At 70.7% G+C, this 56,023-nt stretch carries 58 protein-coding genes (1 of these 58 running past the window's edge); 32 read left to right on the forward strand and 26 right to left on the reverse strand.

Features of this window, described 5'->3' with window-relative positions; all coding sequences use genetic code 11:
• From Q2K19_RS24130 to Q2K19_RS24140, 3 genes are all read right to left on the reverse strand, one after another.
• Positions 1-678, reverse strand: the beginning of a protein-coding gene (locus Q2K19_RS24130) for a DUF885 domain-containing protein (protein WP_302763964.1). Its footprint begins 987 nt before the window's first position; only the first 678 of its 1,665 coding nucleotides appear in the window; it begins with the start codon at positions 676-678; the stop codon falls past the left edge of the window.
• Positions 679-894: 216 nt separating this feature from the next.
• Positions 895-1,548 carry a Type 1 glutamine amidotransferase-like domain-containing protein gene (locus tag Q2K19_RS24135; protein ID WP_302763965.1) on the reverse strand — a complete coding sequence of 218 codons (654 nt, stop codon included), beginning with the start codon at positions 1,546-1,548 and terminating at the stop codon, positions 895-897.
• Positions 1,549-1,762: 214 nt separating this feature from the next.
• The gene (locus Q2K19_RS24140; protein WP_302772733.1) at positions 1,763-2,998 is read right to left on the reverse strand and encodes an IS110 family RNA-guided transposase; all 1,236 of its coding nucleotides are present in this window, start codon (positions 2,996-2,998) and stop codon (positions 1,763-1,765) included.
• 380 nt (positions 2,999-3,378) lie between these two features.
• Here Q2K19_RS24140 and Q2K19_RS24145 point away from each other — a divergent pair, with 380 nt between their 5' ends.
• The 3 genes from Q2K19_RS24145 (at position 3,379) to Q2K19_RS24155 (ending at position 6,061) form a co-directional block, all read left to right on the forward strand.
• The gene (locus Q2K19_RS24145; RefSeq protein WP_302763966.1) at positions 3,379-4,086 is read left to right on the forward strand and encodes a VOC family protein; all 708 of its coding nucleotides are present in this window, start codon (positions 3,379-3,381) and stop codon (positions 4,084-4,086) included.
• Positions 4,087-4,224: 138 nt separating this feature from the next.
• Positions 4,225-4,884: an HAD family hydrolase gene (locus tag Q2K19_RS24150; protein WP_302763967.1), complete on the forward strand. Its 660-nt coding sequence runs from the start codon at positions 4,225-4,227 to the stop codon at positions 4,882-4,884.
• 484 nt (positions 4,885-5,368) lie between these two features.
• The gene (locus Q2K19_RS24155; protein WP_302763969.1) at positions 5,369-6,061 is read left to right on the forward strand and encodes a hypothetical protein; all 693 of its coding nucleotides are present in this window, start codon (positions 5,369-5,371) and stop codon (positions 6,059-6,061) included.
• A 335-nt stretch (positions 6,062-6,396) separates the two neighbouring features.
• On the opposite strand, the gene Q2K19_RS24160 is transcribed toward Q2K19_RS24155, so the two are convergent.
• Complete coding sequence (locus Q2K19_RS24160; RefSeq protein ID WP_302763970.1) at positions 6,397-6,960, reverse strand: ArsR/SmtB family transcription factor; 564 nt, start codon at positions 6,958-6,960, stop codon at positions 6,397-6,399.
• 67 nt (positions 6,961-7,027) lie between these two features.
• Here Q2K19_RS24160 and Q2K19_RS24165 point away from each other — a divergent pair, with 67 nt between their 5' ends.
• Positions 7,028-7,597 (forward strand): dienelactone hydrolase family protein, encoded by a 570-nt coding sequence (locus Q2K19_RS24165; RefSeq protein WP_302763972.1) that lies wholly within the window; start codon positions 7,028-7,030, stop codon positions 7,595-7,597.
• Positions 7,598-7,775: 178 nt separating this feature from the next.
• On the opposite strand, the gene Q2K19_RS24170 is transcribed toward Q2K19_RS24165, so the two are convergent.
• Both Q2K19_RS24170 and Q2K19_RS24175 read right to left on the reverse strand, forming a co-directional pair.
• Positions 7,776-8,438: a Type 1 glutamine amidotransferase-like domain-containing protein gene (locus Q2K19_RS24170; RefSeq protein ID WP_302763974.1), complete on the reverse strand. Its 663-nt coding sequence runs from the start codon at positions 8,436-8,438 to the stop codon at positions 7,776-7,778.
• Between the two features lie 379 nt (positions 8,439-8,817).
• Complete coding sequence (locus Q2K19_RS24175) at positions 8,818-9,456, reverse strand: TetR/AcrR family transcriptional regulator (protein WP_302763976.1); 639 nt, start codon at positions 9,454-9,456, stop codon at positions 8,818-8,820.
• A gap of 52 nt (positions 9,457-9,508) precedes the next feature.
• Here Q2K19_RS24175 and Q2K19_RS24180 point away from each other — a divergent pair, with 52 nt between their 5' ends.
• Positions 9,509-10,642: an FAD-dependent monooxygenase gene (locus Q2K19_RS24180; protein ID WP_302763977.1), complete on the forward strand. Its 1,134-nt coding sequence runs from the start codon at positions 9,509-9,511 to the stop codon at positions 10,640-10,642.
• Positions 10,643-10,933: 291 nt separating this feature from the next.
• On the opposite strand, the gene Q2K19_RS24185 is transcribed toward Q2K19_RS24180, so the two are convergent.
• On the reverse strand, positions 10,934-11,383 hold the full coding sequence (locus Q2K19_RS24185) for a hypothetical protein (RefSeq protein ID WP_302763979.1): 450 nt from the start codon (positions 11,381-11,383) through the stop codon (positions 10,934-10,936).
• 175 nt (positions 11,384-11,558) lie between these two features.
• On the opposite strand from Q2K19_RS24185, the gene Q2K19_RS24190 reads away from it, so the two are divergent.
• Entirely contained in the window at positions 11,559-12,188 is a 630-nt protein-coding gene (locus tag Q2K19_RS24190; RefSeq protein WP_302763981.1) for a DUF402 domain-containing protein, read from the forward strand.
• A gap of 202 nt (positions 12,189-12,390) precedes the next feature.
• On the opposite strand, the gene Q2K19_RS24195 is transcribed toward Q2K19_RS24190, so the two are convergent.
• Positions 12,391-13,725: an MFS transporter gene (locus Q2K19_RS24195; protein WP_446839603.1), complete on the reverse strand. Its 1,335-nt coding sequence runs from the start codon at positions 13,723-13,725 to the stop codon at positions 12,391-12,393.
• 663 nt (positions 13,726-14,388) lie between these two features.
• Between Q2K19_RS24195 and Q2K19_RS24200 the strand changes: the two genes are divergently transcribed.
• Together Q2K19_RS24200 and Q2K19_RS24205 are read left to right on the forward strand one after the other, a co-directional pair.
• A protein-coding gene (locus Q2K19_RS24200) for an IS5 family transposase (RefSeq protein ID WP_302763984.1) occupies positions 14,389-15,215 on the forward strand; the annotation gives its coding sequence in 2 pieces (ribosomal slippage) (positions 14,389-14,743 and positions 14,743-15,215; 828 coding nt in all).
• Positions 15,216-15,701: 486 nt separating this feature from the next.
• Positions 15,702-16,226 carry a hypothetical protein gene (locus Q2K19_RS24205; RefSeq protein ID WP_302763986.1) on the forward strand — a complete coding sequence of 175 codons (525 nt, stop codon included), beginning with the start codon at positions 15,702-15,704 and terminating at the stop codon, positions 16,224-16,226.
• A 175-nt stretch (positions 16,227-16,401) separates the two neighbouring features.
• Here the strand turns inward: Q2K19_RS24205 and Q2K19_RS24210 are convergent, their stop codons facing one another.
• From Q2K19_RS24210 to Q2K19_RS24225, 4 genes are all read right to left on the reverse strand, one after another.
• The gene (locus Q2K19_RS24210) at positions 16,402-16,677 is read right to left on the reverse strand and encodes a hypothetical protein (RefSeq protein ID WP_302763988.1); all 276 of its coding nucleotides are present in this window, start codon (positions 16,675-16,677) and stop codon (positions 16,402-16,404) included.
• A 350-nt stretch (positions 16,678-17,027) separates the two neighbouring features.
• Positions 17,028-17,984 carry a sulfotransferase family protein gene (locus tag Q2K19_RS24215; protein ID WP_302763989.1) on the reverse strand — a complete coding sequence of 319 codons (957 nt, stop codon included), beginning with the start codon at positions 17,982-17,984 and terminating at the stop codon, positions 17,028-17,030.
• Positions 17,985-18,539: 555 nt separating this feature from the next.
• A complete protein-coding gene (locus Q2K19_RS24220; protein ID WP_302763991.1) occupies positions 18,540-18,662 on the reverse strand; it encodes a hypothetical protein in 123 nt (40 codons plus the stop codon).
• 249 nt (positions 18,663-18,911) lie between these two features.
• Positions 18,912-19,631, reverse strand: coding sequence for a TMEM175 family protein (locus Q2K19_RS24225; protein ID WP_302763992.1), 720 nt, complete (start codon positions 19,629-19,631; stop codon positions 18,912-18,914).
• 897 nt (positions 19,632-20,528) lie between these two features.
• Between Q2K19_RS24225 and Q2K19_RS24230 the strand changes: the two genes are divergently transcribed.
• Positions 20,529-21,215 (forward strand): TMEM175 family protein, encoded by a 687-nt coding sequence (locus Q2K19_RS24230; protein ID WP_302763994.1) that lies wholly within the window; start codon positions 20,529-20,531, stop codon positions 21,213-21,215.
• Between the two features lie 71 nt (positions 21,216-21,286).
• Here the strand turns inward: Q2K19_RS24230 and Q2K19_RS24235 are convergent, their stop codons facing one another.
• Positions 21,287-21,922, reverse strand: a complete 636-nt coding sequence (locus tag Q2K19_RS24235) for a hypothetical protein (RefSeq protein WP_302763996.1) — start codon at positions 21,920-21,922, stop codon at positions 21,287-21,289.
• Positions 21,923-22,203: 281 nt separating this feature from the next.
• On the opposite strand from Q2K19_RS24235, the gene Q2K19_RS24240 reads away from it, so the two are divergent.
• The 3 genes from Q2K19_RS24240 (at position 22,204) to Q2K19_RS24250 (ending at position 24,638) form a co-directional block, all read left to right on the forward strand.
• Positions 22,204-22,722: a DUF3592 domain-containing protein gene (locus tag Q2K19_RS24240; RefSeq protein ID WP_302763998.1), complete on the forward strand. Its 519-nt coding sequence runs from the start codon at positions 22,204-22,206 to the stop codon at positions 22,720-22,722.
• A 236-nt stretch (positions 22,723-22,958) separates the two neighbouring features.
• Positions 22,959-24,290: a low temperature requirement protein A gene (locus Q2K19_RS24245; RefSeq protein WP_302764000.1), complete on the forward strand. Its 1,332-nt coding sequence runs from the start codon at positions 22,959-22,961 to the stop codon at positions 24,288-24,290.
• Positions 24,291-24,380: 90 nt separating this feature from the next.
• Complete coding sequence (locus Q2K19_RS24250; protein ID WP_302764001.1) at positions 24,381-24,638, forward strand: hypothetical protein; 258 nt, start codon at positions 24,381-24,383, stop codon at positions 24,636-24,638.
• A 162-nt stretch (positions 24,639-24,800) separates the two neighbouring features.
• Here Q2K19_RS24250 and Q2K19_RS24255 read toward each other — a convergent pair whose 3' ends face one another.
• Positions 24,801-25,460, reverse strand: a complete 660-nt coding sequence (locus Q2K19_RS24255; protein ID WP_302764003.1) for an HNH endonuclease family protein — start codon at positions 25,458-25,460, stop codon at positions 24,801-24,803.
• Positions 25,461-25,685: 225 nt separating this feature from the next.
• Here Q2K19_RS24255 and Q2K19_RS24260 point away from each other — a divergent pair, with 225 nt between their 5' ends.
• A complete protein-coding gene (locus tag Q2K19_RS24260; protein WP_302764004.1) occupies positions 25,686-25,865 on the forward strand; it encodes a hypothetical protein in 180 nt (59 codons plus the stop codon).
• Positions 25,866-25,889: 24 nt separating this feature from the next.
• On the opposite strand, the gene Q2K19_RS24265 is transcribed toward Q2K19_RS24260, so the two are convergent.
• Complete coding sequence (locus Q2K19_RS24265) at positions 25,890-26,282, reverse strand: nuclear transport factor 2 family protein (RefSeq protein ID WP_302764005.1); 393 nt, start codon at positions 26,280-26,282, stop codon at positions 25,890-25,892.
• A gap of 117 nt (positions 26,283-26,399) precedes the next feature.
• Positions 26,400-27,215, reverse strand: coding sequence for a class I SAM-dependent methyltransferase (locus Q2K19_RS24270; RefSeq protein ID WP_302764006.1), 816 nt, complete (start codon positions 27,213-27,215; stop codon positions 26,400-26,402).
• Between the two features lie 47 nt (positions 27,216-27,262).
• On the opposite strand from Q2K19_RS24270, the gene Q2K19_RS24275 reads away from it, so the two are divergent.
• The 3 genes from Q2K19_RS24275 (at position 27,263) to Q2K19_RS24285 (ending at position 29,084) form a co-directional block, all read left to right on the forward strand.
• The gene (locus Q2K19_RS24275; RefSeq protein ID WP_302764008.1) at positions 27,263-27,475 is read left to right on the forward strand and encodes a hypothetical protein; all 213 of its coding nucleotides are present in this window, start codon (positions 27,263-27,265) and stop codon (positions 27,473-27,475) included.
• 97 nt (positions 27,476-27,572) lie between these two features.
• Complete coding sequence (locus Q2K19_RS24280; RefSeq protein ID WP_302764009.1) at positions 27,573-28,322, forward strand: neutral zinc metallopeptidase; 750 nt, start codon at positions 27,573-27,575, stop codon at positions 28,320-28,322.
• 114 nt (positions 28,323-28,436) lie between these two features.
• Positions 28,437-29,084 carry an HAD family hydrolase gene (locus Q2K19_RS24285; RefSeq protein ID WP_302764011.1) on the forward strand — a complete coding sequence of 216 codons (648 nt, stop codon included), beginning with the start codon at positions 28,437-28,439 and terminating at the stop codon, positions 29,082-29,084.
• Positions 29,085-29,159: 75 nt separating this feature from the next.
• Here Q2K19_RS24285 and Q2K19_RS24290 read toward each other — a convergent pair whose 3' ends face one another.
• The 6 genes from Q2K19_RS24290 to Q2K19_RS24315 form a co-directional block, all read right to left on the reverse strand.
• On the reverse strand, positions 29,160-31,709 hold the full coding sequence (locus tag Q2K19_RS24290; RefSeq protein ID WP_302764012.1) for an ABC transporter permease: 2,550 nt from the start codon (positions 31,707-31,709) through the stop codon (positions 29,160-29,162).
• Positions 31,709-32,476: an ABC transporter ATP-binding protein gene (locus Q2K19_RS24295; RefSeq protein ID WP_302764014.1), complete on the reverse strand. Its 768-nt coding sequence runs from the start codon at positions 32,474-32,476 to the stop codon at positions 31,709-31,711. Before Q2K19_RS24295 ends, Q2K19_RS24290 begins: the two co-directional genes overlap by 1 nt.
• Before the next feature lie 282 nt (positions 32,477-32,758).
• Positions 32,759-33,445, reverse strand: a complete 687-nt coding sequence (locus Q2K19_RS24300) for a response regulator (protein ID WP_302764016.1) — start codon at positions 33,443-33,445, stop codon at positions 32,759-32,761.
• Positions 33,442-34,659: a sensor histidine kinase gene (locus tag Q2K19_RS24305; protein WP_302764017.1), complete on the reverse strand. Its 1,218-nt coding sequence runs from the start codon at positions 34,657-34,659 to the stop codon at positions 33,442-33,444. Before Q2K19_RS24305 ends, Q2K19_RS24300 begins: the two co-directional genes overlap by 4 nt.
• Positions 34,660-34,663: 4 nt before the next feature.
• The gene (gene tnpB / locus Q2K19_RS24310) at positions 34,664-36,085 is read right to left on the reverse strand and encodes an IS607 family element RNA-guided endonuclease TnpB (protein ID WP_302764018.1); all 1,422 of its coding nucleotides are present in this window, start codon (positions 36,083-36,085) and stop codon (positions 34,664-34,666) included.
• Positions 36,082-37,029: a RecB family exonuclease gene (locus Q2K19_RS24315; protein ID WP_302764019.1), complete on the reverse strand. Its 948-nt coding sequence runs from the start codon at positions 37,027-37,029 to the stop codon at positions 36,082-36,084. Before Q2K19_RS24315 ends, tnpB begins: the two co-directional genes overlap by 4 nt.
• A gap of 132 nt (positions 37,030-37,161) precedes the next feature.
• On the opposite strand from Q2K19_RS24315, the gene Q2K19_RS24320 reads away from it, so the two are divergent.
• From Q2K19_RS24320 to Q2K19_RS24330, 3 genes are all read left to right on the forward strand, one after another.
• Positions 37,162-38,253, forward strand: a complete 1,092-nt coding sequence (locus Q2K19_RS24320) for a M50 family metallopeptidase (RefSeq protein ID WP_446839789.1) — start codon at positions 37,162-37,164, stop codon at positions 38,251-38,253.
• Entirely contained in the window at positions 38,250-39,227 is a 978-nt protein-coding gene (locus Q2K19_RS24325; protein WP_302764021.1) for a tRNA (adenine-N1)-methyltransferase, read from the forward strand. The genes Q2K19_RS24320 and Q2K19_RS24325 overlap by 4 nt, the downstream gene beginning before the upstream one ends.
• A 207-nt stretch (positions 39,228-39,434) precedes the next feature.
• A complete protein-coding gene (locus tag Q2K19_RS24330) occupies positions 39,435-40,007 on the forward strand; it encodes a hypothetical protein (protein WP_302764022.1) in 573 nt (190 codons plus the stop codon).
• 59 nt (positions 40,008-40,066) lie between these two features.
• Here Q2K19_RS24330 and Q2K19_RS24335 read toward each other — a convergent pair whose 3' ends face one another.
• Positions 40,067-40,360 carry a ferredoxin gene (locus tag Q2K19_RS24335; protein WP_302764023.1) on the reverse strand — a complete coding sequence of 98 codons (294 nt, stop codon included), beginning with the start codon at positions 40,358-40,360 and terminating at the stop codon, positions 40,067-40,069.
• A gap of 177 nt (positions 40,361-40,537) precedes the next feature.
• On the opposite strand from Q2K19_RS24335, the gene arc reads away from it, so the two are divergent.
• From arc to prcA, 6 genes are all read left to right on the forward strand, one after another.
• Entirely contained in the window at positions 40,538-42,319 is a 1,782-nt protein-coding gene (gene arc, locus Q2K19_RS24340; RefSeq protein WP_302764024.1) for a proteasome ATPase, read from the forward strand.
• A gap of 178 nt (positions 42,320-42,497) precedes the next feature.
• Entirely contained in the window at positions 42,498-44,015 is a 1,518-nt protein-coding gene (gene dop, locus Q2K19_RS24345; protein ID WP_368046112.1) for a depupylase/deamidase Dop, read from the forward strand.
• Positions 44,016-44,126: 111 nt separating this feature from the next.
• Positions 44,127-44,333 (forward strand): ubiquitin-like protein Pup, encoded by a 207-nt coding sequence (locus Q2K19_RS24350; protein ID WP_046562769.1) that lies wholly within the window; start codon positions 44,127-44,129, stop codon positions 44,331-44,333.
• 15 nt (positions 44,334-44,348) lie between these two features.
• Positions 44,349-45,008 carry an endonuclease VII domain-containing protein gene (locus Q2K19_RS24355; RefSeq protein WP_302764025.1) on the forward strand — a complete coding sequence of 220 codons (660 nt, stop codon included), beginning with the start codon at positions 44,349-44,351 and terminating at the stop codon, positions 45,006-45,008.
• Entirely contained in the window at positions 44,927-45,766 is an 840-nt protein-coding gene (gene prcB, locus Q2K19_RS24360) for a proteasome subunit beta (RefSeq protein WP_302764027.1), read from the forward strand. The genes Q2K19_RS24355 and prcB overlap by 82 nt, the downstream gene beginning before the upstream one ends.
• A 63-nt stretch (positions 45,767-45,829) precedes the next feature.
• Entirely contained in the window at positions 45,830-46,666 is an 837-nt protein-coding gene (prcA, locus tag Q2K19_RS24365; RefSeq protein WP_302764028.1) for a proteasome subunit alpha, read from the forward strand.
• Between the two features lie 113 nt (positions 46,667-46,779).
• Here the strand turns inward: prcA and rfbB are convergent, their stop codons facing one another.
• A complete protein-coding gene (gene rfbB / locus Q2K19_RS24370; protein ID WP_302764029.1) occupies positions 46,780-47,757 on the reverse strand; it encodes a dTDP-glucose 4,6-dehydratase in 978 nt (325 codons plus the stop codon).
• Between the two features lie 118 nt (positions 47,758-47,875).
• Between rfbB and pafA the strand changes: the two genes are divergently transcribed.
• The 4 genes from pafA to Q2K19_RS24390 all read left to right on the forward strand — a co-directional run bounded on the left by pafA (position 47,876) and on the right by Q2K19_RS24390 (position 51,341).
• On the forward strand, positions 47,876-49,234 hold the full coding sequence (gene pafA / locus Q2K19_RS24375) for a Pup--protein ligase (protein ID WP_302764030.1): 1,359 nt from the start codon (positions 47,876-47,878) through the stop codon (positions 49,232-49,234).
• A 56-nt stretch (positions 49,235-49,290) separates the two neighbouring features.
• On the forward strand, positions 49,291-49,509 hold the full coding sequence (locus Q2K19_RS24380; protein WP_302764031.1) for a hypothetical protein: 219 nt from the start codon (positions 49,291-49,293) through the stop codon (positions 49,507-49,509).
• Positions 49,510-49,601: 92 nt separating this feature from the next.
• Complete coding sequence (locus Q2K19_RS24385; protein WP_302764032.1) at positions 49,602-50,711, forward strand: winged helix DNA-binding domain-containing protein; 1,110 nt, start codon at positions 49,602-49,604, stop codon at positions 50,709-50,711.
• An 81-nt stretch (positions 50,712-50,792) separates the two neighbouring features.
• Positions 50,793-51,341 (forward strand): carboxymuconolactone decarboxylase family protein, encoded by a 549-nt coding sequence (locus Q2K19_RS24390; protein ID WP_302764033.1) that lies wholly within the window; start codon positions 50,793-50,795, stop codon positions 51,339-51,341.
• Between the two features lie 8 nt (positions 51,342-51,349).
• Here Q2K19_RS24390 and Q2K19_RS24395 read toward each other — a convergent pair whose 3' ends face one another.
• Together Q2K19_RS24395 and Q2K19_RS24400 are read right to left on the reverse strand one after the other, a co-directional pair.
• On the reverse strand, positions 51,350-52,435 hold the full coding sequence (locus Q2K19_RS24395; protein ID WP_302764034.1) for a DUF3866 family protein: 1,086 nt from the start codon (positions 52,433-52,435) through the stop codon (positions 51,350-51,352).
• 58 nt (positions 52,436-52,493) lie between these two features.
• Positions 52,494-53,498 (reverse strand): cation diffusion facilitator family transporter, encoded by a 1,005-nt coding sequence (locus Q2K19_RS24400; protein WP_302764036.1) that lies wholly within the window; start codon positions 53,496-53,498, stop codon positions 52,494-52,496.
• Between the two features lie 150 nt (positions 53,499-53,648).
• Here Q2K19_RS24400 and Q2K19_RS24405 point away from each other — a divergent pair, with 150 nt between their 5' ends.
• Genes Q2K19_RS24405 through Q2K19_RS24415 form a run of 3 tightly spaced genes read left to right on the forward strand, consistent with a single transcriptional unit; the run spans position 53,649 to position 55,910 of the window.
• A complete protein-coding gene (locus tag Q2K19_RS24405; RefSeq protein WP_302764038.1) occupies positions 53,649-54,647 on the forward strand; it encodes a helix-turn-helix transcriptional regulator in 999 nt (332 codons plus the stop codon).
• On the forward strand, positions 54,644-55,651 hold the full coding sequence (locus Q2K19_RS24410) for a helix-turn-helix transcriptional regulator (protein ID WP_302764039.1): 1,008 nt from the start codon (positions 54,644-54,646) through the stop codon (positions 55,649-55,651). The genes Q2K19_RS24405 and Q2K19_RS24410 overlap by 4 nt, the downstream gene beginning before the upstream one ends.
• A gap of 10 nt (positions 55,652-55,661) precedes the next feature.
• A complete protein-coding gene (locus Q2K19_RS24415; RefSeq protein ID WP_302764040.1) occupies positions 55,662-55,910 on the forward strand; it encodes a hypothetical protein in 249 nt (82 codons plus the stop codon).
• Positions 55,911-56,023: the final 113 nt, after the last annotated feature.

Raw genomic sequence — 56,023 nt, forward strand, 5'->3', positions numbered from 1 at the left:
CTGCCGGCCGAACGCTTCCTCCTCAACGGCCCGCGGTGCCAGGTCCGCGGTCAGCGTCTCGGCGAGTTTCTGGTACGCCTCTCGCGCACCCGTCGCCGCGGCCTGCAACGACGCCCGCTCAGGCCCCTCGCCGTAGCGATCCACCAGGGCGACATCGCCGTCGATCCAGTTGCGACAGCGCTGCGTGACGAGCTCCACTTGACGCCGCGCCGGCAAATTGCCGCGCTCTGCGGCGAGCAGGAGGCTGCGGGCGTACCCGTCCAGGGCCGCGGGGATCGCGGCCAGGCGCGCGCCGACACGAGCCCAGCCCTCCTCGAAGGCCGCGCCCTCGGCACCGCGGCCGGGAACCGCGGCCTCGACGGCCTGGCGGATGAGCTGGAGCGGACCGGTGGCCGCCACGTGCAGTTCGCGCAGGTCCTCCCCTGCGTCGTGGAAAGCGACACGCGTATGCAGCCGTTCGGCGAGGTGGGCGTGCAGCGGGGTCGCGGCCGGCAGTGCCTCACCCAAGATCTCGAGCTCGCGCAGGGCGCGGGCTGCGAGGTCGGCGCGGGCCTGGTGGCCCTCCGGGCCGTAGTCGGTAAGCCCGTCGACATCCTGCTCGCCAGCCTCGACGACCGCTGTGCAGGGGTCGAGGGCGGCCATGTCGCACAGGAGCCGATCCGCGAAGTCCTCGATCACGGGGCAATGCTAGGGCCTTGCCCCATCTGCCGTGCGAGCCTGCATCGATCGCGGCAAGCGGTTCAGAAGCATCTGACAACTTCCGCTCATCGGCAGTTCCGCGCGTTCGCTGTCTGCGGCATGGCCGAGCCGCCGGCGGCAGGGCCGTCACACCCGGTAGCGATCGGATCGCGGCTATGAGCGGCGCTTCGCCACGCCGATCACTGTTGGCCGCGGCTACGAGGGGAACAGCCTCCAGTGCCCCTCGGAAACGACCTCGACGGTGCCGTCGGTCACCTTGATGGCCGTCTGGTCGTCGATTGCGTACGCCGGACCGGCGATCTCGGCCGCCCATTTCTCGGCACCAGCCATGGTGTTGTCCGGCTCGAGACCTAGGTGCGGGAAGATCGAGAAGTCGACGACCCCCAGTGTGCGGTCGTCGGGCGCGGACTGCCACTCGACGAAGTCCGCACCGATCCGGGGGGTCAGCACCATGCTCCCAGCACTCAACCCCACCCAGACGGTGTCCCGCAGCGACGGCAGGAGATCCGCCAGCCCGGACTGCCGCATCCAGTGGCACAGGTACGTCGCATCGCCGCCGGCCACGAGCATGACGTCAGCCTCCCGGACCCAGGGGACCCACCGCTCCTCGCCGATGCTGGGCAGCGCTGTCAGCTCGAGGACGCCCAGCGACTTCCAGCCCAGGTCGCACATGGGTAGCGGCGTCTGCCCGGTGATGAAGCGCCAGGCCGAGGCTGGCCCGCCCATGGGGTGGGCCGCCGTAGGGATGCAGAGGGCACTGGAGTCGGCGATCGGCTTGCCCAGCAGGTCGACCAGCGCATCGCGGATGCTCGGGTTCTTGACGCCCGCGGACGTGAGAAGAAGTTTCACGCTTGCCTCCTGTACGTAGCGGTCATGACGCTCTCCCCGAGAGTCGGGAGATCGGGTGCATGGGAGTACAGACTGGACACCATAACGAAACTCATCGCCGTTGCGACCCCTCAAGCCCCCCGCACGCACATCGGCACGTCCGGATGCGTGCACCCGTGAGCTGGTTACCTTGCGTGACGAGCGCTACGCGGCAGACATCCTATGTTTTTCGTTGTCAAGAACTGGGGTGGAGATGGGCCCAGGCAGTTGTCTCGTTGTAGGCGGTGCCGGTCTTGAGGCAGCCGTGCAGGATGCCGACGAGGCGATTGCCGAGTTGTCGCAGGGCGGCTCGGTGGCCGGTGCCGCGGGCGCGGAGAGTGTCGTAGTAGGCGCGGGCGCCGGGTGAGCCTTTCAGCGAGCAGAATGCCCATTGGTGGACGGCGTCGCCGAGTCTTCGGTTGCGGGCGTAGCGGGCCAAGACGACTTTGCGGGTGCCGGACGCGCGAGTGATCGGGGACGTGCCGGCGTAGTTCTTGCGGGCCTTTGCGTCGGTGAAGCGGTGTGGGTCGTCGCCGAACTCGCCGAGGATCCGGGCGCTGAGGACCACGCCGAGGCCGGGTTGGCTCAGGTAGTGCTCAGCGTCCCGGTGCCGGCCAAAATGTTCGGCCACCACCTGCCCGAGGTGTTCGACCTCGGCGTTGGGCGCCGCGATGAGCCGTGCCTGGGCGATGACGATTGCCGCATAGGCGGTCTGCACCGCGGCCGGCTGGCGCAGCTGCGCCGCGCGCAGTCGCTGTTGCATGTCAGCGGCTTTGACGTCGACGTTGCGGCGGTTGGCCCGACGCAACGCTGCGGCGATCTGTGAACGGGACAGCCGGGCGGCGCGGGCAGGGTCCGGCGCACGACTGAGTAGCTCCAACGCGTCGGACGCGGTCAGGTCGTCGAAGGCGTCCAGGGCGGCAGGGAAGAACTCGCGCAGCGCGCTGCGCAGCCGCAGCAGCTGCCGCGACCGGTCCCAGATCAGCGTCTGGTGAGTGCGAGCGACGAGTTTCATCGCCTCGGCCTGGTCGCTGTCCCCGGCGACCGGACGGTGATGAGCATGGTCCAGTCGCACGATCTCGGCCAGCACGTGCGCGTCGCCGGCGTCGGACTTCGCACCGGACGTGGAATGCCGTTCGCGGTAGCGGGCCACGGACATCGGGTTGATCGCATACACCTGATAGCCGGCCGCGATCAATGCTTGCACCCACGGGCCGCGGTCGGTCTCGATCCCGATCCGCACCTTCGCTGCGGCCTCGCCCGGCTCCAGGTCGGCCCACTCGGCCGGCATGTGCTCGGCGATCAGCGCGTGCAACCGGGTAATGCCCTCGAGGCCCTCGGGTAGCCGTTTGCGGGCCAGCCTGGTCCCCCGGTCGTCGACGAGATCCACGTCGTGGTGGTCCTCGGCCCAGTCGTCACCCAGACACAGCATCACGCCCCCTTCCTCGATGGACAGTGTCGTCCATGGCAGCGTGGAAGAGACCTCAGCGATCTAATGGCCAAGTGCTCACCGCGCAGAAGCGGGGCACGTCATCGCATCAGCTGTCCAGCCTCCTCACGACCAGCGGGCGCACGGTCTGCCGCAAGACCTTGAAGGCCAGATGAGAGGAGTGCTGACCCGCCAGCCGCTACCGGAGCCATCCTGCCGCAGCAGGCTGACGGAACCCATTAGATGAGGACGTGCTCGGCAGACGTTCGCGGGTTCCACTCCACAGGGCGCCGTGCACTAAAAAGAGACCATTGGAGGGGTCGCTGAAGACGAGGTCAGATGTCGGTCGCCGATCGTCCGGAATCCGGAATACGGTCCTCGCTATGGACATGCTGACGGGCGAGCAGATCGCCGAGACCAACCTGACCGACTGGCGCAAGCTGGGTCAGGGACTCCATGCCCGTTACGTGGTCGCCGACTTCGGCACCGGCGTACGGTTCGTCGCCGCAGTGGGCGAGGCTGGTGACGTGCTCGGCCACCACCCGCGCGTGACGATGGGCGACGGGTACGTCGATTTCAAGCTGGTCAGCGACGACGCCGTCTACCGTGACGACGAGGGCACCGAGCACGTCGTCGAATGGGTGACCCAGCAGGATGTCGACCTCGCGCGACGGATCACCGAGATCGCCGCCGAGCAGGCGGTCGACGCCGACCCGTCCTCGATCAACACGATCGAGCTCGCCCTCGACACGGCGCACGCCGCGACGATCGCCCCAGTGTGGGCTGCCCTGCTGACCGGGAGTACCGAGGCCCGGGGCCGCGGGACCATCGGTGACGACGTCCGGGACGCCACGGGACGGGTACCGATCCTGTGGTTCCAGGACACCGACGAGCACGAGACCCCGCGTCAGCGGTTCCACATCGACGTCTGGGTGCCGCCCGAGGTGGCCGAGCAGCGGATCACCGCCGCCGTCACCGCGGGCGCGATCGTCGTCGATGACAGCCACGCGCCCTCATACACAGTGATCTCCGACCAGGACGGCAACAAGGCGTGCGTGTGCACGACACTGCCTGCAGCGCAGAAGCGGTGACCCGTTGGCGCCGATTCTCGCGTCGTGGCGCCACCTTGATCGACCAACCCTGAGGCTGCGGGACGAGCGGTCAGCGGCATGAGCGCGCGTTGCTGCGCCAGAGTTCGCGCTGCCCCTGGCGGCCGGTAGCGTTCCACCGTGATCCGTGGAGCGGTCTTCTTTGATGTCGACGGGACGCTGACGCCGACCAGCAGCGGGCAGCACCTGGCGGAGTTCCTCGGCTATACCAAGGTCATTCAAGAGGTGCAGGCCGGCTACGGCGCCGGCACCCTGAGCAGCCAGGAGGCGGCGGTCCTCGAAGCTCGCGGCTGGGCAACACGGACGCCCATGGAGGTGCGTGGGTTCCTGGAGTCGCTGCCGCTGGTGGACGGCATTGCCGAGACGGTTCTGTGGTGCCGTCGGCGTGGGCTGGCACCCGTCCTGGCCACGCTGGCGTGGGACGTCGTGGGTGCCCATCTGTGCGACCGCTATGGCTTCGATCGCGCTTGCGGACCGCGTCTGGAGCTGGTTGACGGCCGCTACAGCGGGGCGGTCGCCGAGCAGTTCGACGAACTGAGCAAACGCGACTTCGCGGTGAGCGTGGCCGCCGAGCTGGGCGTGGACCTGAAGCGTTGCGTTGCCGTTGGCGACGGGCGCTCCGACGTGCCGCTCTTTGCTGCGGTCGGGCTGGCCATCGCCTTCAACGCAACCCCGGCGGCTCGCGCAGCCGCCCACGTCTCAATCGACGGAACCGACCTGCGGGCCGTGCTGCCACTCCTCGGCGCATGGCTGAACGCCATGCCTACATCGTGGGAATGACGAGACCGGCGACTTCCCGCTCGACGCACTGTTCTCGGCCTGACCGCGCGGATCGCGGCTAGATGAGGATGCTGCCGGATCACCCTGGGCCATGGTGGTTGAGCCGCTCAGGGTGTCCGTGAGAATTGGCGTTGCGCGAGCCGATGCTCGCGGTAGCGTCCCCACAATGGCAGATCAGGAGGTGCTGGAGGACGACCCGCACCGTAGGGTGCTCCGCGTTGGCGAAGCGGTCCGGCGGCCGATGCAGCCGTGGTCGACGACCACCCAAGAACTGTTCGTTCGTCAGCAGCCAGCGACCTGCCGTTGGGGGCGTCCGTCACCCATTTCGACGGCCGCCACCACTTCCGGCGCAGCCGTTCGTGCCGCGCTCGGACGCCGGTAAGCATGGCCGAGCAACGCGATCCCATTGTCTTGACCGTTTCACCCATTGAAATCTGTCAGAGGCGCGACTGAAATCTGTGGGCGGCGCAACGACGATGAGCCGGTGCGATCAGACGATTCGGATGTTCAGCCCGCTGCCGATGTCACCGTGACCCGCCCTGCCCCGGTCAACCGCGCATGCGTCGTCGACGGGTGGAGGCGCGTCCTGGCGGTGATCGCGCCGTTGATCGCGACGGTGATGGGCGCCGCGATGGCGGTGCAATGGGAGTTGGACGGCGGCAGAGCGGTGTCGTCACTTCCACAGCCTGCGCGATGGATGGCGGAGAACCTCCCATTGATGGATGGCGGCGAGCCGGTATGGATATGGCGCCGCCCCTTCTTTGTCACGCTGCTGCTCACGCTGCCACTCGTGTGGGCGGTGACGAGCCACGTCGCTTCGGCACTGCCCCGGCACCTGACACGGGGCGGGCTCCTCGTGGCGACCATCGCGATCGGGCTCGAGTACAACAGTCCCGGATATGGGTGGTTGTTCGACCTCATAGCCCTGCTGGCGGCACTCGTCGGCACGGTCTGGTGCGGGCTGCAGTGGCTGCGGCGCGGCGCGTTACCCCGCAGGGTCGCGTGGGCGCTCATCGCCGCCTTACCACTCACGCCGGCGGGCGGCTTCCTTACGTTCTGGTACCAGCCGCCCGCCCTGGCAATGGGCACATTGCTCACCTGGGCGATCGCCGCCTTGGCGGTGGGCCGAGAAGAGACGCCGCAGGACAGGGCCAGCGCGATGCGAGCGGCTCGATAGCCCATCCGAGCCCCCGCGTACGCAACACCGGCCACTACTCTGGTCGGTAGACCGCCAGTACTTGCTCGGGGACCCCGACGTGGTCATCCGCGGCGACCGGGTGCTGCACCTGCCCTTACCGGGTTCGCCGCTGACGGGCCGACGGTGGCACGCGACCGCCGGCGTTGTCGCAGCCGCACCGTCTCTCAGTCAGCGGCAGATCCGGGCACTCCGCCATAGCATTGCGACAGGATCCGGAGCACTCCGATGACCGCAAGCCGCAAACGCGAGGCACCTCTTTGGTTGCCGAATTCGAGACTGCTCGCCGAACGATCACGCGCTTCTCGAGTAGTGCGTCACTCCGCTGCTGGAAGGGTCGGGTGGTCTGTTGGGTAGATGCCGATCGCGAACCCGTACACGGTTTCGCCAGACCTCGGCATCCGGTCGAACTCATCAACCAGTTCGGCCATGCGGTCCCAGAACTCGGAGGCCCGATCCTCCGAGATGCGCGCATGCCGAATGAAGCCCCAGAGCTTTCCCTGCTCGAACGCCGTCGCCGACTCGCGTGCAGCCACCTCAAAGTCGTTGAAGTCGCCGGGCATCTCTTCGCCGGTGGGTGACGGCTCGGCTGGCACGTAGAACATGCGCGCGGTACGCCCGTAGAAGCGCTCCTCGATTGCCCGTACCTTCCGCGTGCTTACCACGCGGAGCAGGCCGTTTCGGGTGAGCACGTCCACGTGGTGCGCGACCGTGCTCTTGGGTCGCTCGACCGCAGCCGCGAGTTCGGTGACGGTCGCAGCCCGCTCGTGGAGGAGCTGCAGGATCGTGGTGCGGAGCGGGTGGCCGATGGCTTTCACCTGGGCGGCGGTGGAAAGCGCCATCCGATCGGAGAGCTCGTAGTCCGGAGGGTTGTCCGTCACAGCGGATCAGACTACCATCGCCGAATGTTCCAGAATAGTCGACCAATGGGCGAAGGAGACCGCTGACATGACCGAGGTGCTGCTCTACCACCACATCCAGGGCCTGACCGCCGGCGTGCGAGCCTTCGCCGACGACCTGCGAGAGGCCGGGCACACCGTGCACACGCCGGACCTGTTCGACGGCCGCACGTTCGGCAGCATCGAGGAGGGGTTCGGATTCGCTCGAGAGTTGGGGCTCGACGCGATCCGGGAGCGCGGCGCCGCCGCGGCCGACGAACTCGGCCCCGGGCTCGTCTACGCCGGATTCTCCTTCGGCGTGACGATCGCCCAGCGGCTCGCGCAGACCCGGCCCGGTGCCCGCGGGGCACTCCTCATGGACTCCTGCCTCCCGGTCGCGGAATTCGGAGAGACGTGGCCCAAGGGCGTGCCGGTGCAGATCCACGGCAAGGAGGGCGACGAGTTCTTCGACGAGGACCTGCCGGCCGCACGCGAGCTCGCCGGCTCCACGGCGGCCGCCGAGCTGTTCGTCTATCCCGGCGACCAGCACCTCTTCGCCGACTCCTCGCTCGACGCGTACGACCCCGAGGCGTCCGCGCTGCTCATGGAGCGGGTGCGCACGTTCCTCGCCTCCGTCTGAGCTGCGCGGCCCACCCAACTGGCCCACGCTTCGTCCGGACATCAGCACGTCCGGATGCAGGCACCCGCGATCCGGTTACCTCCGTGATCAGCACTTCGCGACATGAGCGGGTGCTCTCGGAAGTGCTGCAAGCCGACGAGGTCACGTCCAACGACGCGACGTCACGGATGCCGGGCGGCTATGACCCGAACTTCTTCCATTGCCCTTCGGAGACCACCTCGACCGAGCCGTCGACGACCTTGACGGCCGTCTGTTCGTCGATGGCGTAGGCCGGGACACCGATTTCGGCGGCCCACCGCTCGGCGTCGGCCAGGGTGTTCGTTGGGAAAGCGTCCAGGTGCGGGAAGATCGAGAAGTCGACGACTCCCAGGGTGCGGTCATCCGGCGCGGACGGCCACTCGACGAAGTACGTTCCGATCCGGGGCGTCATCACCATGCTTCCGGCACTCACTCCCACCCAGACCGTGTCGGGCAGCGATGGCAGCAGATCGGCCAGCCCGGACTCCCGCATCCAGTGGCACAGGTACGTCGCGTCGCCGCCGTCGACCAGGAGCACGTCGGCCTCCCGGACCCAGGGGACCCATCGCTGCGCGCCGATGGTGGGCAGTGCGGTGAGCTCGAGGACACCGAGCGACGCCCAACCCAGGCCGGACAGGTACTGAAACACGGGCTCGGCGGCTACGAAGCCCCGCACCGATTTCGGACCGCACATCGGGTGACCCCACTGTGCTGTCGGGACGCAGAGGGCGTGGCATTCGGCGATCGGCTTGCCGAGGAGCTGCACGAGCGCCGAGTGGATGCTTGGGTTCGTGACGCCGCCTGACGTAAGCAAGAGCTTCAAGGTGCCTCCAAATTCGCGCGCGGAAGGTGGATGTGCCTAAGACGCGGGACCGTGCTGGAACTCATCGCAGTTCGGGCAACCTCTTCAAGAATCCCTCAAGTCGCCGGACGCGATTACCCACTAATCCACCACCCGGTCCTACCCCGCACAACACCCAACCGACGCACGCAAGATGCGCATGTCGCGGCGCCCGCTCATCGGCATGTCCGGCCACCCATGACGGCATCGGCTACGGTGAGTGACGCTGGGCCCAAGGGCTGATGCGCGAGGACGGCGGCGCACGGTCGGCGGCCATATCCGAACACGAAGCGACGGTCCTCGTCTCACGATGCGTAGCGGGCGATTCGCGCCAGACCGGATGTTTCGATTCGTGTGCGGATCAGACTAGGCCGGATAGCAGCGCGGCAACCTCGTCGGCGAACGCGGCGTCGGCAGTACCCGGCCGGGAGAACGCCGATTCGACTGTGGCCGAAAGCAGTCGCGCCCGCTCGTCGCGCGTACCCGTTGAACCGACCGTACGCTCGGCGTAGATGAAGCCCTCGAACACGGACTGGAAGGCGTAGGTCAGCTCCGGCGTCGCCAGATCTGTACGCACCAGGCGTCGCGCGGCCAGAACGTCTACATAGGACGCCATCACTCCGTTGTGCCGGCCGCCGTCGTAGCCGGCCTCGGAGCCGACGAGCTTGCCCCACATCTGCACATCGCCGACCACCATGCCGTACAGCAGCGGGCGGCGCAGGATCGCCAGGAAGAACTCCGCGGCGAAACGGTGCAGCAGCGCGACGGCGGGATCGGCGCGCAGGGCGGTCACCATGTCGGCGATCGCGCCGCGTACCTCGCGGGCGAACACGGCGCCGAACAGCTCCTCGCGCGTCTTCCAATGCAGGTAGACGGTGCCTTTGCCGATGCCGGCGGCGCCGGCGACGTCGTCGATGGTGACGCGGCGGTAGCCGTGCCGGACCAGCATATCGCCGGCGACATCGAGGATCTTCGTCTCACGATCGGTACGTGCAGTCACACCGTCACTCTAACAATTGACCAGATTTCAAATCTGGTCATACAGTCAACGCATGACTTCGAAGACCGTGCTCATCTCCGGCGCCGGCGTGGGCGGCCCGACCCTCGCGTACTGGCTCGCCCGCAACGGATTCGCGCCGACGATCGTCGAGCGCGCCGCCGGCCACCGCTCCAGCGGCAACCCCGTCGACGTACGCGGACCGGCATTCCCCATCGCCGAGAAGATGGGCCTGCTCCCTCGGCTGCGTGCGGCCGCGACGGCGACGACCGGCCTCGCCTTCGTCGACGCACAGGGACGGCGCAAGAGCCGCGTCGACCTGTCGGTCAACCGGGCCACCGAGGTCGAGGTGCCCCGGGCCGACCTGGCCGCGATCATCACCGACGCCGTGGCCGGTAGCGCCGAGTTCATCTACGGCGACTCCATCTCGACCCTCACCCAGGACGGTGGCGGCGTCGACGTCACCTTCGAACGGGGTGCACCGCGCCGGTTCGACCTGGTCATCGGCGCCGACGGACAGCATTCGATGGTCCGGCGGCTCGCCTGGGGACCGGAGACGGACTTCGTCAGGCATCGCGGGCTCTACGTGGCCACCCTGCCCGTCGAGCGCGAGCTCAATCCGACGACCGACGTGCTGCTCTACGGCATGCCCGGCCGCCTCGCCTCCGTCCATCCGGTGCGCGGCGACGGCGGCATCGCGGCGTTCATCTGGCGCAGCCAACCCGTGCCCGGCTACGACTACCGCCACACCGCCCAGCACAAGCGCATCATCGAGCAGGCGTACGCGGGCGGCGGCTGGATCGTGCCCGAGCTGATTAAGCGCGTACGCGATGCCGGAGACCTCTACTTCGACGCCGTCAGCCAGGTACGCCTCGACACCTGGTCCCAGGGGCACATAGGGCTGCTCGGCGACGCCGCCTCCTCGGTGTCACTGTTCGGCGACGGGTCGAGCCTGGCGATGGCGGGGGCGTACACCCTCGCGCGGACGCTGACCGAGCACCGCAACGACCTCGGGCAGGGCCTGAAGGCCTACGAACACGAGCACCGCAAGCTCATTGCACCCAAGCAGAACGGGTTCGCCACGGCCGCGACCCTCATGGTGCCGGCCACCCGGTTCGGAGTGGCCTTGCGCGACAACGGCGCCCGCCTGGTCACCGGCTGGCACCGGCTGAAGGCCAGCGCAAGGTAAGATCAATTGTCGGCCACCCGCTGTTTGAAGACCGTTCGATCAAAGAACAGCGCCACAAGAGATCGCGTCGCGAAGCCACGCGGATCGTGAAGTTGTCCGGTCACCGTTCCCTCGACGGACGACCTGATCAAATCCGGACATCGGCAGAGTCTCTCGTCGCCACCGTCACGTTCCGGATGCCATGTGTACGCGGTGTCGGGCTCCACTTGATGCGCTCCGGATTGCGTTCAGTGGATCCGTTACACATCCGGCTAGACGATCTCGGTTTTCCTGCTCTCAGGCTACTGGCCTTCAGTCCCAGAAGTTGAACAGCAGTTCGCCGACGGTAGTCGGCTTCCAGTAGTTGATCTGGTCGTGTTCGTGGGGGTCGAGATCGCTCAGGTCGGCCTGCGTCAGGGGGGTCCGGAGCTGCTCGGTGGTGAGGACCTGGGCGTCGGTCAGGTTGGTGATGGCGGCGGCGAGGTCGTGGTGGTCGACGAACGTGACGGTGAGGTCGCCGTTGGCTCGGGGGCGGGCGAAGGCGATGAGCGGCAGCGCGAGGTGCCGCAGCACTGCGATGTGGTGCTGGGCGTGGGTGATGTCGACGGTGTGGAAGTTCGGGGTGACGTCGGCAGGAGTCACGCCGGTGACGGTTGCGTCGCTGGCGCGGACGGCTTGGTGGCAGACGGCGGTGAACGTGCCCAAGTCGGCTTGGTGGTCGGGGCGCGGGGTGAAGCCGGTGGCTCCGGGCGGCAGCTTCATGGTCCGGCTCCGTGGTTGTGGCGGTCGGTGCAGGCTATCCGAGGCTGTCGCGGTGGTTCGGGCTTGCCGGCTCCCCAGGAGGGCGGGTGGGCGGCATACGGGATGGCAGCGGTGCCTCGGTCAAGGAGATGATCTGTGGCGAGAGTCGCGTTCATCGTCTCGTTGGGGTTCATGAATGTCTTTTCGTCCGGGCCAGGTCGTCGCTCGCCGCTACCACAAGCGCAACGTCGTCACGTGGGTTCAGGCCGCCGTGGTTGTCGCCGACGATGACGATGGGCTGCTGCTGTGGCAACCTTGCGGTGCTCCGCTAGTGCTCTACCGCGATGCCGTTGGTCGCAGCCTGAAGGACGCACCGATCGACGAGTTGGTTGGTGCTTCGCACGTCCATACCACCTTTCAGCACTACAGCGCACTGATGTTGCATCCTGCCGGCGCGAGCTACTCGGTGTGGTGGATGTTCGCGGGGGAGCGCTTCGCCGGCTGGTACGTCAACCTTGAAGCACCGTTCGAGCGGCATTCGATAGGCATCGACACCACGGACCATGCACTGGATCTGGAGATTGATCCGCAACGCCGTGTGTCCTGGAAAGACGAGGCAGAGTTTGTTGCCCGAATCGGTCACCCCGGGTACTGGGATGCCGCCGAAGCGGCGACGATTCGGGCTACGGCCGATCGAGTCGCAGCACTGGCCGCCGAAGGCGTCTACCCGTTCGACGGCACTCACTGCGACTTCCGACCGGACTTCACTTGGGGCGTGCCGGAACTTCCCGCTGGATGGGACCGCGCGCCCGCGTCGACGTCCTGATCAGGGTTCCTACTTCGACGAACTGCCTACCCTGCTGCGCGAGCCGTCACCAGGGCCAGGAGCAGTCGGGGGCACATAAGGGGGCACAAGACAACGTGAAACGTCGGCAAGGAGCCACCAATGACGCGAGTCCTTGACGGGATGCGAGCAGCGCGGAGACCAGGTCGCCGCAGGTCACATGAGAGACGGCGCAAGTTCCGCTTCAACGTCTGACGGCTCCCGAGTCGGTGGGAACGTCAGGATGGGGCAGCCGGTCTGTCGCACTGCCTGCCAGCGGCGGATCGTTGTCCGTCGCGGACGGTTCGCGACGCAGAAGGGCCAGCCCGGCGGCGACCACGCCGAGGGCGATGGTCGCTCCGGCGCACAGCAGGAGCGTCTGGCGGGCACCGATGCCGGTCGTCAGAGGGCCACCGAGCATGGTGCCCAGTGGCACCGCCAGCACGGTGACAGCGCTGTTCGCGGCCAGGACTTGGGGGAGTTTCGTGGTGGTGGTGCTGCGTTGGAACAGCGTCATCGACGTGGACAGGTAGGGAGCCCAGATGAGGCCGGCGAGGGCGAAGGCCGGCAGCGACAGGCCGACGGGTGTATCCAGGCCGAGCGGCAGCATGGCGACGCCGAACCCGACGACGATGCCGATGGTGGTGGGCCACAGCGGCCAGCGGTGTAGGTAGCGGGTGGCAAGGCCGCCGAGGAGGGAGCCGGCGCCGAATGCCGTGTAGTACAGCCCGAGGGTCGTCGCGGTGGCATGGAGGTCCTCGGTGACGATGATGGGCATGGCCACGTAGAACGAGCCGAAGAGAAGGAGGAACCCGAAGGTCAGCGCCAGTAGGCCGAGCAGAGGGCGGTTGTGGCGGATGATCCCGAAGCCGGCCGTGCGGGACGCAGCAGTCTCCGTCGGGTCTTGTCTCTCTACGGCGGGGACGGCGAGGCGGTAGGTGAGTGCCAGGACGGCGAAGGTCGCTGCGTCGATCGCGATGACCCACACCGGGCCGGCCCAGCTGATGAGGATGCCCGCCAATGGGGGACCGATGATGGTGGCGGTGTCGCCGATGATGCCGAGCACCGCGTTGGCCGGCAGGTGGTGTCGTTGGGGAAGGAGTTCGGATACCAGGGTGAAGCGTCCGGCGGAACCCCAGGAGCGCAGCAGCGAGGCTGCGGCGAGTAGGGCCACGTAGAGGCCGATGCTGAGAGCCCCGACGAGGTGGGCGGCGGGGATCGCCGCGAGTGCGGCGGCCCGCAGGATGGCGTCCCAGGTGGCGAGTTGGGCGCCGCTTCGGCCGCTCAGATGCCGGCCGAAGATCATGGTTCCGGCGGCGCTGGGCAGGGTGTATGCCGCCACCGCGATCGCGGTCCAGGTGCCGCGCTGGTCCGAGGGTGCGAGCTGTAGTGCCAGCCAGGTCACCGCGATCAGCGCCATGCCGTCGCCGAGAGCGGACACCGCCAGTCCGGGCAGGACTCGTCGCAGCAGGGGGTGGCTGATCATTGGCCAGTAGGGCGAGGAACGTGGAAAGCGAGGTGTCGATGTCTCGGGCGGCATGGTGCCACCCGACACGATGCAGTTTGCTCAGATCAACGAAATCGGCCGAGGGCAGAACGCTAGCCTTGCCCCCGGCCGGAGGGGCACGCCTTGTGCCTCCTCTTTCGAGGCAGGCGATGGGCCCGGCCGTCGCCAGGCCGTCGAACGTCAGACGGGCATCACGAACGACGACCAGCGGCGACCACGTTGCGCACTTCACCGAGCGTGGCTCAAGGGCCAAGCGATTGACGGGAGTACCTGGCTGCCGGTGGAGGGGCGACGATCCGGCTGGAGCCGGCAGGGATCGAGGTTGTCAGGGCCCCGACGGGGGCTTCCAATTCGCCGTCGACCCGGGCCTCTACCCCTCACCGGCACCTGTACTGGCCCGCCTAGCTTCTACGGCGGTCAGCAGTTGCAGCTTGACAGCCAGGAGACGTGGTTCGACCTGTACCTGTTTCCGGAATCCGGGAGCTGACGACCAACATCCGCCACTATGAAACCGGCTCGATGGCCGCGGCGCTGAGCGCCGGGCCATTGTCGCGCCGTCTGCTCCAGTGCCGCTCGGTGGTCCAGGTCCGCTTCCGCCCGCTGCCTTGCCCACTCGCGACTTAGAACTCCTAACAGAATGATCTAGGCGGGCGCCCGGGTCTATCCTTCATGGACGATCAACTACAGTGATCGGCCGTGAGGCGAGGTGAGCAGCCGCCGTGGGTCGTCTCGGACGACCTGTGGGCCGAGATCGAGCCGTTGCTACCGGCCCGCCCGCCTCGTCGGCGGCGCTATCCCGGTCGCAAGCCGCTTGATGACCGGAAGGTGTTGGGCGGGATCTTGTTCGTCCTCTACACCGGGATCCCGTGGGAGTTCCTGCCCCAGGAGCTCGGGTTCGGGTCAGGCATGACCTGTTGGCGTCGGTTGCGGGACTGGAACGACGCCGGGGTGTGGCAACGACTGCATGAGCTCCTGCTGGGCAAGCTGCGGGCCGCCGGTCAACTGGACATGTCCCGGGCGGTGATCGACGGCTCCCACATCCGGGCGCTCAAAGGGGGCCCAAAACCGGTCCGAGCCCGGTCGACCGCCGCAAGCCAGGCTCGAAACACCACGTCATCACCGACGCGGGCGGCATCCCCCTCGCCGCGACCCTGACCGGCGGCAACCGCCACGACGTCACCCAACTGCTGCCCCTGGTCGACAAGGTCCCCCGGATCAAGGGCATCCGCGGTCGACCAAGGCAGCGACCCGGCCGGATCTACGCCGACCGGGGTTACGACTACGACATCTACCGCCGCCAGCTCCGCGACAGGGGCATCACCCCGGTCATCGCCCGACGCGGCACCGGACACGGCTCCGGCCTCGGCACCCGACGGTGGGTAGTCGAGCAGACCATCGCCCTGCTGCACTGGTTCCGCCGGCTACGCATCCGCTGGGAGATCCGCGACGACATCCACGAAGCCTTCCTCACCCTCGCCTGCGCCATCATCTGCTGGCGACGACTCCAACGCTCAAAGAGTTAGGAGCTCTTAGGGGTTCACGTGTCGGCCTCATCAAGCACGTGTCCGATCCGTGCCCCGATGCATCGGTCAACATCGGCCAGTAGAGGGCCCGCCGCGGAGGGTGGCCCGGCAGCCCGGCGTCCATCGTCGGCCGGCAGAACGCCCCGCGGCCGTGACTCAATGCGATTTCCAAGCTGACAGTGTCACGCGCGCTGGTAGCCTGACGCGTCTCGCGCGAGAGGTGGAGTCCGTTCGGTGTTCAGGATGGTGCTGCGTAGGTTGGTCGCGGTGGCGGCCGTCTGCATGGTGACCGCGTGCGGTCCGTCAACCGCTCATCCAGCGGATCGATCAGCGGGCGATACGATCCCTTCCAGGGCGCAGGCGACGGGCTCTGCCACAGCCACGAAGCCGGCTTCCCCAGCAGTTCCGGCGACCGGCGGATCTGGCTACTCCGCGGCGTTGTCCGCACGCTTGCTGGCCACGGACTCAGTGCCGTCCGGATTCGCTGTGGAGATCGCGACAGTCATGGCGGCGGATGCTGGAGCTCAGCGCCCAGGCGTCGACGTGTCCTGTTCGGACAGCATGATTCCGCTGCTGTCGGCCACGCGGCTAACCGGGACTCCGTCAGCGATGGCCGCAGCCACCCTAAGCTATGACGCGGGTCCCGATGACTTTTGGGTGGGAAACGAAGTCCTCAGGGCCTACGCCGATGACGGTGCACGACGGGCAATGACCGACCTGCGAACCTTCATCGGCCGTTGCCCCACCCTCGTCGTGTCGTCCGGCCTCGGCATCGGCGACAGGTACCGCTTCGCAGTGGCACCAGGGCCGCGGCTGGGCGATGACAGTATGCACGTCAGCTGCAGCATGACGTCCGGTTCTGACACGCTGGAAGGCGACAGCATACTCGTCCGGATCGGAACCACTTTGGTGGTCGTTCAAGAACAGGGCAACAAGCCCGGCGGCGGCAAGTACCTCACCCAACTCGCCGAAGCTGCGCTCCGCAGATACCAGACAACCGGTCCTGAATAGCCTTACGCACCCCTGAGGCCAGGGCCGTTTGCGACCCGGCTGGCGGGACTGGGCCGTCGCCGTCTACCGACAAGAGCATCCCAGCCGCACGGGACGAAAGTGCCAGGCTCCGCCCGCAAGACGGCGGCCGACGACGCCGGCACCGGACCCTGAGCCGTGCACACGAGCTGCGGCGTTACTTCGTCCCCTGAACGCGTGTTGGCCTCCGGCGGTGTTTCCACGCGTAGATGAAGGCAGCCAGACCAAGGATTGCCAGCGCGGCGGCGATCCACATCGAGTTCTCAAAGCTCTGCTCGAACGCGAGGGCCTCCGCGTTCTCCTGCTGGATGGCCTCCGGCGTCGGGTCCTGGTCGGGCAGGGTGATCCCGTTCCAGAACGTGAGGCAGGGAAGCAGACACGAGGTCAGCATCAGCAGGACCCCGACGACCGTCAGCAGGCGCGTACGCGACACCGCGACAGGCTCCCACAGCCTTGATGATCAAGTTGTCCCGGAGGCTCTTGAAACCAGATCGTCGATCCCCGCCACCGATTCTGGTCCCAGCCCCCATGACATCGGATGCAACGTCAGTCGGCCTTTCCACCGCCGATTCACACCAGAGCAGCCAACGCGGCCGGTTGGTGCCCGATGCAACGGTCAACACGGGGCCATGGCAACTCCGGCCACGGGTGCACCACGGCGGCACGGCGGTGCTGCAGAGGGTGTAGCGGGGACAGCAGCGCGCCGAGTTCCTCCCGCTAGGCGCTGGTCAGGGGGGTCCGGCGGGTGTACCGCAGCCGTCCGCAGGTGGAGAGCCAGAGCCGTCACTCATATCCCATCGCCGGGATGACCTTGCCCAGTGCTTCTTCGATGAACTCGCGGGTTTCGCCGTCGAATTGGTCGTTGCGGTTCGTCAGCTTGTGAGACTGAAACGTTGAAGGGGTGGCGAAGTCGTCGACGTCGAGCCGTTCGAACAGGGCGCGGCGCTGCCCGGGCCAGTCGGCTGCGAGATCTTCTGCTTTCACCTCGATGTATCGCCTGCCCGTCAGGTCGACCGTGTTCTTCCAGGTGAGCCATCGGTGGTAGACCGGTTTGAGGTAGGCGAGCGCGCCGTCGACGGTGGGCGGTGCCCATGGCTGGGCCAGGTGGGATGCGAGCACCGAGACCGGGTGACGCTTGATGTGCACGATGGTCGCTTCGGGGACCAGTTCCCAGAGGAACTCCATGCACAGCAGGTTGAACGGTGTCTTCTCGCACCAGGTCGGCTTGCCCGCGTCGGCGGCTGCCCCGCCGAACATGGTGTCGATCAGGCCCCGCAAGATTCCGAGCAGTTCGCCCCGGTCGCTGAAATACCTGGGAAGTACCCGCCGGCGGCTCAGCGGCTCGAACGGCCCGGCAGGCCGGTCGCCGTTCCCGAAGCCTTCCGCGGGCGCAGGTTCGTCGTATGTGTACGCGATCAACTGCGGCCAGAGTTGTTGCACCGCGTCCCGGTAGCGCTGCTCGCCGACCAGCTCGGGAACGGTTTTGCCGCGATCGTCGCGCCGGCCGGGCACTCGTACGGTGAGAAAGTCGCTCAGCCGGTGCAGGGCGTCCTCACCGACGGTGGGGTCGTATCGATCGGTGAGTGCGTCGGCCAGGTCCCGCAGGCCACCCGGGTCGACGAGAAACCGGGTCTCCATGGGAATCCGATGGATCAGCGGATGTTCGCCGATGATGTCGGCGATCCGCGACGTTCCCGAACGACCCGTACCCGCAACGAAGACCGGTGAGGGGAAAGGCATGACGAGCAGTCAAACCCTCAGCCCGGCGCCGGTGCAAGCCATTTATCCCCTTCATTCGCTGCTACGGGCCGGACCCGCACCTGTGCGTCTTCGGACCACGCCTGATGCCGAGGCGCGTGCCCTTACTCAACGCGTGGCTACCGATGAAGCGATCGCGAGGTGGTGGGTGATCAACTGGGTGACGATCGGGATGGATCACGACGGACGTTCATGGACGTCAGCGGACCGGGTCAAGGGGTCATCGGTTCGAATCCGCCGTCTCGACAGTGGCTCGGGGAGGCAGCGGGGCGTGGGATCCGGTCACCGTCTACGCCAGGCGCCGGCGTCGCGGTAGCGCCACCAGTACAAGACGGTCAGGGCCAGGGTGCGAGTTGGCAGAGGGTCGGTTCGAAGGTGTCGCGGCCAAGGTCGATCGGGCGCCAGTGCATCGCGGTCATAGTCGCTCGGGTCGGCGAGCACAACCCCAGCGGCAATTCGGTGCAGGCACCCGTATGTGCAGACGTTCCGCTGGCCCTCGATGAGTGAGCCTTTGTCGGCGCCGGTGGCAAGCTGTGGTCAACGTAGCTGGAAGGCCGCGTCGATCGCGCGGCGGGTGCGGTCCTCGCTGCTCGGCAGCAGGTGCGGGTAGACCCGCCGGGTGAAGCCAGGGGTCAGCATGGCCGAGGTGCAGCCGGTCATGGACGTTCCCGCACGCTCGGCGAGGTCAGGGCGGACGTGGCAGCCGTCAGCGGACGTTGCGACTCATGCCGGGTGCGCCTTGTCGCGGTCGCCGGTTGGGGACCGGAGCGCGGATCGGCCCGCGTAGCGATGCATCGTCCGTCCTCGGCCACTGGTCGCACCCGGGAAGACCACTCGCGTTCCGGCGCGAGCCGCCCATTTCCTCTCCCCGCCACGAGTTCCTGGTCGAGTCGGTCGGTGTCGTTGATCTCAGGGGGCAGCGGATGTTCCGCCATTGCGCTCGCGCGCGCGTTTGATGCTGGCAATCTCGCCCTTGATTGGCCACCAATAGAAGGGAATGAACGCGGCGAGCACTGCCACGCCGAGAACGGGATGCCATGCGCCCAGCGCGGTTCCTACGGCAATCCACACGGGTGCCGGATGAAAGCGCCTGCTGATCGCCGCCGCGCTGGCCGAGTCGGTGGTCGGAGCCAGCAGGCGGCGGCCCCGCCGCGCGTATTCCCAGATGACGTTGAACAGGATGGCTGCTACTTCATAGGAGATTCCGTAGAAGACGACGGCAGTTCGCTTTCCATGACCGGACTCGAATGCGCTGGCCAGGACAGCGGAGGCGAATGGAAGGAACGCGATCTGCATCAAGAGGAGGGTGTTGAAGAGCAATACCAGGCGGTCTGCGGAGCGGATGTGGTCAAACATGACGTGGTGGTTCACCCACATCTGGCCGATGAGCAGGAAGGTGATGAAGTACGCCGCATATGAGGGCCAGAGTTCACGGAGGCCCTTCAACAGGTGCCGAGTGTCCTCCGGCGGGCGGATTTCCAAGACAAGCAGCGTGACGGCGATGGCAATGACCGCGTCGCTGAACGTGACGACTCGTTTGGGGTCTCGCTCCGCGCCTACCGGAGTATTGGATCGGTCCTCGTGGTCGCCGGCGGTCGAGTTGTTGCTGGCCGTGCGAAACCAGGGCATGCGCTTTCGCCCGACTGGTCAGGAGCCACCCGTCGCGCAGCGACGGCGGCAAGCGAGGGACGTCCACCAGAGCGCTCGGACCTGCCTGGGCAGACCTACTCGCACTTTCCTACGAGCCATCTCGGGCCTCCTCGGCGCGGAAATGGTTGGCTCCAAACCTGTCGGCTTTTCCCGTAGTTATAGGAAACAAACCCGCACTCGACCCGCCCCTCGCCTGCCGGCGACGGGCGCGCGGGCATACAGCATCGCCATGGTCCGTTGACGATCATCTCTCCGGATCCGGGGCGCCCGCCGGAGGCAGATCCTCGGGCTGCCTGGCATGTGGACGACCCGCCGCGAGCTGGAGCCGCCACCCGGGCGGTGCCGGCAGTACAGGCAGCCCGGACGGCCTCGGGGCCAGTCCGCGCCGGGAAACGCGACGGCTGCGGCTGCTTCGCAGGTTTAACGGCAGGCACCGGGCGAGTTCCAGCGCTGCCTGGCACCCGATCTCACTCGTCGGCAGCCTGTGTCCGCTTCCCGCGGCGGGGGTCAGAGCTAGCCCTCGGCCTAGCCTGTGCATGCCCCGCGCCGTAGCCGAGGAGCTTCCTGATGCTCGATGACATGCACGTGCTGCGCGATGCGGTCCGGGAGTAGCTCGAGTTGACCAGCTTCGCGGTCCAAAGCAAGAGGCGGGCCACAGTCCAACGTCAAGTGACGCCGTCATGCGGCCACCTATCTGGGCAAGCCCACCCGCGGCGGTTCCAACGTGACAGACGCCGGCGGCTGATGGGTGTGGGTGGCCGACCTGCCGCCGTGACGCGGTGTGCAGGTTCGGGCCGACACCTGCCAGAGCCGTAGGACGGGGACGTTTCCGGTGATCGTTCCCGCCCCGGGTCTCCGCACTGTTAGCGTGCGGCAGTGTCCGCAGGTCCCGAGGAGGTTCAGCCGAGAGGCCCCGCTCGCCTGGCCGACATCGGTCGGCTGGCGGCGTTCAGCGACGGTGTCTTCGCCATCGTCATCACCCTGCTGGTGTTGGATTTGCGGGTGCCTGAATACCACCACGGCGAGCTGCTCACGTCGCTCGTCAGGGAGGCCCCGTCCTACCTGGCGTTCGTGGTGTCGTTCATCTACATCGGCGTCCTCTGGCTCAACCACCACGCACTGCTACGGCTGGTCCGCGGCACCACCCTGGCGCTCAGCTGGATCAATATTGCCATCCTCTTCGGCGTGGTGATCATCCCGTTTCCGACTGCGGTTCTTGCGTCCGCGCTCGTCGATGGTGACACTCACGACCTGCGGGCGGCTGTCGTCACGTACGCGCTCGCGGCGGCGCTGATGTCGGCACCCTGGTTGGTGTTCTTCGCCTACCTACGCCGCCATCCGTCGCTCCGCGCGGGCCGCATCGACCAAGGCCACGTTCACGCGCAGGAGGCTCGTCCAATCACCGGCCTCGTGCTCTACGGACTGGCCGGGCTGCTTGGCTGGATCGTCAACCCGCTACTTGGACTACTCGGCATCGTCGTGATGATCATCTATCACGGTGTCACCAGCGAAGGTCTCCGTGCCGGACCGCTCCAGTGGATTCGGATCGGCCGCCGCGGCTGACGGTCGCCGGCCATCCATGGCACGACCCGCTCGTCCGCAGCGCTCGAGGTCGACGTGCGGCGCCTTCTTCATCACCAGCCCAGTGCCGGCGCGCCCATGACCTGGCCGCCCACGGCTGCGGCAAGGGCGTGCGCAAGTTCCGGTTGTGCGGGGTGGACGTGTACGTAGACGCTGTGGCCGGCGGGTGCTGGAGCGTGCCACAGTTCGGCGCCGTTGATGGCGAGTTCGAACCCGCAGCGGTTGTGCTCGCTTGGCCAGCACGTCTGCCACGAGATCCATGCGGGGTTCGTGCCCGCCGCGGCGAGGACGGCGTCAGCCGAGGTGCTCGGCAGCGGGTATTCGGGTGTGGAGACCATAGCGCCGATCGGTGGCAGTTGACGGAGCGCTGCCACGACCTCGGTCGTCATGTCCGTGATGAGGTACCCGCTGCCGTCACGGTGCTGACTCGGTCGGTCGTCCGGCGGTAGATGTGGTTCCAGAACGTCTCTCAGCTGACCGAGCAAGCGCGCCGGGATGGATAAGGAGACGTACGCGGGACCGATGCCCAGGTACCGACCCAGATCATGGGTATTGGTCTCTGCTCGGCCGAGGGCGTCCTGGGGACAGCGGCAGCCGATCGACCTGTGGGCCAGCAGACGCTGGGCCATCGCGTACGCGACGCCAAGGTCATCACCGGTGTGTATCCGGTAGACAGCCGAGTTCCCCATGGATCGCAGTCTCTCAGCCGGCGGCACAGAATCCGAGCAGCTTTCATGCTGGGGCCCACATCCACCTCGACGCAGGGACGTTCCCGCTGAATCTCGAATCGGTTCCTCTGATGCTGGCCCGCGACCCGAGGGAGGACTAGGTCCAGGTCGTGTCGCCCATCACGGGAGGCCAACCGGTAACGCACCACTGGAGTCTGCCGCTGGACAGGTGGACGTCGGCTGCCACCATGGCCACCGTGGGGATCTTGCGGAGCGGGTGGCGGCCGCGTTACCCCGTCCACGTGCTCTGCATCCTGGTCGGGCTGGGCATGATGTGGCTGCCCTACAAGACCTGGAATGACAACGATGCCTGGGAGGATCGACTGCGGGCGGAGGGCGTGCCGGTCCAGGGCGTCGTCGACGAGCTCGTGCACAAGCGCCGCAACAGCGACACGATGCACCTGCGCTACGAGTGGGCTCGGGTCGAGCGTCGGGCGGAGGTCGGTTGTTGGGAGGCCTGCCTTCCGGCCGGCACTCCGGTGCGGATCTGGGTCAGCCCCGATGACCCGGGTGATTTCGTGACCGAGTTCGGGACGCTGAGCGGGCATCGAGGCCGGGTCCAAGGGGTGATCGGGGCGGCGGGCCTAGTCCTGTTCGGATCGATGGTGCTCGCCGGCTTCACCCGCCTCGACCAGCGACGACGCGACCGCCGACAACGCGACTGGCAGCGGCAACAACGAGATCGGCGCCGACAACAGATCGGGCATACCAGGGTCAGGACGCAAGGCAAGCCGAGCCGACGCTGGCGGAAGAAGAACTGAATCAAGAGTTCGGGAGCCCTTCGACCACCGCACAGCCTGCCGTCCACCCCACTCGTAAGCACCCGCGGCCGGCCGCCAGCGCGTCGGTGGCAGCCCGCTGGCGGCGCGACATACGACGAAGCCCTCGGGCCGCCTGAGTGGTCAGGGGGACTCGGAGCTTCCGCACCAGAGCAGTCGCCCTCGGGGGCTGACGTGAACCGCGCCCGGACGCGCTTGTGCGCTGCGACACTCGATCGGTGGCGGGCAAGCGGTGGCATGAGCGGTTAGGGCCGGCCGTCACCATCGCCCCCGGGGCCCGCGTGGAGCGGTTCGAGGTCTTCTTCGACCTCGTCTTCGTCTTCTCGTTCTTCATCATCACCCGGGCCACCGCCGTGAGCATCACCAACGCCAACCTGCTGCACGGGTTGCTGGTGCTGGCCGTGCTCTGGTGGGTCTGGGTGGTGCACACCGTGGTGGCGACGCGGGTCCGGCTCGGCGTGGGCTTCGTCCCGGCGTTGATGATCGTCGCGATGGCCGCACTCTTCTGCTTCGCGCTGTCCCTGCCGCAGGCGTTCGGTGACCCGAGGCGGACCACCACCGGGCCGGTGGTCGTCGCGGTCAGCTATCTCCTGATCCGGGGTGTGCACCTGCTGCTGTACTGGCACGTCGCGCAGGAGCGGCCGGGCGAGCGCCGGCTGCTGCTGAAGTACTCCCCGGAGCTGGTGATCAGCACCATGCTGCTGCTGAGCGCCGCGCTGATCCCGCCGCTGATCTCCGACATGGACCGGGCCCTGATCCTTCGAGACGGGCTCTGGCTGGCCGTCGTCGTGCTCCAGTACAGCAGCGGTCTGGTCGCCGGCGCCTGGGGCTGGGTCGTGACCTCCGCCGAGCACTGGACGGAACGGTACGACTTGATCCTCATCATCGCCCTGGGCGAGTCGATCATCTCCGTCGGCGTCGGCGGCAACCTCCTCGGTCAGCCGGTCACCTGGCCGGCGATCGCCGCTGCGGTGCTCGGCATCTTCTTCACCGGCGCCCTGTGGTGGGCACACTTCGACGTGATCGCTCCGGCCGCCCGGATCGCGCAGCACACCGCGCAGGGTCGTTCCCGGGTGGCCATGGCTCGGGACGCCTACGCCTACTGTCAGCTGGTGATGATCGCCGGGATCATCCTCTTCGCGCTGGGCGCCGAGGAGATCGTCCGCCAGGTGGCGGACCGTTCCATCAGCCTCGGAGAACCCCCGCATGGTCCGGCGGCACCGATGCTCTACGGCGGCGTCATCTGTTACCTCTTCGGCGACATGCTGTTCCAACTGCGGACCCTGGGCACCCTCTCCTGGACGCGGGTCGGCACGGTGCTCGTGCTCGCGGCCGCCATTCCGCTTGCCATGCATCTGCCCGCGCTGGTGGCCCTCGCCCTGCTGACGGCGATCTGCATCGGCCTGGTCGTGGTCGAGTTGGTGGCGATGGCCGACGCCCGCCGAGCGCTGCTGACCGCCGTCTACGAGGAGCGGAACACCTACGAAAAGCACGAGGCCGGATGGCGAGCCCGCTGGCACGAAGGGAGCCCGGACGAGAAACCCGGCTGAGGACCGGGCCGGTCAGGACCAGCCGGGGCGACGGCGGGGATGCCGCCTTGCCGGGTGTCGGGAAGCAGGATCGGGGCCCACCATGGACGGGTGCAGATGACACGCGCCGTCGGCTGGCTCGGCCTGGCCGTACACCTCGCGGTGGGGTTCTGGTACGCCGCGAGCGGACTGGTCGCGCCGGCCTGGGCCGTCGTCGCGCTCCTGCTGGTCTGGGTGGCGCTCCTGGCGGTGGCGATCCGGCTGTTGCGCCGGCGGCCGGTGCTGGTGCCACTGGTGCCGGTGTCGGCGGTACTGATCTGGCTGGCGGCCGTCTCGGCCGGTGGCGCCTGGCTCGGCTGGACCGCGTGACGGGCGGCGGACCCGGCCTCGGCGCCCGGGCCGGCGGCCGGGTCCGGTGTGCCCGGACGGGTGCCCGACCGTCCGGGAAGGACGCCGCGCCCCGGTTCCCGGGGCGGCGGCATGTCCGGCCGGCCTGCGAGGTGGCGGGCCGGCCGGACGTCCTCGGCGGGATCAGTACGCGTAGGTGACCGAGATGGTGGTGCTGGGGCAGTTGTTGGCCCAACTGGTCAGGGTGCTCTTCTCGGCGCTGTCGACGCTGAGCCGCCAGCGGACCTTCACCGCGACCCATTCGCCGATGTAGCGGCAGCGGGCGGAGGCGTAGGGCGGCAACCAGGTGGCCGGGTCCTGGTCGCCCTTGGCCTGGTTGACGTTGTCGGTGACGGCGGCCAGGGACCGGTGGTCGCCGAGGTCGTTGGCGTACGCCTGGCGGCGGCTGGTGGTCCAGTTGCGGGCGCCGGAGTCCCAGGCCTCGGCGAGCGGGACCATGTGGTCGATGTCGAGGTCGCCGGTGAGGGTCCAGTAGGCGTTGTCGTAGTAGGAGTACCAGCGGCCGCCGGAGAGGGTGCAGCTGCCACTGACGGTGGGCGCGGAGACCGCCTCGGCGAGGAGTACCTCGTTGCGGGTGTTGCAGCCGTCGCCGTCGGCGTCGATCCAGTGGGGGAACAGGTCCCGGCTGTAGCCGGTGCGGACCTCGGTGGCGACCGGGAGGCCGGCGACGGCGGTGGTGAGGGAGGCGGAGTAGCTGGCGGCCCAGGCGGGTTGGGTGAGGCCGAGGGTGGCGGCCAGGATGGCGGCGAGGCTGATGGCCGTCGCGCGGAGGGTGCGGGTCATGGTGCTCCGTCCGAAGGGGAGTTGATGGCACCTATATAGACCAGCATGGAAGTAACGGTCTAGATCAATTTCTGTGAACGGCAGTTGAGCCGTCGCCGTACCTTTCTCGCCGTGGCAGCTGTCGTGTTAACTGCGGCTTTAACCGTTCCCAGGCGGATGGGCGCAGACTGGAGGATGCTGGCCTGAGGGACATCAGGCCAGCATGGGTACGAGGGGAGGTGCGGGATGGTCGACGACACCGCTGCGCAGGTACCGCCGGAACCGGCCATGGCCGTACGCGAGCCGGCCGTCGCGCGTCCCGTCGAGCCGCCGAGCAGTCTGGAGCTGTGGGCCCGGGCCCAGGTGCTGCACCGCTGCTTCGGCGACGACGACGGCGAGCCGCACATCCTGCGCGGCCTGGACTGACCGGGCGCGTGATCCGCTGACCGGTCAGCCGCTGGGCGGTGGCGGGGCGGCACGCCACGGGGCGCGCCAGTCCGGTGCGGGCCAGCCGTCGGCCACGTAGATGGTCTCGCGGGCCACCTTGCCGTCGCGGAACTCGAGGACGTCCACCCCGAATTTCGGCTCCCCGCCGTCGTACCGGACCAGCAGTTCCGCCACCCAGACTGCGCCGCTGCCGCGGACCCGGCCCACCTCGTAGCTGACCCGGGCCGGATACCGCCGCCGCCACTCGCGGAACGTGTGCACTCCCTCGAACCGTTCGCCCGACTGCGGGAATTCGAGGGTCGCGTCGGCGTGGTAGATCTCGTGCGCCATGTCCTCGTCGGTGCCGCTGTGGTCGAGATGGTGCCGCAGCGCGGCCCGGACGGCCTGCTCGTCCATCCCGCCCCCCTCCGCGGTGGACCGGTGGGATCGACGCTACGGGCACCGGCGGGGCTGGACCGGCGGAACGTCAACCCAGCCGGGCCGCGCGGGCCCGGACACCAGCCCAGGGCCGGGTCAGCCGACCCGGGCGGAGCCGAGCAGCGCGGCGGTGGGCAGCCGGAGCGTCCCGTCGGCGTCCCGGTAGGCGGCGCTGAGCCGCTCGTACTCCCGCCGGATTCGCTCCCGCACGTCGGCGGGCTGCCGCTGCACCACCAGGCCCACGCTGCCGATGCCGGCTGCCGGGCCGGCCCACCAGTCCACCGGGTCGGCGTGGTGCACCCAGGTCAGCGTCGTGCACCGGACGTCCGTCAGACCGGGGGCGGCGAGCAGCCCGGCCAGGCCGGCCTCGGTGCGCGGGAAGTCCCGCTCCGGCGCCAGCCGCGGCAGGTCGTCCGGCGTCGGCACGCCCGCGGCGGCGACCGCCCTGCCCCAGAGCCGTTGCAGCGGCGGGTGCGGGCTGGGCCAGACGGTCACCGCCACCCGGCCGCCGGGACGGACCACCCGGCGCAGCTCGGCCACCCCGGCCGCCGGATCGCCGACGTGGTTGAGCACGAAGTTGGCCACCGCCGCGTCGAATCCGCCGGCCTGGAACGGCAGGCGCGGCAGGACCGCCCGGGCGAGCGCCGCGCCCCGGGCCGTGGCGCGAGCCGCGTCGAGCATGCTCGGCTCGGCGTCGACCGCGACCACGGCGGCGCCGCGCGTCAGCGCCGCCGCCGCGACCGTGCCCGGTCCGGTGCCCACGTCCACCACCCGCGATGCCGCGCGCACCTCCGCCGCATCCAGCAGCGCCTCCGTCGGGTACGCGCAGAGCCGGCCGAAGCTGCGCTGGTACGCCTCGGCCCGTCCCGCCCAGCGGGACCGCTCGTGCGCGTCGAAGTCGGTGCCGATCATGGCGGGCAGCGTAACCGGCGTGGCGGGCCGGTCCTACCGTGGCGGCCATGACGACGGTGGTGGTGGTCCTGGCGACGGTGGTCCTGCTCCTGGCGGCGGTCGTCGGATACGTCGGGTGGCGGGACCGGCGGCGCGCCGCCGCGGACGAGGACCGGGAAGCGACCGGCGCCGCGCGGGCGGAGTGGCACCGGCGGGCGGCCGAGCGGGAGCACGAGTACGGCGACGGCTGGAACCGGGACGGCCAGGGCTACTCCGGCTGAACTGTCACCGCCCGTCCCACGTGATCATCGGTGGGCATCATCCGGGCACGGCCGGGGTACTGCGCACGGCACAGGCACTGAAGCCGGGGAGGCAACCGTGGGGGAGCAGGCGGGACGTCGGCGACCGGGACCGCTCGCCGGACTCCTGGTGGCCCTGGTGGTGGCGGCCGGGTGCATGGGCGGCGGGCTCGATCAGGGTGAGCCGCAGCAGCCCCGCCCGCAGCGGACCGGGCAGCCGGCCTCCCCGGGCGCGCAGACCACCCGGGCCGACGGGACCACCAGCGTCGCCGAGTTCAAGCAGGACTTCAACGACGCCGTCGGCATCGCAGAGCGCTACTGGACCGATCAGTTCCGGGCCTCCGGCAAGCGGTTCGACCCGATCCGACGGGTGGTGCCGTACACCCGGGCGGGGGAGGTGTCCTGCGGCGGGGAGGGGCTGCCGCGCAACAACGCCGTCTACTGCTCGGCCGGGGACTTCATCGCGTACGACGTGAACTGGTCGGTGGCGGCGTTCCGGCAGGTCGGCGACGCGTTCCTGTTCTACCTGCTCGGCCACGAGTACGCCCACGGCGTGCAGGTCCGCCTCGGCATCCGCTACAACTTCACCATCCAGCAGGAGTTGCAGGCCGACTGCATGGCCGGGGCGTACATCGGCGACAACGTCCGGTCCGGGGTGCTCACCCTTGACGAGGGCGACCTGGACGAGTTCCGGGAGGGGCTGCTCGCGGTCGGTGACGACCCGAACCAGCCGTGGTTCGCCGAGGGCTCGCACGGCACCGCCGAGCAGCGCAGCGACTCGTTCTTCCGGGGCTACGAGAAGTCGCTGGCCGCCTGCGACCTCGGCTGATGCCGCAGGTCACTGTCGGCCGGGACGGCCGGCCCGGGCGGGGGTCCGGCTGAGAGGATCGGTGGGTACGCCCACCCGAGGAGGCCCCCGCTGAGCAGCAGACACCCCGCCGCCGTGCTCTTCGACATGGACGGCACCCTGGTCGACAGCGAGAAGCTGTGGGACGTCGCGTTGCAGGAGCTCGCGGCGGTCTACGGCGGCACCCTCTCCGACACCGCCCGCAAGGCGATGGTCGGCACCAGCATGGCCGCCTCGATGCGGATCCTGCACGACGACCTGGGCCAGCCGGAGCGGGATCCGCAGGTCAGCGCCGACTGGATCAACGCGCGGATCCTGGAGCTGTTCCGCACGGGGCTGCGCTGGCGGCCGGGCGCGCTGGCGCTGCTGCGGGCGGTCCGCGCGGCCGGCATCCCCACCGCCCTGGTCACCTCCAGCGTCCGGCCGCTGGTCGAGGTCGCCCTGGACACCCTCGGGCGGGACAGCTTCGACGCGGTGGTCTGCGGCGACGAGGTGGACGCGACGAAGCCGCACCCGGAGCCGTACCTGACCGCCGCCCGGCTGCTCGACGTGCCGATCGCCCGCTGCGTGGCGATCGAGGACTCGTCGACCGGGGTGGCGAGCGCGCTGGCCGCCGGGGCCGCCGTGCTGGCGGTGCCGGCCGAGGTGCCGCTGCCGCCGACGGACGGCGTGCACCAGCTGGAGAGCCTGACCGCGGCGGACCTGGAGCTGCTCGCGGCGCTGCTCGGCGAACCGCCGGCCTGAGTCTCCTGCCCCCGTCACCGCAGTAGGAGGGCCCCTTGGCAACGCCCGGCGTTGCCAAGGGGCCCTCCGTTCTGCTCAGTCGTGCGCGATGGCGCCCAGCACGTTGATCCGCGCGGCGCGGATCGCGGGCAGCACCGCGGCGACGACGCCGACGATCGCGGCCAGGATGAGGAAGGTCCCCATCTGGCCCCAGGGCAGGACCAGGTCGGTGATGCCCTCGTCCTTGAGCGCCCGGACCACGGCGGCGCCGAGACCCGTGCCGACGGCCACCCCGAGCAGCGCCCCGAAGATCGAGATCACCACCGCCTCCACCGTGATCATGCGCATGGTCTGCGCCCGGCGCAGCCCGATGGCCCGCAGCAGGCCCAGCTCACGGGTCCGCTCCAGCACCGACAGGGCCAGGGTGTTGATGATGCCCAGCACCGCGATCACGATGGCCAGCGCGAGCAGGATCTGGATCATCGTGAGCAGCCCGTCCAGCTGGCTGGTCTGCTGCTTGATGAACGCGTCCCGGTCCGCCACCGACACCTCGGGGCTGTCCGCGAGCAGTCGTTCGACCTGCGGCTGCACGTCGGCGACCCGGGCGCCCGGGGCGAGCTGCACGAAGCCCTGGATCGGCTGCGGAATGGCGAAGTCGCTGGCCGCCTGCGGGGGCAGCACCACCGGGTTGGTCAGCTGGGAGCTCTCGTAGATGCCGCTGACCGTGTAGCTGCGGGCGTCGCCGCGGGACAGCTGCACGGTCATGGCGGAGCCGACCGACACCTTCCGGGACTTGGCGGTGTCCGAGCTGAGCAGCATCTGGTCCGGCCCCAGCCGGCTGATGTCACCGGCGGTGGGCTTCGCCCCGAAGATCCGCTGCAGCGCCGCGATGTTGCTGGACGCGGCCACCCAGGTGCGGGTGCCGTTCACCACCGCCATGTCGCCGTACTCGCCGTCGACCAGCTGCACGCCGGGGAGCGCGGCGGTCTTGTCCAGCACCGCCGGGTCGAAGCTCGGCGGCCGCGGGCCGCTCTGCGCGCCGGAAATCACCAGCTCGGCCTTGATGGTGTCCTGCGCCAAGGCGCTGATGCTGCCCTTGGCCGAATCGAGGATCACCGTCACCCCGGTGACCAGGGCGATACCGACCATCAGGGCGGCGGCGGTGATCGCCGTGCGGCGGGGGTTGCGTCCGGAGTTGAGCCGGCCCAGCTTGCCCGGCACCGACCAGGCGAAGATCGCCCCCAGCAGGGAGACCACCGGCCGGCTGATCAACGGGGTCAGCAGTGCCACGCCGATGAACGCGAAGAGCACGCCGCCGAGAATGGTGGCCAGGGTCTGGCCACCGGCGTGGCCGTCGAGCCCGAGGAAGAGCAGGACCGCCCCGATCCCGGTGACCACGGCCCCGCCGACGGTCACCTTGGTCAGCGGCCGGTCCGGGGTGGCGACGTCCTGCATCGCGGCGATCGGCGGGATCCGCGAGGCCCGCAGTGCCGGCAGCAGCGCCGCCACCACCGTGATCAGCAGACCCACCGCGAAGGCGCCGATGATAGCCGCGGGTGGCACGCCGAGCCCGGCCAGGGTCAGCCCGCCGGCCAGCTTCCCGAACAGGTACGCCAGCAGCGCGCCGACGCCGATGCCCGCGGCGAGCCCCAGCACCGAGGCGATCAGGCCGACCGCGACGGCCTCCACCACCACCGAGCCGATGACCTGCCGACCGCTGGCCCCGATCGCCCGCATCAGGGCCAGTTCGCGGGTCCGCTGGGCGACGATGATCGAGAAGGTGTTGAGGATCAGGAAGGTGCCGACCAGCAGCGCCACCGCGGCGAAGCCGAGCAGGATCTTGTTGAAGAAGGACAGGCCCTCCTTCAGGCTGGCCGACGCGTCGGCGGCGACCTGCTTGCCGGTCTTGACCTCGTAGTCCCCACCGAGGACCCCGGCCACCGCGTCGCGCAGCGCCTCCGGAGTGGTCCCGTCGGCGGCCTGCGCGGTCACGCTGGTGTAGACGTCCGGTTTGCCGAGCATCAACTGCTGGGCGACCGGGGTGGTGAAGGCGACCTCGTTGACGCCGCCGATCGAGTCGCGGCCCCCGCTGTAGCCGAAGACGCCGACCAGCGTGAACTCCTTCTTCGGGGCCAGGGTCAGCACGCCCACGCGGTCACCGACCTGGACCTTCGCCGCGTCGGCGAGGGCGACGTTCACCACGATCTCGTCGTCGGCCTGCGGCGCGCGCCCCTCGCGCAGCTTCATCAGGTCGCTCTCGCCGAGCCAGTTCTCGCCCAGCTGCGGCGGACCGAAGGAGGTCACCACCTTGCCGTTGCTGCCGATCAGCCGGGCGCCGTCGGCGTTGACCACGCCCTTGGCCGTTGCCACACCGGACACCGCCTTCACCTGGTCCACGACCGAGGCGGGCACCGGGGCGGCGACCTGCTCGCCCTCCGCCTCGCCGAGCGCGACCTTCGGCTTCGCCGCGACGTTGACGTCGACGTCGGAGAGCCCGTCGGCGAAGACCGCGTCGAAGGAGCGGCCGAGGGTGTCGGTGAGCACGAACGCGCCGGAGACGAACATGACGCCCAGCACCACCGCCAGACCGGACAGCAGGAGGCGCACCTTCCGGGCGAGCAGGCTCTTCAGAGTGGCCCGGAGCATCAGTTCGCCACCTCGGTCGGGGCGTCCAGCTTCTTCATCGTGTCCAGCACCGTGTCGGCGGTCGGCTCGATCAGCTCGGAGACGATCTGCCCGTCGGCGAGGAAGACCACCCGGTCGGCGTACGCGGCCGCGGTCGGGTCGTGGGTGACCATCACGATGGTCTGGCCGTGCTCACGGACCGAGTTGCGCAGGAAGTTGAGCACCTCGGCGCCGGAGCGGGAGTCCAGGTTGCCGGTCGGCTCGTCCGCGAAGATCACCTCGGGGCGGGCGACCAGGGCCCGCGCGCAGGCGACCCGCTGCTGCTGGCCGCCGGAGAGCTGGGCCGGCCGGTGCTTCAGCCGGTCCCGCAGGCCGACCGTGTCGATCACCGTGTCGTACCAGGCCGGGTCCGGCTTGCGGCCGGCGATCGACAGCGGCAGCAGGATGTTCTCCTGGGCGGTGAGCGTGGGCAGCAGGTTGAACTGCTGGAAGATGAAGCCCACCTTGTCCCGGCGCAGCTTCGTCAACCCGGAGTCGCCGAGCCCGGTCACTGTGGTGTCGCCGATCATGACGGTGCCCCGGGTGACCGAGTCTAGCCCGGCCAGGCAGTGCATCAGCGTCGACTTGCCCGAGCCGGACGGGCCCATGATCGCGGTGAACCGGCCCCGCTCGAACTCGGCGCTCACCCCCCGTAGCGCGACGACCTGCGCCTCGCCGCTGCCGTACACCTTCCACACGTCGCTGGCCCGGGCCGCGGCCTGTGCCTGCCGCCCCACCGTCGCGGTCACGTCATCTACCTCTTCCGTCTGCCTGTCGAATCCGCACCGCCCCCGCTGACCGGTGCGACCGTTCCATCCTCGGTGCCGGGGCACGGGAATCCGTCCGTCCCCGGGCGTATCCGTCGCCGGAAATCCCGCTGGGGGACGCCCCCGAGATCGACTCAGGGTCGTCCCTGACCGGACGCCGTCCGGCACGGCCCCGCCGACGCTAGGACCTCACGTCACGTCGTGGTCAACCCCGCCGCGCCGCCGATGGTCACGGTAGGTGACGGTCGCCACCCCGCCGGCCGCTCAGCCGCCGGGCCGCACCAGCCCCGTCTCGTACGCCAGCACCACGGCCTGCACCCGGTCCCGCAGCCCCAGCTTGGTCAGCACGTGCCCGACGTGGGTCTTGATGGTGGTCTCGCTGACCGACAGCGCCCGGGCGATCTCGGCGTTGGACAGCCCGCGTGCCACCTGCACGAGCACCTCCCGCTCCCGGTCGGTCAGCGCGTCCAGGGCCTTCGGCGGGGTCGCCGCGGGGTCGGGCAGTGCGTCGGCGAAGCGGTCCAGCAGCCGGCGCAGGATCCGCGGCGCCACCACCGCCTCCCCGGCGGCCACCGTGCGGATCGCGGTGACCAGGTCCTCGGCCGGCACGTCCTTGGCCAGGAAGCCGCTCGCCCCGGCCCGCAGCGCGCCCACGACGTACTCGTCGAGGTCGAAGGTGGTGAGGATGAGCACCCGCACCGGCAGCCGGGCGTCCACGATCGCCCGGGTCGCGGCCACCCCGTCCATCCGCGGCATCCGGATGTCCATCAGCACCACGTCCGGCAGCAGTCGGCGGGACAGCTCCACCGCCTCCAGGCCGTCCCCGGCCTCGGCCACGATGTCCAGGTCGTCCTCGGTGCCGAGCACCATCCGGAAGCCGGTCCGCAGCAGCGGCTGGTCGTCGGCGAGCAGGACCCGTACCGGCCGGGCCCTCGCGGTGCTGTCGGTCATCCCTGGTCCCCTGTCGCCGCACCCGCCGGAACCGCCCCGACGGACTCGAGCGGGATCCGCGCGTACACCCGGAAGCCGCCGCCGGGCCGCGGACCGGTCCGCAGGACCCCACCGTAGAGGGCGACCCGCTCCCGCATGCCGACCAGCCCGTGTCCGATCCGGTCGCCACCCGGGTCGGGACCGCGCCCGGTGTCGGTCACCTCCACCGCCAGAAAGCCGTCGGTCCAGGTGAGCCGGACCAGCGCGGTGGCCCGCCCGGCGTGCTTGATCGCGTTGGTCAGGGCCTCCTGGATGACCCGGTAGACGGCCAGCGCCACGCCCTCCGCCAGCGGCGCGGGCGCGCCGTCCACCCGCAGCGTCACCGGCAGCCCGGCCTCCCGGACCTGCTCGACGAGGGTCTCGATGCCGGTCAGCCCCGGCTGCGGGGCGAGCTCGGCGGCCGCCTCGGCGTCGGTGCGCAGCACGTCCAGCAGCCGGCGCAGCTCTCGCAGGGTGGCCCGGCCGGTCTCCTCGATGGTGGTCATCGCCGTCTCGGCGGCGTCCGGGTCCCGGCGCAGCACCCGCCGCGCCCCGGTCGCCAGCACCCCCATCACGCTCACCTGGTGGGCCACCACGTCGTGCAGCTCCCGGGCGATGCGGCGGCGCTCGTCCGCGACGGCCTGCTCGGCGAGGGACCGCTGGGTGGCCTCGGCGATCCGGGCCCGCTCGCGCAGCATCCGCGTCGACTGCCGGCGGGCCTGCACCGCCCGGCCCACCGCGTACGCCACGCCGGCGGTGAGCAGATTGTTCAGCACCAGGTACGCCGGCCCCATGTGGAGCACCCCGTCCAGCGGGGTGACCAGGTTGGCCAGCACCACCGGCAGCCACAGCAGCAGCGTGGCCAGGGCGGCCGGGCGCAGCCGCTGCTGCGCCGCCATCGTGTAGGTGAGCACGATGAAGGTCAGCCCCTGGGTGGCCGGCGCCTGCCGGAGAAGCACCGGCAGGGCGAGGGTGGCCACCGCCGCCCCGACCGCCGGCCACGGCGCGACCCGGCGCAGCGCCACCGGCGCGGCGCCCAGCACGCTCCAGCCCACCGCGGCCCACAGCTGCTCGGGGCGCAGCTCCCTGGGCATCAGCAGCAGGAACGCCGCGCTGACCGCCACCAGGGCGACCGCGAGGCACGCGTCGGCGGCCAGCGGCCGACGGCTCGTCCACTCCCGCAGCCGGTTGGTCATGCCGTTACCTCTCAGTGCGCTCTGGTGAGCACACGATCAGTAGTCCTGCCTTGCGGTGGGACGGTCCCGGTCTTACCGCGGGTTCGGGGCCGGGTTGACGCTTCGCAGCCACCAGCCCGCTGGGGCGGGTCTTACGGTCGGCTCCACGTCCTGCCACCGAGCCACTCCCGGCGGTCGTTGTGTCTGCCGCGAGGGCGGCGAGGTTGCGTGCGGCGTTCAGGTCCCGGTCGAGGGTCAGGCCGCATGTGTCGCATTCGTACTCGCGCTCGGACAGGGCCAGCTTGGTTTTCACCGCGCCGCAGCCCGAGCAGGTCTTCGAGGATGGATACCAGCGGTCGGCCACCATGAGCCGCCCACCGTTCCATTGCGTTTTGTATGTCAGTTGCCGACGCAGTTCGGCGAACCCGGCGTCGGCGATATGCCGCGCGAGGCGTCGGTTGGCGAGCATCCCGGCCACGTTGAGGTCTTCCACCACGACCGTGCCGTGCTCGCGCGTAAGTCGGGTGGTGAGCTTGTGCAGGCCGTCGCGGCGTAGCCGAGCGACCCGGGCGTATGCCCGGGCGAGCTGGTGTTGGGCGTGCTGCCACTGGTTCGACGGACGGCGCCCGGTGCGGCGGTCCGGGCCGACCTTGCGGGACAGCCGCCGACCCAGGCTGCGCAGTCGGCGTTGCGCGTCGGTCAGGTGACGCGGGTTGGGCACGAGTTCGCCGGTGGACAGGACCGCGAGGTTCTTGATCCCGACGTCCACCCCGATCACGGAGTCAGGGTGGACCGGTGTGTGCGCGGCCCGGTCGACCTCAACGGTGAACGCGACATGCCAGCGCCCACCATCGCGGCGCACGGTGGCGGACATGATCCGGGCCGTGCCCGCCTCCAGACGGCGGGCGAGTTTGCGGGCGGACTCGTGCAGCTTCAACCGGCCCAGCCGCGGCAGCACCACGTGCTTACGGTCCGCCTCGACGCGGATCGTGCCGGTGGTGAACCGCACCGACGGCGTCGACCGGCGCCGTGACTTGAACCGGGGAAACCCGACCGCCCGCCCGCCCCGCTTACCCGACCGGGAGTCGGACCAGTTCTTCAGCGCGCGAGCCAGGGCATCCAGACCGGTGTTGAACGCCTCCTTGGAACACCCCCGCCACCACGGCGCGACCTCGTTCTTGGCCGCGTTCCACGCCTTACGCAACGCGGGCAGCGACCACGACACAGCCGGGGTGAGCTCGTGATCCGGGATGCCGTAGGAGCGCTCGGCGGCCCGCTGATCCATGACCGCCTTCACCCTGGCCAACGCCCAGTTGTGCGCGACCCGCGCCGCTCCAGCATGCGCCAGCACGGCGCGCTCCTGCCCCGGGGACAGGTCCAGAGCGAACTGATACGCCTGGATCACCTTCACCGGAAGCCCGACCTCCGCCTGGCGGAGGATGATCACTCGTCCGCGCCGGGGGCCACCGGCCGGGACCGGGCGTCGGTCAGCGGGTCACCGGCGCCGGCCGACGGGAACGGCGGCGGAGTGCCGCCGAAGCTCGGGCAGAGCGCCTGGTGGCTGCACCAGTCGCAGAGCCGGCTCGGCCGGGGACGGAAGTCCTGCCGCGCGGTGGCCTGCTCGATCGCCCGCCACAGCGCCACCACCGTGCGCTCGAACCGGACCAGCTCGTCGGCGTCCGGGGCGTAGTCGCACACCTCGGCGTCCTTGAGGTAGAGCAGCCGCAGCACCCGAGGCACCACGCCCCGGGTCCGCCACAGCACCAGCGCGTAGAACTTGAGCTGGAACAGCGCTCGCGCCTCGAACGCCTCCCGCGGCGCCCCGCCGGTCTTGTAGTCGACCACCCGCAGCGCGCCGTCGGGCGCCACGTCGAGCCGGTCCAGGTAGCCCCGGATCAGCAGCTCGTCATCGACCACCGCGGAGATCAACGCCTCCCGCTCGGCCGGCTCCAGCCGGCGCGGGTCCTCCACCGCGAAGTAGCCCTCCAGCAGGCCCGCCGCCGAGCGCAGGAACTCGGCCACCGCCGCCGCGTCGCCCTCGGCGAACAGGGTCGACAGCTCCGGCTGCTCGGTGACCAGCCGGTCCCACTGCGGGGCCACCAGGTCGCCGGCCGACTGCGGGGTGCGCGCCGCCGCCGGCAGGTCGAACAGCCGCTCCAGCACCGCGTGCACCAGGGTGCCCCGGACCTGCTCGACGGTGGGCCGCTCGGGCAGCCGGTCGATGCTGCGGAACCGGTAGAGCAGTGGGCAGGTCTTGAAGTCCGCCGCCCGCGACGGCGACAGCGACGCCCGCACCCCGGGCGGCGCGGAGGCCGAATCGTGGCCGCCAGCCGCGTTGGAGTCGTCGCAGGCCGGGGGATCCTGCATGTCGATCACCGGTTCCGCCGTCATGTCCGGAAGGTTAGGGCACCGGTGTGACAGGGCGGCCGTCGCCGCACCGGGGCATGATCCGCGCGGCGTAGCATCGACCCGGTGGAGCAGAGGAGCCGACCGCGCCGCCGGCCCGGGCTGAGCGTCGGTCGGGTGTGCGGCGTGCCGCTGCGGGTCGACGCGTCGATGCTGCTGCTCACCGTGGTGGTCACCGTCCTGTACGCGGCCCTCGCCCGCCGCCAGCTCGACCTCGGCCACCTCGGCGGCTACCTGGTCGGGCTGGGCTTCGTGATCTCCCTGCTCGGCTCGGTGCTGCTGCACGAGCTGGGGCACGCGCTGACCGCCCGCCGATACGGAATCGGTGTGCGCGGGATCACCCTGGAGCTGCTCGGCGGCTACACCGAGATGGACCGGGACGCCCCCAGTCCCCGCGTCGACCTGCTGGTCTCCCTCGCCGGCCCGGCGGTTTCCGCGGTGCTCGGCGCCGCCGGCGTGGCCGCCACCCTGGCCCTGCCCGCCGGCACCCTCGCCCACCAGCTCGCCTTCCAGGTCGCGGTGAGCAACGTCGTGGTCGCCGTGTTCAACAGCCTGCCCGGGCTGCCGCTCGACGGCGGCCGGGCGCTGCGCGCCGCGGTCTGGGCGCTCACCCGGGACCGGCACCGGGGCACCGAGGTGGCCGGCTGGATCGGCCGGGCCGTCGCCCTGGCCACCCTGGCCCTGGTCGGCTGGCTCACCCTGCGCCGGGCCGTCGCGCCGCTGGCCCTGCCGCTGGTGCTGCTCGTCGGCGTCACCCTGTGGCGGGGCGCCGGGCAGTCCATCCGGATGGCCCGGATCAGCCGCCGCCTCCCGCTGGTCGACCTCGCCCGGCTGGCCCGCCCGGTGCTCCCCGTGCCCAGCGGCACCCCGCTCGCCGAGGCGCAGCGCCGTGGCGCCGAGGGCGCCGTCCCCGGCGCCGCGCTCGCCGTCGCCGATGCCGCCGGCCGGCCGGTCGCCCTGGTCGATCCGGCCCGGGCCCAGGCCGTACCCCCGGAACGGCGGCCGTGGCTCGCGGTGGACGCGGTCTCCCGCGACCTGGCCAGCCTGCCCGCGCTCCCGGTCGGCGCGGACGGCGAGCAGGTGATGGAGACCGTGCGCACCCACCCGGGCGCGCAGTACGTCGTGACGGCAGGCGAAGATGTGGTCGGCGTTCTGCACATAGCGGATCTGGCTCAGCTCCTCGAACCCAAACGGAAGACGAACACGTGACCGCACATTCCTCCACCGTCCCGGCCGACCCCGCCGTCCCGGCGCTGCCGCCCGTCCACCGGGGGCCGTTCCGCCCCGGGGACCGGGTGCAGCTGACCGACCCCAAGGGGCGGATGCACACCGTGACGCTGGAGCCCGGCAAGGAGTTCCACACCCACCGGGGGATCCTCAAGCACGACACGCTGATCGGCCTGCCCGACGGCAGCGTGGTCACCACCGCCGGCGGCGGCACCGCCTTCCTGGCCCTGCGGCCGCTGCTGTCGGACTACGTGCTCTCCATGCCCCGCGGCGCCCAGGTGATCTACCCGAAGGACTCGGCGCAGATCGTCGCCATGGGCGACATCTTCCCCGGTGCGAAGGTCCTCGAGGCCGGCGCCGGCTCCGGGGCGCTCTCCTGCTCCCTGCTGCGCGCCGTCGGCACCGAGGGCGAACTGCACTCCTGGGAGCTGCGCGAGGACTTCGCCCAGATCGCCAAGCGCAACGTCGAGGCGTTCTTCAACGGCCCGCACCCGGCCTGGCGGCTGCACGTCGGCGACGTCGCCGAGTGCCAGGAGACCGGCTTCGACCGGATCATCCTGGACATGCTGACCCCCTGGGAGACCCTCGACATGGTCGAGCGGGCGCTCGTCCCCGGCGGTGTCTTCATCGGCTACGTGGCCACCACCCCGCAGCTGTCCGAGCTGGTCGAGGCGCTGCGCGAGCGCGGCGGCTGGACCGAGCCGCGCGCCTGGGAGTCGCTGGTGCGCGACTGGCACGCCGAGGGCCTCGCCGTCCGCCCCGACCACCGGATGATCGCGCACACCGCGTTCCTGGTCTCCGCCCGCAAGCTGGCCCCCGGGGTCACCGCGCCGCCCCGGCGGCGCAAGCCCAGCAAGGGCGCCGAGGCGTACGTCCAGCGCCGGCAGGCGCTGCGCGAGGCCGAAGCGGCCCGGCAGGCGGCCGCCGAGGCGGAGCAGGAGCTGGACCAGCCGTGACCCCACGGCACGGACGGGGATGAGCGGGTGGATCATGTGTCCCGGCGGGACGGCACCGGAGGAGTGGAGCCGGTGGCATGAGCGAGCGGACCGGGGCGCGCGACGGGCGGCCCGACGGACACCGGGAGGCGGTGGCGTGAGCGAGCGAACCATCGGGCTCGGCGCGGAGGGGCCGCACGCCGTCACCGACCGGCGGGAGGCGGTGGCGTGAGCAGCCCCGGCTACGGCAACGGCGACCTGCCCGCGGTCTTCCCCGACTGGTCGCCCTACGCCGACCTGGAGTCGGCGGCCCGGGCGTACCTGCGCGACCCGGACATCGCCCTGGACGCCCTCGGCGGCGTGCTGCGCGGCGCCTCCGTGCTCGGCTTCACCCTGGAACGCTTCGTCAACGAGGTCAACGGGGTGTGGCAGGAGGTCGTCGTCTGCGACGGCAGCCGGCTGGTGCTCTGGCACGGCGAGGACGTCCCGCCGGGGGAGGGGCCGCCTGGGTCGATGACCTCGTCACTGCGGGTGGTGCCGGTCTCCACGGTCACCGAGGTCGGCTGCCGGCGGCGGCTCACCCGCTCCGACACCGGGGAGGTCCGGGTCGACAGCATCGACGTCTACCTGCTGCTCAGCTCCCTCGACGAGGCGCCGCCCGGCGACGAGATGGCCGGCACGCCCCGGCACGACGCGCTGCGCTTCGGCAAGACCCTCGACGACGGCGGCGCCGGGCAGATCGCCCGGCTGGAGGAGTTCGCCCGACTCGTCGCTTCGGTGGTCGGTCGTCCCATGCTCTGAAGACGCGGGCGGCCGGGGACGTTCCCGTCCCCGGCCCGCGTTGTCGATCCGTCGGTGGGTCAGTCCTCGGCGTCCGGCCCCGCCACCTCGACGCCGTCGCTGCCGCGCACCACGTGGATGCACTCGCCCGGGCACTCCTTCGCCGAGTCGATCACCTCGAGGCGCAGGTGCTCCGGCACGTCCACCCGGGCGCCCGTGGCCTGCCGCAGCTCGCCGTCGGGTCCCTTGACGTACGCCAGGCCGTCGACGTCGAACTCGAAGACCTCGGGCGCGTACTGCACGCACAGCCCGTCACCGGTGCAGAGGTCCTGGTCCACCCAGACCTGAAGCTGGTCCGTCGTGACGTCGGTCACGAAGCACCCCCCATGTTCTCCCGTCCCACCCCCCGACGGTACCCGAACGCCCGTACCCGCCCGCCGACCAGCCCTTGGCGATCAAGCTTCGGTGACGAGCGCGTTGCGTGGGACCGAATCGGGCTCATAGCGGCTAGTGTTAGCTCAGAACGTTCAAGCCCCCCGGGGAGGTGGGACGTGGCACGCAGCGACGACGCGGACTCGCGCGCCGCACGGTGGGAGAAGGAGGCCCACGATCTCTCCACGCAGGTCGCGTTCCTTCAAGAGGAACTCGCCCTGGTGCGGCGCAAGTTGACCGAAAGCCCCCGACACGTCCGGCAGCTCGAGGAGCGGCTGGCGGCCACCCAGGCCCAGTTGGCGCGGCTGACCGAGAACAACGAACGGCTCGTGAGCACCCTCAAGGAGGCTCGCGCGCAGATCGTGACGCTCAAGGAGGAGATCGACCGCCTCGCCCAGCCACCGAGTGGCTACGGCGTGTTCCTGGCGAAGCACGACGACGGCACGGTGGACGTCTTCACCGGCGGGCGCAAGCTCCGCGTCGCCGTGTCGCCCTCGCTCGAGGTCGACGAGCTGCGTCGCGGCCAGGAGGTCCTGCTCAACGACGCGCTCAACATCGTCGACGCGCTCGGCTACGAGCGGGTCGGCGAGGTCGTCATGCTCAAGGAGGTGCTGGCCGGGCCCGGCGGCGCCACCGGCGACCGGGCGCTGGTCGTATCCCACTCCGACGAGGAGCGCATCGTGCACCTCGCCGAGACCCTGATCGGCACGCCGATAAGGGCCGGCGACTCGCTCATGATCGAGCCCCGCTCGGCGTACGCGTACGAGCGGATCCCGAAGAGCGAGGTCGAGGAGCTGGTCCTGGAGGAGGTGCCCGACGTCGACTACGAGGACATCGGCGGCCTCCAGGCGCAGATCGAGCAGATCCGCGACGCCGTGGAGCTGCCCTTCCTGCACGCCGACCTGTTCCGCGAGCACCAGCTGCGGCCGCCCAAGGGCATCCTGCTCTACGGCCCGCCCGGCTGCGGCAAGACGCTGATCGCCAAGGCGGTGGCGAACTCGCTGGCCAAGAAGATCGCCGAGCGCCGCGGCGAGGAGAAGCACACCAGCTTCTTCCTCAACATCAAGGGTCCCGAGCTGCTCAACAAGTACGTCGGTGAGACCGAGCGGCACATCCGGCTGATCTTCCAGCGCGCCCGGGAGAAGGCCGGCGAGGGCACCCCGGTCATCGTGTTCTTCGACGAGATGGACTCCGTCTTCCGCACCCGCGGCTCCGGCGTCTCCTCCGACGTGGAGAACACCATCGTCCCCCAGCTGCTCAGCGAGATCGACGGTGTCGAGGGCCTGGAGAACGTCATCGTCATCGGCGCCTCCAACCGGGAAGACATGATCGACCCGGCGATCCTGCGCCCCGGCCGGCTCGACGTGAAGATCAAGATCGAGCGGCCGGACGCCGAGGCGGCCAAGGACATCTTCTCCAAGTACATCCTCGCCGGCCTGCCGCTGCATGGCGACGACCTGACCGAGCACGGCGGCGACCCGCAGGCCACCGTGGCGGCGATGATCGACGCGGTCGTCCTGCGGATGTACTCGGAGACCGAGGAGAACCGCTTCCTCGAGGTCACCTACGCCAACGGCGACAAGGAAGTCCTCTACTTCAAGGACTTCAACTCCGGGGCGATGATCCAGAACATCGTCGACCGGGGCAAGAAGATGGCCATCAAGGAGTTCCTCACCTCCGGACGCAAGGGCCTGCGCCTGCAGCACCTCCTCGACGCCTGCGTCGACGAGTTCCGCGAGAACGAGGACCTGCCCAACACCACCAACCCCGACGACTGGGCCCGCATCTCCGGCAAGAAGGGCGAGCGGATCGTCTACATCCGCACGCTCGTCTCCGGCGGCAAGGGCGCCGAGGCCGGCCGGTCGATAGAGACCGCCAGCAACACCGGCCAGTACCTGTAGTCCCACGGCACGACGGAGGCCCGCGGCGGTGCGCCGCGGGCCTCCGCGCGTCCACGCCCCGGTCCGCCGTCATCCGCCACACCGCACGCCCCGGGCCGCCACGCCACCTTTCCCGCGTGACGACGACTACGCTCGACGTGACGGGGGGACCGGGACGGCGAGCGGAGCGGGCAGGTCGATGAGCGTTAGACGGATCATGGGCACCGAGGTCGAGTACGGCATCTCCGTGCCCGGCCAGGCCGGGGCCAACCCGATGGTCACCTCCTCCCAGGTGGTCAACGCCTACGGGGCGCGGCCGGAACTCAACCGCGGCGGCCGGGCCCGCTGGGACTACGAAGAGGAATCACCGCTGCGCGACGCGCGCGGCTTCACCTACTCCGGCGCCGCGTACGACCCGGCCGAGGCGCTCGCCGACGAGGACCTCGGACTGGCCAACGTCATACTGACCAACGGCGCCCGGCTCTACGTCGACCACGCCCACCCGGAATACTCCACCCCCGAGGTGACCAACCCCCTCGACGTGGTGCGCTGGGACAAGGCGGGGGAGCGGGTGATGGCCGAGGCGGCCCGGCGCGCCGCCACCATCCCGGGCACCCACCCGATCCACCTGTACAAGAACAACACCGACAACAAGGGCGCCAGCTACGGTTCCCACGAGAACTACCTGATGCGGCGGCAGACCCCGTTCGCCGACATCGTGGCGTACCTGACGCCGTTCTTCGTCACCCGGCAGGTGGTCTGCGGCGCCGGCCGGGTCGGCATCGGCCAGGACGGCGGCCAGAGCGGCTTCCAGATCTCCCAGCGGGCCGACTTCTTCGAGGTCGAGGTGGGACTGGAGACCACTCTCAAGCGGCCGATCATCAACACCCGCGACGAGCCGCACGCGGACGCCGACAAGTACCGCCGGCTGCACGTCATCATCGGCGACGCCAACCTGTCCGAGATCTCCACGTACCTCAAGGTCGGCACCACCGCGCTGATCCTCACCATGATCGAGGAGAAGGCGCTTAGCCCCGACCTCGGCATCGCCGACCCGGTCAGCGAGCTGCGCGCGGTCAGCCACGACCCGGCGCTCAAGCACCTCATGCGGCTGCGCGACGGCCGCAAGCTGACCGCCCTGGACGTGCAGTGGGCCTACCTCGAGCGGGTCCGGTCCTTCGTGGACGATCGGTACGGCGACGACGTCGACCCGCAGACCGCGGACGTCCTCGACCGCTGGGAGAGTGTCCTCGACCGGCTCAGCCGCGACGCCTTCCTCTGCGCCGACGAGCTGGACTGGGTGGCCAAGCTGCGGCTGCTGGAGGGCTACCGGGAGCGGGAGAAGCTCGGCTGGGGTTCGCACAAGCTCCAGCTGGTCGACCTGCAGTACTCCGACGTGCGGCCGGAGAAGGGCCTCTACCACCGGCTGGTGCAGCGCGGCTCGATGAAGACCCTGCTCAGCGACGAGCAGACCCGCACCGCGATGACCGAGCCGCCGGCGGACACGCGGGCCTACTTCCGTGGCCGCTGCCTGGCCCAATACGCCTCCGAGGTGGTCGCCGCGAGCTGGGACTCGGTCATTTTCGACGTGGGCCGGGAGTCGCTGGTCCGGGTGCCGATGATGGAACCCGAACGGGGCACCCGCAAGCACGTCGGGGAGCTGTTCGACCGCTGTGAGAGCGCCAAGGACCTGCTGGAGATGCTGACCGGCGGCTGAGCCGCCGCGTACCGGAAAGCCCGTCCCGTGCCGGAACCCGGCGCGCGACGGGCTTTTCGTCGCTCAGGCGAGGTAAGTTGATCGCAGGGCGATCGTGGAGGAGGCACCACCATGGCGACGCAAGAAGGCGGGCAGACCCAGTCCGGCAAGTCGCACGAGGAGGTCGAGGAGGTCACCGCGCAGGCCAACCCCGAGGTTGCCGAGCGGCACGCCGAGATCACCGAGGACGTCGACGACCTGCTCGACGAGATCGACTCCGTTCTTGAGGAGAACGCAGAAGAGTTCGTGAGGGGATACGTCCAGAAAGGGGGGGAGTGATACCATATATCCGATTTGCCCAGCGAATCGGACAAGGTCTGCCCGCAGTGTGAGCGACTGCTACCCGTCACGGAGTTCCACCGTAACCGGCGTCGGGCGGACGGGCTCGCCTACTACTGCAAGGTCTGCGCGGCGGCCCGCTCCCAAGCGAGCCGCCGTAAGCGCGGCATCGGACCGCAGAAGAAGGCCACCGTGCCGGTTCCGGCGGGGCTGAAGTGGTGTCCGGACTGCGACCAGGTGAAAGCACTTGAGGATTTCCCCCGGACCAAGAAGGGCAGTGGACGGCACACTTACTGCAAGCCCTGCCACAACGCCCGCGGCAAGGAGACAGCCCAGCGGCTGTACGGCGGCACAAGGGAGTATCACCTGCGCCGGCGGTACGGGATCGGGGAGAGGGAGTTCCAGGAACTGCTGGCCGAGCAGGGAGGGGTATGCGCGGCCTGCGGTGACCCCGATCCGGAACATGTGGACCACGATCATCGCACCGGATGGGTGCGCGGGATACTCTGCTTCAACTGCAACGGTGGTCTTGGCCAGTTCAAGGACAGCCCCGAGAGTCTGGCCAGGGCGATCACGTACCTGAGAGGAACCACGTGGCAGCGGGTTTTGATCCATCCGGGCGTCTTCCAGATGTGTTCACCAACGCGGGGACGTCCTCCTTCACAGCGTTCCTGAGCAAGGTGGCCCCCGAGATGCTGCCCGGCCGTCGGCCGCTGCCGCCCGGCATGGCCGCCGACATGGCGCCGCACGCGACGACCATCGTGGCCATCTCGGCTGCCGGTGGCGTGGTGATGGCCGGCGACCGGCGCGCCACGATGGGCAACCTGATCGCCCAGCGGGACATCGAGAAGGTCCACCCGGCCGACGCGTACTCGCTGGTCGGCATCGCGGGCACCGCGGGCATCGGCATCGAGCTGATGCGACTGTTCCAGGTGGAACTGGAGCACTACGAGAAGATCGAGGGCGCGATGCTCTCGCTCGATGGCAAGGCCAACCGGCTGGCCTCGATGATCCGGGGCAACCTGGGCGCCGCGATGCAGGGCCTCGCGGTGATCCCGCTCTTCGCGGGCTTCGACCTGGCCGCCGCCGACCCGGCGCGAGCCGGGCGGATCTTCAGCTTCGACGTGACCGGCGGTCCCTACGAGGAGACCGGCTACGACGCGATCGGCTCCGGCTCGCTGTTCGCCAAGTCCGCGCTGAAGAAGCGGTTCCGGACGGGCCTGTCGATCGACGACGCGACGCGGCTGGCCGTCGAGGCGCTCTACGACGCCGCCGACGACGACACCGCGACCGGTGGCCCGGACCTGACCCGCCGGATCTACCCGGTGGTGATGACCGCGACGGCCGAGGGCACCCACCGGCTGACCGACGCCGAGACGGCGGCGATCGCGGAGGGCGTGGTGTCCGGCCGGATGGAGAACCCGGGCGGCTGACCCCGCTCCCACCTCACCTGAGTCAGCAGTCCGCAGCACAGCGCCCGAAGGAGAACCGCCGCCGTGGCCATGCAGTTCTACGCCTCGCCCGAGCAGATCATGCGCGACCGCTCCGAGCTGGCCCGCAAGGGCATCGCCCGGGGCCGCAGCGCGGTGGTCCTGAGCTACGAGGGCGGGGTGCTCTTCGTCGCGGAGAACCTGTCCAGCACCCTGCACAAGGTCAGTGAGATCTACGACCGGATCGGCTTCGCCGCGGTGGGCCGGTACAACGAGTTCGAGAACCTGCGCCGGGCCGGGGTGCGGATGGCCGACCTGAACGGCCTGAGCTACGACCGGCGGGACGTGACCGGGCTGGGTCTGGCGAACGCGTTCGCGCAGACGCTGGGCGCGATCTTCACGGAGCAGTCGAAGCCGTTCGAGGTGGAGATCTGCGTGGCCGAGGTGGGTGCCACGCCGGACGACGACTCGCTCTACCGGCTGACGTACGACGGGTCGGTCAACGACGAGCCGGGTCGGATGGCGATGGGCGGTCAGGCCGAGGCGATCACCGGGGTGCTGAAGAACGAGCACCGGCCGGAGATGTCGCTGTCGGAGGCGGTCCGGGCGGCGGTCAAGGCGCTGAGCAGCGTCGGCGGCGAGGGCGGGGCGGCCCGCACGATCGCCGCCAACCAGCTCGAGGTGGCGGTCCTGGACCGGCGCCGGGTCGGCCGGACCTTCCGGCGGATCACCGGGGCGGCGCTGACGGCGCTGCTGGACGGGGACACGGGCGCGGACACCGCGCCGGCGCCGGGGCGGGCGAAGACCCCGACGGTGCCGACCGAGGAGGCGAAGAAGCCGACCACGTCGGCGGGCTCGGCGGACCTGGAGGGCCAGCCGCAGGAGGAGCAGCCCGGCGAATGACGCGGGCCGGATGCCGGGTTGCGGCCCGGTGCCCGAGGCTGTGATCGCGTCCGGCCCGCCGTGGTGGCGGCATCGCCGGGCTGGCGTCAGGTGCGGGCCAGCGCGGTCGGGCGTCAGCGGTGCGGCTTCAGCGGCGTCCACCAGGCGCGGTTGTCGCGGTACCAGTCGACGGTCGCGGCCAACCCGGCGTCAAGGTCGACCGCAGGGATCCAGCCCAGCTCGCGACGGGTGGTGCTGGTGTCCAGCGCGTACCGCCGGTCGTGGCCCTTGCGGTCGGCGACCGGGCGGACGCGGTCCCAGCCGGCGCCGCAGGCGGCGAGCAGCCGGGCGGTCAGGTCGCGGTTGGTGAGTTCGGCGCCGGCGCCGAGGTGGTAGACGCGGCCGGCCCGGCCGCGGGTCTGGGCGAGCGCGATGCCGTGGCAGTGGTCGTCGACGTGCAGCCAGTCGCGGACGTTGCCGCCGTCGCCGTAGAGGGGCACGTCGTGCCCGTCGAGCAGGTGGGTGACGAAGAGCGGGATGATCTTCTCGGGGTACTGGTAGGGGCCGTAGGTGTTGGCGCCGCGGGTGATGACCACGTCGAGGCCGTGGGTGCGGTGGTAGGCGAGGGCGAGCAGGTCGCCGCCGGCCTTGCTGGCCGAGTAGGGGGAGTTGGGGTCGAGCCGGGCCTGTTCGGTCCAGGCGCCGGTGGTGATGGAGCCGTAGACCTCGTCGGTGGAGACCTGCACGTACCGGCGGACGCCGTGGCGCAGGGCGGCGTCGAGCAGGGTCTGGGTGCCGACCACGTTGGTGGTGATGAAGTCGGCGGCGCCGGTGATGGAGCGGTCCACGTGGGATTCGGCGGCGAAGTGCACGACGTGGTCGTGGCCGGCCACGGTGGCGTCGACCAGGGCGGCGTCGCGGATGTCGCCGTGGACGACGTGTAGCCGAGGGTCGGCGCGGACGGGGTCGAGGGCGCCCTCGGTGGCGGCGTAGGTGTACGCGTCGAGGACGGTGACGGTGGCCCCGGCGAGGTCCGGTTCGGCGCCGGTGAGCAGCCGCCGGACGTACGCCGAGCCGATGAAGCCGGCGCCGCCGGTGACGAGGATCCGCACGGCTGGGACCGTACCCGGCGGTGGGCGGCGCGGGCGCCGGGAATGCCGTGGCGGGTACGAACGAGACCGCTGGGTTGAGCGCTGCCCATCTGGGGCCTCGGGCGGCTAATGTCACATCATGGAGCGGCGAATCTTCGGCCTCGAGACCGAGTACGGCGTCACCTGCACCTATCGCGGGCAGCGCCGGCTGTCCCCCGACGAGGTCGCGCGGTACCTGTTCCGGCGGGTGGTGTCGTGGGGCCGGTCGAGCAACGTGTTCCTGCGCAACGGGGCCCGCCTCTATCTGGACGTGGGCTCGCATCCGGAGTACGCGACGCCGGAGTGCGACTCGGTGACCGATCTGGTGGCGCACGACCGGGCCGGGGAGCGGATCCTGGAGGGGCTGCTCGTCGACGCGGAGAAGCGGCTGCACGACGAGGGCATCGCTGGTGAGATCTACCTGTTCAAGAACAACACCGATTCGGCCGGCAACTCGTACGGCTGCCACGAGAACTACCTGGTGTCCCGGCACGGGGAGTTCGGCCGGCTCGCCGACGTGCTGATCCCGTTCCTGGTCACCCGCCAGTTGATCTGCGGGGCGGGGAAGGTGCTGCAGACGCCGCGTGGGGCGGTCTACTGCCTGTCGCAGCGGGCCGAGCACATCTGGGAGGGCGTCTCCTCGGCGACCACCCGGAGCCGGCCGATCATCAACACCCGGGACGAGCCGCACGCGGACGCGGAGCGCTACCGCCGGCTGCACGTCATCGTCGGCGACTCGAACATGAACGAGGTCACCACGCTGCTGAAGGTCGGCACGGCCGACATCGTGCTGCGGATGATCGAGGCCGGGGTGGTGATGCGGGACCTGACGCTGGAGAACCCGATCCGGGCGATCCGCGAGGTGTCGCACGACATCACCGGCCGGCGCAAGGTGCGGCTGGCCTCCGGCAAGGAGGTCTCCGCGCTGGAGATCCAGCAGGAATACCTGGCCAAGGCGACCGAGTTCGTGGAGCGTCGGGGCGGGGACCAGACCGCGAAGCGGGTGGTGGACCTGTGGGCGCGGGTGCTGCGGGCGGTGGAGACCGGTGACCTGGACCCGGTGGCCCGGGAGATCGACTGGGTGACGAAGCTGAAGCTGATCGAGCGGTACCAGCGCAAGCACGACCTGCCGCTGTCGCACCCGCGGGTGGCCCAGATGGACCTGGCGTACCACGACCTGCGCCGGGGGCGGGGCCTGTACGGGCTGCTGGAGCGGCGCGGCGAGGTGGACCGGGTGGCGACCGATCCGGAGATCTTCGAGGCGAAGGAGACCCCGCCGCAGACCACCCGGGCGCGGCTGCGGGGCGAGTTCATCCGGCACGCCCAGGAGAAGCGGCGGGACTTCACCGTCGACTGGGTGCACCTGAAGCTGAACGACCAGGCGCAGCGGACGGTGCTGTGCAAGGACCCGTTCCGGGCGTACGACGAGCGGGTGGAGCGGCTGATCGCCAGCATGTGACGGTGGGTGGCGGCCGGTGCCCCGGTACCGGCCGCCCCCGGTACGCTGGCGGGGCGATGAACACTTCCGAACCCTCCGGCCGCGGCGGCGGCGCGAATCCGGGCCGCGACAGCGGCACCGAGAAGCTCAACTGGATCGACCGGCGCCGGGAGAAGATCCGCGCCGAGATCGAGCGGAACCGCCGCGGTGAGCACAGGGTGCCGACCTGGGTGCTGGCGGTGACGCTGATCATCATCGTGGGCGTCTGGCTGGCGTTGATCTTCTTCGCCGGCTGAGCCGGCCCGGTCCTGTCGGGGGTCGGCGCCAGCCTTCTGCCCGACGCGGGCACCGGTTCCGCCGGTCCCGTCCGTCGACGGAGGAGGCGCGGGTGTCGCGACGCAGCGCCGGGAGCGGACCGCCGGTGCTGTCGCGTCGGGCGGTGAGCCGGGCCACCCTGGCCCGGCAGTTCCTGCTCGACCGGACGGAGTTGCCGGCCCTCGACGTGGTGCGCCGGCTGGTCGGGTTGCAGGGCCAGGTGCCGACCGCACCGTACCTGGGGTTGTGGTCGCGGGTGGGTGGGTTCCGCCGCGACGACCTGACGGGGTTGCTGATGCGGCGGCAGGTGGTGCGGGCCACCACCGTGCGCGGCACCCTGCACGTGACCGCGGCGGACGACTACCGCTGGCTGCGTCCGCTGCTGCAACCGTTGATGACTCGGCTGCAACGGCAGTTCATGGGCCGGGCCACCGAGGGCGTGGACCCGGCCGAGCTGGTGGCCCACGCCGCCGCGCTGCTGACCGGGGAGCCGCTGAGCCGGACCCGGCTGCGGGAGCTGCTGGCCCGGCGCTGGCCGGACCGGGACCGCAGCGCGCTGCTGCACTCGGTGCAGTATCTGCTGCCGCTGGTGCACCTGCCGCCGGCGGGCACCTGGGGCGGCCGGGTGGACGGCCCGTGCGCGCTGGCCGAAGAGTGGCTGCCCGGCCCGCCGGTTCCGGCCGATCCGGTCGTCCTGGTCCGCCGCTACCTGGGCGCGTTCGGGCCGGCGTCCGTCCGGGACGTACAGGCGTGGTCGGGGCTGACCCGGTTGGCCGAGGTGATCGCACCGATCCGGAGCGAGCTGCGGGTGTTCCGCGACGAGCAGGGGCGGGAGCTGTTCGATCTCCCCAACGCGGAGCGGCCCGACCCGGACATGCCGGCTCCGCCACGCCTGCTGCCGGAGTACGACAACCTCCTGCTGGCCCACGCCGACCGTACCCGGGTGCTCGGCGACGAGGAGCGCCGACGGGTGATCACCCCGGCGGTGGCCGCCACGGTGCTGGTGGACGGGTTCGTGGCCGGCACCTGGACGATCGACCGGCAGGGCCCGGCGGCGACGCTGCTGGTGCGGCCGTTCGGTCCGCTCGGCGCCGCCGACCGGGAGGCGCTGGTGGCGGAGGCCGGACGCCTGCTCACCTTCGCCTGCCCGGACCAGCCGGACCGGGTGGTGCGGATCGACTGAGCTGGGTTGACGCAATCCGGCGCGCATGGTCGTCTATGCATCCGTCCGGTGCTACATGATCGACGAGGGGAGCGTGACCTCATGGCACACCTCGACCTGGGCGTCGACGAGCGGGAGCACCCGGGCATCCAGGGGTTGATCCGGTTCCGCCCGGAGACCGGCGGACCGCTCACCGCGCTGGCCGAGGTGCTGCTGCACGCGCCGCATCCGACCCTGTCGGCCGGGGAGCGGGAGCTGATCGCGGCGTACGTGTCGGGGCTGAACGACTGCGGGTTCTGCCGGGCGTCACACTCGGCGACGGCGGCGGCCCAGCTGCCGGCGGGCGAGTCGCTGGTCGAGCAGGTGCGCGCCAATCCGGAGACCGCCCCGATCGACGGCAGGTTGCGGGCGTTGCTGCGGATCGCCGCGGCCGTGCAGCGCGGCGGGCGGGCGGTCACCGCCGAGCTGGTCGAGGCGGCCCGGGCGGAGGGCGCGACCGACCTGGAGCTGCACGACACGGTGCTGATCGCGGCCGCCTTCTGCATGTTCAACCGCTATGTCGACGGGCTCGGCGCGTTCACGCCGGAGGATCCGGAGGCCTACCGCCGGGCGGCCGGGTTCCTGGTCCGGCACGGCTACCTGGCCGGCTGAGCCGCCGGTCAGCCGGCGAGGGCCGCGGCGTGGCGGCCGGCGGCGGCCGCGGCCAGGAAGTAGGCGTGGTCGGCGTCCAGGCCGCGGCCCATCGTGGACAGCCCCACCGGGCTGGCCCGCAGCGCCGCGTCCAGGCCGTCGCCGGGCACGGTGACGATCCGGTGCCGGTCGGCGAGGGGTGCCAGGGCCGCCGCCACCTCGGCGGCGAGGGCGGGGTCGAGGCCGTCCGGCACGACCAGGTCCGCCGGGGCCAGGGCCACCCGGCCGTACGCGGTGAGGCTGTGGTGGGAGACGCCGCGGTGCCGGGGCCGGGGGTCGGCGTCGGAGACGCGCAGCGAGCCGACCGGGCGCCCGCCCAGCGTGGCGACCGCGTTCACCGCCTCGCCCACGGCCACCCCGGAGAAGCCCCAGCGGGTGCCGGTGCCCAGGTTGCCGGGCCCCTGGGCGACGATCGCGACGTCGGCGCGGAGCACGTGCCGGGCGGCGAGCAGGCCGCTGTGCAGGGTGCTGGCCTCCAGGTCACCGCCGAACGCCTGACCGACGGTGATCGTGCCGACCAGGTGGTCGGCGAGCCCGGCGAGGGTGCGGGAGAACCAGGCCGGCAGCGCCCCGCCCTCGGTGAGCAGGTACGCCACCCGGGCGTGCGGGGCGTCGGCGTGGACGCCGGCGAGGATCGCCGGCAGGGCGGAGTGCAGGTCGGCGGTGACCACGGGCATCCCGTCGAGGCCCTCTGCGGCGGCCAGCAGCGCGTGGTGCGGGCTGGCCTCCTCGTCGACGCCGAGCAGGATCGGCTGCAGCGGGGTGTAGCGGGCCTTGACCAGGTGGCCGGCCTCGCGGGTGTCGGCGGCCTGCGGCGGGTCGGCGGGGAGCCGGTCGGGCAGGGCGACGACCAGCGCGTACCCGCCGGTGCCGAGTCCCATCAGCAGGGCTCCGGCGTTGAGCAGCACCCGGTCACCGGGCTGGGGGTCGCCGACCAGCGCCGGGTACGCCAGGGCCCGCATCCGGCCGCCGTCGGGCAGGTCGACGTCCAGTTCCGCCGCGCCGGCCCACCGCCGCCGTACCGCCGTGACCGTGCCGGACCGCCATCGCACCATGTCCGGCACGTTATCGGCCGGCGGCCGGTTGGGGCGCGGCCGGGTCGCCCGGCGCGGCTCAGAACGTGTCGCTCTGCCGGTCCACCGGCCGATCGCCCTCGTCCTGGGTCCGCCGGGCCTGCCCGCGGTCGGTGCCGGGCATCGACCGGGTGGGGTCGAGGAAGACGTACCCGATCTCCGGGTAGTGCTCGGTCAGCCGCCGCTCGGCCTCGTCGGCGGCGGCCTCGATGTCGGCGCCGGTGGCGTCGTTGTGGAAGTCGACCTTGGCGGCGACCAGGATGTCGTCCGGCCCGAGCACCATGGTCATCAGGGTCTCGACCCGGTCCACCGTCGGCAGCGCGGCCAGCTCCTCCTCGATCCGCCGGTGCACCCGCTCCGACACGGCGCGGCCCACCAGCAGCGAGACGTTGCTCTTGGCCAGGATGGTGGCGACCGCCAGCAGCAGCGCGCCGATCAGGATCGAGGCGATGCCGTCGTAGAGCTCCTCGCCGGTGATCTCGGACAGGGCGAGTCCGACCGCCGCGATCAGCAGGCCGACCAGGGCGGCGCAGTCCTCCATGAAGACCGCCTTGACGGTGGTGTCGGCGGTCAGCCGCAGGTAGCGGCCCGGGGTGGCCCGCCAGCGGCGGGACTCGCGGCGGACCTGCCGGACCGCCCGGGCCAGGGAGATCGACTCGATCACGAAGGAGATCGCCAGCACGATGTAGGAGGCCAGGTAGTCGCCGGTGTGCTCGTGCACGACGATGGTGGTGACGCCGTGGGTGATGGCGAAGCCGGCGCCGACGACGAAGGTGAACAGCGCGGCGAGGAACGCCCAGACGTAGCTCTCCTTGCCGTACCCGAACGGGTGCCGGGTGTCCGCCGGGCGTGCCCCGCGCCGCAGCGCCAGGTAGAGCAGCACCTCGGTGGTGGTGTCGGCGACCGAGTGGGCGGCCTCCGAGAGCATCGCCGCCGAGCCGGAGATCAGGCCGGCGACCAGCTTGGCGACCGCGATGGCGAGGTTCGCCGCGCCGGCCACCACGACGGTGCTGACGCTCTCGGACTTGACTTCCCCTTCCGACATGCGCTCACCCTATGGCCGGTCCGGGTGCTTCGCCGGGAGAGCGGAATCGCCCGTCGGCCGGGTGGCGCGGGGTGGTCTCCGGCGATTCCTGACGCACAACGCGCCCGCGTGGGTGCATGCCCACGCCGCACGGGCTGCTAGCGTTCACACGTGTCGCGGACCCGTACCGAACGCCTGGTCAACCTGGTGATCTGTCTGCTTTCCACGCGACGGTTCCTGACCGCCGCGCAGATCGCCGCGACCGTGCCCGGCTACGAGCACGATCCGGATGACGCCAAGGACCACGAGGCGTTCCAGCGCAAGTTCGAGCGGGACAAGGCGGAGCTGCGGGAGCTGGGGGTGCCGCTGGAGACCGGGACGGCCAGCGTCTTCGACGCCGAGCCCGGCTACCGGATCGCCCACCGCGAGTACGCCCTGCCCGACATCCCCCTGGAGCCGGACGAGGCCGCCGCCGTGGGCATCGCCGCCCGGCTGTGGCAGCACGCCGGCCTGGCCGCCGCCGCCTCGTCGGGGCTGGCGAAGCTGCGGGCCGCCGGCATCGACGTCGACCCGCAGGCTACCCTGGGCCTGGAGCCGATGGTCACGGTCGACCCGGCGTTCGCCCCGCTGACCGCCGCCGCCCGGGACCGCCGGGAGGTCAACTTCGACTACCGGGTGCCCGACCGGGACGCCCCGACCCGCCGCCGGCTCCAGCCGTGGGGCGTGGTCTGCTGGCGCGGCCGCTGGTACGTGGTCGGGCACGACCTGGACCGGGAGGCCACCCGCTGCTTCCGCCTCTCCCGGGTGGTGGGCGCCGTCCGGACGACCGGCCAGCCGGGGGCGTACGAGCCGCCCGCCGGGGTGGACCTGATCAGCCACGTCGCCCGCTGGTCCGGGCCGGTGGAGCGGACCGGGCGGGCGACCGTGCTGGTGGCGCCGGGCCGGGCCGCCGGGCTGCGCCGCTGGGCGGTGGAGAGCAGCTCCGGGCCGGACGGCGACCGGCTGGTCCTGCCGTACGCGGACGCCGACTACCTGGCCGGCCAGCTGACCGGGTACGGCCCGGACGTGCGCGTGCTGGACCCGCCGGAGGTGCGCGAGGCGGTCATCCAGCGGCTGAAGGAGGTCGCCGCCCGGCACGACGAGCTGGCGGTGGCCGGGGGTGCCCGGTGACCCGCCCGGCGGCCCGGGCCGGCCGCGCCTCGGCGGACCGGCTCGCCCGGCTGCTCAACCTGGTGCCCTACCTGCTCGCCCGCCCCGGCATCGAGCTCGCCGAGGCGGCCGGGGACCTCGGGGTGACCGAGCGTCAGCTGCGCGAGGACCTGGAGCTGCTCTGGGTGTGCGGGCTGCCCGGCTACGGCCCGGGTGACCTGATCGACATGGCGTTCGACGGCGACCGGGTGACCATCACCTACGACGCCGGGATCGACCGGCCGCTGCGGCTCACCCCGGACGAGGCGCTCGCCCTGGTGGTGGCGCTGCGGATGCTCGCCGAGACGCCGGGGGTGGCCAACCGGGAGGCGGTCGAGCGGGCCCTCGCCAAGATCGAGGGCGCGGCCGGTGACCTGGCCGGCGCCCCGGTGGAGGTGCGGCTGCCCGGCGACACCGCCCGGGCTCGGGAGCTGCGCGCCGCCGTGGAGCGCGGCCGGGCGTTGCGGATCACCTACTACACGGCCGCCCGGGACGAGACCACCGAGCGGACCATCGACCCGCTGCGGATGCTGATGGTCGGCGGCCGGGCGTACGTGGAGGCGTGGTGCCGGCGGGCCGAGGCGGTCCGGCTGTTCCGGGCCGACCGGATCGACGCCGTCACCGAGCTGGCCGAGGCGGCGGTGGTGCCGCCGCAGGCGCGCCCGCACGACCTCAGCGACGGGGTGTTCCGACCCTCGCCGGACCTGCCGCTGATCACCCTGCGGATCGGCCGGGGGGAGCGGTGGATCACCGAGTACTACCCGTGTGAGCGGGTCGAGGCCGACGGCGAGCAGTGGCTGGTGTCGCTGCGCGTCACCGACCTGGGCTGGGCCCGCCGGTTCGTGCTCGGGTTGGGCCCGGAGGTGACCGTGCTGGCCCCGGCCGAGCTGGCCGAGCAGGTCCGCGCCCAGGCGGTCGCCGCGCTCGACGCGTACGCGACGCCGATCGACCGCGCCGACCCGGCGGTGGCCGGCCTCACCCAGTAGGCTGACCGCCGTGGTGACGTGGATCGTGCTCGGGGTCGTGCTGTTCGCGCTCGTCGTGCTGGCCCTGGCGGTCCGGCCGGTGCTGGCGCGGCTGCCCCGGCTGCGCCGGGCGGCGCTGGCGCTGCAACGTCGCCAGGCCGACGCCCTGGCGTTGCAGTCCGCGGCCGAGGCGCTGCAGGACCGGGCCGCGGCGCTGCAGGAGCGCTCGGCTGTCACGCAGGAACGGCTGGCGTTGATCAAGGCCAGGCGCGGAAAGTGATCGACACCGGTCGGTGCGGCGCGCGGTAGCTGCGCGTTCTCCGCCGGATCCGCGCACGATTGCGCCCCCGTGGGTGGTTGACGGGACACTGCGGGTTGGCCGAGACTTCACCG

This window comes from Micromonospora sp. NBRC 110009 (genome assembly GCF_030518795.1).
GTDB lineage: Bacteria > Actinomycetota > Actinomycetes > Mycobacteriales > Micromonosporaceae > Micromonospora.

Bases quoted from the DNA above. Each gene is read 5' to 3' on its own strand.
- Q2K19_RS24140 (WP_302772733.1), bottom strand. From the start codon at position 2,998: ATGCTGTGTCTGGGTGACGACTGGGCCGAGGACCACCACGACGTGGAT.
- Q2K19_RS24145 (WP_302763966.1), top strand. From the start codon at position 3,379: ATGGACATGCTGACGGGCGAGCAGATCGCCGAGACCAACCTGACCGAC.
- Q2K19_RS24165 (WP_302763972.1), top strand. From the start codon at position 7,028: ATGACCGAGGTGCTGCTCTACCACCACATCCAGGGCCTGACCGCCGGC.
- Q2K19_RS24180 (WP_302763977.1), top strand. From the start codon at position 9,509: ATGACTTCGAAGACCGTGCTCATCTCCGGCGCCGGCGTGGGCGGCCCG.
- Q2K19_RS24185 (WP_302763979.1), bottom strand. From the start codon at position 11,383: ATGAAGCTGCCGCCCGGAGCCACCGGCTTCACCCCGCGCCCCGACCAC.
- Q2K19_RS24190 (WP_302763981.1), top strand. From the start codon at position 11,559: ATGTCTTTTCGTCCGGGCCAGGTCGTCGCTCGCCGCTACCACAAGCGC.
- Q2K19_RS24195 (WP_446839603.1), bottom strand. From the start codon at position 13,725: ATGCCGCCCGAGACATCGACACCTCGCTTTCCACGTTCCTCGCCCTAC.
- Q2K19_RS24215 (WP_302763989.1), bottom strand. From the start codon at position 17,984: ATGCCTTTCCCCTCACCGGTCTTCGTTGCGGGTACGGGTCGTTCGGGA.
- Q2K19_RS24220 (WP_302763991.1), bottom strand. From the start codon at position 18,662: ATGACCGGCTGCACCTCGGCCATGCTGACCCCTGGCTTCACCCGGCGG.
- Q2K19_RS24225 (WP_302763992.1), bottom strand. From the start codon at position 19,631: ATGCCCTGGTTTCGCACGGCCAGCAACAACTCGACCGCCGGCGACCAC.
- Q2K19_RS24235 (WP_302763996.1), bottom strand. From the start codon at position 21,922: ATGGGGAACTCGGCTGTCTACCGGATACACACCGGTGATGACCTTGGC.
- Q2K19_RS24255 (WP_302764003.1), bottom strand. From the start codon at position 25,460: ATGACCCGCACCCTCCGCGCGACGGCCATCAGCCTCGCCGCCATCCTG.
- Q2K19_RS24260 (WP_302764004.1), top strand. From the start codon at position 25,686: ATGGTCGACGACACCGCTGCGCAGGTACCGCCGGAACCGGCCATGGCC.
- Q2K19_RS24265 (WP_302764005.1), bottom strand. From the start codon at position 26,282: ATGGACGAGCAGGCCGTCCGGGCCGCGCTGCGGCACCATCTCGACCAC.
- Q2K19_RS24270 (WP_302764006.1), bottom strand. From the start codon at position 27,215: ATGATCGGCACCGACTTCGACGCGCACGAGCGGTCCCGCTGGGCGGGA.
- Q2K19_RS24275 (WP_302764008.1), top strand. From the start codon at position 27,263: ATGACGACGGTGGTGGTGGTCCTGGCGACGGTGGTCCTGCTCCTGGCG.
- Q2K19_RS24290 (WP_302764012.1), bottom strand. From the start codon at position 31,709: ATGCTCCGGGCCACTCTGAAGAGCCTGCTCGCCCGGAAGGTGCGCCTC.
- Q2K19_RS24300 (WP_302764016.1), bottom strand. From the start codon at position 33,445: ATGACCGACAGCACCGCGAGGGCCCGGCCGGTACGGGTCCTGCTCGCC.
- Q2K19_RS24305 (WP_302764017.1), bottom strand. From the start codon at position 34,659: ATGACCAACCGGCTGCGGGAGTGGACGAGCCGTCGGCCGCTGGCCGCC.
- Q2K19_RS24315 (WP_302764019.1), bottom strand. From the start codon at position 37,029: ATGACGGCGGAACCGGTGATCGACATGCAGGATCCCCCGGCCTGCGAC.
- dop (WP_368046112.1), top strand. From the start codon at position 42,498: ATGAGCGTTAGACGGATCATGGGCACCGAGGTCGAGTACGGCATCTCC.
- Q2K19_RS24350 (WP_046562769.1), top strand. From the start codon at position 44,127: ATGGCGACGCAAGAAGGCGGGCAGACCCAGTCCGGCAAGTCGCACGAG.
- pafA (WP_302764030.1), top strand. From the start codon at position 47,876: ATGGAGCGGCGAATCTTCGGCCTCGAGACCGAGTACGGCGTCACCTGC.
- Q2K19_RS24380 (WP_302764031.1), top strand. From the start codon at position 49,291: ATGAACACTTCCGAACCCTCCGGCCGCGGCGGCGGCGCGAATCCGGGC.
- Q2K19_RS24390 (WP_302764033.1), top strand. From the start codon at position 50,793: ATGGCACACCTCGACCTGGGCGTCGACGAGCGGGAGCACCCGGGCATC.
- Q2K19_RS24395 (WP_302764034.1), bottom strand. From the start codon at position 52,435: ATGGTGCGATGGCGGTCCGGCACGGTCACGGCGGTACGGCGGCGGTGG.
- Q2K19_RS24400 (WP_302764036.1), bottom strand. From the start codon at position 53,498: ATGTCGGAAGGGGAAGTCAAGTCCGAGAGCGTCAGCACCGTCGTGGTG.